Consider the following 57,671-nt stretch of genomic DNA (forward strand, 5'->3'; position numbering starts at 1 on the left):
GATTACCCATATCACTTTCCTTATTGGAACTCTTGCGATTTCAGGATTCCCATTCTTTTCGGGGATGATTTCTAAAGATGAAATTTTGGCAAGTACTTATGGAAGAAGTCCAATTCTCTGGGTAATTCTCTTCCTTGTCGCGACTTTAACGGCGATTTATATGTTCCGTGCCTATTTCCTTACTTTCTACGGCGAATTCCGAGGAACTAAAGAACAGGAGAAACACGTTCATGAAAGTCCTTCAAATATGACTTTGCCTCTAATTGTACTTGCAATTTTGTCCGTAATCGGCGGATTGATCAACCTTCCGCATTTTATTGGTCACGGAAATTGGGCGAAGTTAGACCATTGGTTGAAGGGAATTTACGTTTATGATGTGGAACTTCCGGAAGTGGCATTTAATACCGAAATGATACTTTTGACTTTGACCGTGCTCATGTTTTTTACAGTGTGGTTTATCGTAAGAAATATCTACGTGAAAAAAGGCAAAATGGCACTTGAAGATTCCAAATATACCGGTTGGGAAAGACTTTCAAACAGAAAACTGCTTTTAGACGAATTCTACAACGCCACTTTCGTGAAGTTTGTGGAAGGACTCGGAATCGGTGGAAATATGTTTGACAAGGGAATTCTCAACAAGTTTGTGGAATTCATCGGCTGGGGAGCTGAAGATTCGGGGCGAGCCGCGAAGAGAATCCAAAACGGAAATGTGGAAAATTATGTCCTCATCATGTCTTTGGCCATCGGAATTATCTTAATTGTTAACTTTTTATTACAATAATAAATGTCGTATCTGTTATTAACATTACTGCTGCTGCCTGTTGTAGGTTCGTTGTTGGTGTTCGCGTGGAAGAGTCCCGCAAGTAAATTTTTGGCATTGGGAATTGCGTTGGCTGAAATGTTTCTCACATTCTTCATGCTTTCAAGTTTCGATTTCAAGCCGACTGTTGATGGAGTTTTACAGTACGAGATCAATTATCCTTGGGCTACTTTCATCAAGAGCAATCTTCATTTCGGGATAGACGGATTGAGCATGCTTTTGCTTTTGCTGACCAATATTTTGTCTGTATTGATTATTCTTTCTTCGTTTAATCAAAAGCCAGGTTACAGAAATACCTATTATGGTTTGATGCTACTGATGCAGTTCGGCTTAATCGGTGTTTTCACTGCTTATGACGGATTGTTGTTCTACCTTTTCTGGGAAATCACTTTGATTCCGATTTGGTTGATTGCCGGAATTTGGGGGCAGGAGAGCAAAAAAATTCATTTTACCACCAAGTTCTTTGTCTATACATTCGTAGGTTCATTGTTCATGTTGCTAGGTTTAATCTATGTTTACACGAAGTCCGCTTCATTTGAACTGACCGATCTGTACAACGCAGATTTGAATTCTATGGAACAGACGGTGATTTTCTGGTTCATTTTCTTCGCATTTGCGGTGAAACTTCCTATTTTTCCTTTCCATTCCTGGCAACCGGATACTTACACCTATTCGCCTACCCAAGGTTCAATGCTGCTTTCAGGAATTATGCTGAAGATGGCGGTCTATGGACTATTGAGATATTTGTTGCCCATTGCACCAGAACCAGTTCTTGGAATTTCCGGACAAATCGTGTTGGTCTTGGCGATCATCGGTGTGGTTCACGGAGCATTGATCGCGATTATCCAAAATGATTCAAAGCGATTGGTAGCCTACTCTTCCCTTTCACACGTTGGTTTGATGACTGCGGGAATCATTGCTTCTGCCATTTTGACGATGGAGGGAACTTTCACTATTTCAGGTGGAGAAGGTGCTATGGTTCAAGCTTTTGCTCACGGGATCAACGTGGTTGGACTTTTCTACTGCTGTGATATTCTTTACAAAAGATTCAAAACAAGAGATATCCGACAAATGGGTGGCTTGGCAAGAGTTGCTCCAAAATTCGCCACATTATTTATGGTGATTTTGTTGGGAGCAATCGCACTTCCTGCTACCAACGGATTTGTGGGTGAATTCATTTTGATTAAATCCATTTTTGATTATAGCGTAATTGCTGCAGTAATCGGGGGTACTACCATGATTTTCTCCTCTGTTTACCTTTTCAGATTTTATGGAAAAGCGATGTTTGGCGAAGGTGATGAAAGCATCCTTTCTTCAGCAAGCGATTTATCAGGCGTGGAATTTTCGGTATTGGCCAGTTTGGTAGTATTTGTAATCCTCCTCGGACTTTTCCCGCAACCGATTATTGAAATGGTGCATGAACCTTTGAAGTTTATTTATTCGTCAATGGTTAAATAGTTTTAAAAAGAATAGAAATTTAAGAAATTAAGGAATTAAATCAAATCTGCCGATCGGCGGACAGGCTTCAAACCTCAAACAACTTGAACCTTGAAACCTGAAACAATTCCAAACAAAAATATTCAACTCAATGAGCGTATTAATTATTGTATTCCTTACCGCGATTGCCGCCTTGTTTGCGGGCGTTTTTGAAAAGGGGAAATTTTCAAGATACATTGGTATTTTGGGTTTACTCATCGCATTTTATGTGAGTTACCTTACAGAATGTGAGTTCTTTAAACAATACCTTTCCATGTTTGAATTTGGTGCCAATGCAGCTTTGTTCACCAAAATCTCAATCGTGATCACGCTTTTGCTTTTCTTTTTGGGCGGATTCGCATTCAGCAATCACAGAAGCCACCAATCAGAACTCTATGCGTTAATGCTGTTTTCACTTTGCGGTGGAATTGTATTGTTCAGCTTTCAAAATTTGGTCACCTTATTTTTAGGAGTAGAAATCCTTTCAATTCCGCTTTACGTTTTGGCAGGAGCAAACAAGACCGACCTGCGTTCCAATGAAGCCTCCATCAAATATTTCTTGATGGGTGCCTTCGCAACCGGGTTCTTACTGTTAGGGATTGCATTGGTTTATGGCAGTTCTGGAAGTTTCGATCTTTACAAAATCCACGAATTCGGAATCGCAAATACAAAAGATTTAATGTTCACGATGGGTGCGATCCTCATGCTTTGTGCTTTGGCTTTCAAAACCTCCATGGCGCCGTTCCACATGTGGAGTCCGGATGTTTATCAGGGTTCACCATCGCTGATCACGATTTTCATGATGTCCGTGGTGAAAATCTCCGCATTCTATGCTTTCTTTAAAATCATGACAATCGGATTCACTGGAATCACCGGAGAATGGATCAATATCATTGGCGTGCTCATTATCATCACTTTGTTCCTGGCAAATGTCATGGGGCTTGCTCAGAGCAATGCCAAAAGAATGTTGGCCTACTCTTCTGTTTCGCATGTGGGTTACATCGCATTGATTTTCTTCGGCATGAACAGCTTGTCTGTTTACAATCTGGCTTTTTACTTGTTCGCCTATTCATTGGCAACAGTTGGTGTCATGATGTGCCTGATCTGGGTAGAAAAACTGAAACGGGAAACTTCTTACAGCGCTTTCAGCGGCTTAGGACATACCGAACCTGTTTTAGCGGTAACTGCCGCAATTTCATTATTGTCAATGGCAGGAATTCCTTTAACAGCAGGATTCATGGGGAAATTTGCCATCTTTGCACAAGCCATTGAAAAAGCCCCATTCTTGGTATTGGTAGCCGTTTTAGGTTCCGCTCTTTCCATCGCCTATTATTTAAGGATTATCATGGCGATGTTCTTTCCGAAAGAAAGCAGTTTCAAGACCACAGAAAAAGTGACATTGACTTACAATATCGTTGCGGTTTTTATCGTGGTTGCGCTAATTGCAATTGGTATCTTCCCGGATTTGTTTGCAAAACAATTTGGATTATAAGAATTAATTCTTCAGAATATCGAAGCCGCCTCCATATCGAGGCGGTTTTTTTTGTTTGTATTTTATTAAAATAGGCAGAATCTACATTAAATTGGCTGAATCAAAATAAATTTTAATCAAATGATTAAATATTTTGTTTAAATCAAAATTTTAATTGTACCTTTGACTGACCAAAACAAAAAAAATGGAAAATCAAGAACTTTCCACCGAAGATAAAATCTTGCTCGCTGCCTCGAAAGTCTTTACAGAAAAGGGATTTTCAGGAACACGAACCAGAGATATCGCAGATGAGGCCGGAATCAACTTGGCATTATTGAATTATTATTTCAGAAGCAAAGAAAAACTTTTTGATCAGGTAATGAAGGTAAAAATCGTTTTACTATTCGGTCAGATTCTTCCAATAATTACTAATGAAAAAACCACGCTCGAGGAAAAAATTGATTTGGCGAGCCAGAAGTATTTTGAAATTCTATCAAAAAATCCAAATCTTCCCCTATTTGTCATCAGCGAAATTCAGAAGAAAAACTCAGATGTGAAATCGCTGCTCCCGATTGAAAAAATACTGAAAAATTCAGTCATCATAAAGCAAATCAAAGAAAGAAAGCCAGAAATTAATCCATTTCATCTGTTGTTTAATTTTTTGAGTATGACGATATTTCCGTTCGTCGCACGACCGATTATTTCAGGATTTGACTTGATGAATGACCAGGAATTTCATGAATTTGTAAAAGACCGTAAAACTTTGATTCCGATTTGGATCAAGGCAATGATTAATTCCTGATTAACAAAAGCATTTAACCATTATGGAAAAACTGCAATTTATATTGATGAGCATCTTCATTGGCGGCTTTTTTTCGGCGCAGGAATCTATCACTTTAAATGATGCTTACTCCCTTGCCAGACAAAATTATCCGCTGATCAAACGTCATGGTTTAATCGCGAAAACCAAGCAATACAACGTAGAAAACGCCACCAAAGGTTGGTTGCCGCAGATCAATGTCGTTGCGCAGGCAACTTATCAAAATGAAGTAACCGAACTTCCGATAAAATTGCCCAATGTGATGATTGAACCTGTAAGCAAAGACCAATACAAAGCATTTGCTGACGTTCAACAAACGATCTACGATGGCAGAATGATTTCTAACCAAAAGAAAATGGCAGAAATCAATTCCCAAATCGAAACGCAGAAGACCGAGGTTGAAACCGATAAGCTGGAAGAAAGAATCAACCAAATTTATTTTGGCGCTTTACAAACTGAAGAACAGCTTGAGCAAACCGAACTCACCAAAAGCGACCTCCATAACGCATTGAAAAGAGCAGAATCACAGTTAAAAAACGGCGTCATTCTTCGAAGTAATGTTGATGTGGTAAAGGCACAACTGATCAATTTGGAGCAAAAACAGATTGAACTTCAAAATGTGAAGAAAAGCTTCCTGGATATGCTTTCGGTATTTATTAATAAGCAATTGAACGAAAATACAAAGCTGGAGAAACCGGAAAAAATTCTAGTCGGAAATCAAAACAATCGTGCCGAACTGAAATTATTTGATCTTCAAAAAAGCGCGTTAGAGACTCAAAAATCCATCATCAATTCAAAAAACCTTCCAAAATTGGGAGCCTTTCTACAAGGCGGTTACGGAAAACCCGGGTTCAACATGCTTAAAAATGAATTCGACGCGTTCTTTTTGGGCGGAGTTCGGTTGAATATTCCAATTACAGGATATTACACCAAGAAAAATGATTTGGCACTACTCGATATTCAACAGCAGGAAATTGATGTTCAAAGAGAAAACTTCCTTTTCAACCAGCAGTTTCAAACCATTCAAAACAACAACGAACTAGACAAAATTCAAAAGCTGATCGATAAAGACCTTGAATTGATTACGCTCCGCGAAAACATCAGAAAAGCCTCACTCGCCCAACTGGAAAACGGCGTGATTACCACCAGTGATTACCTGCGCGAAGTGAACGAGCTGGATCGTGCGCAAAACCAAAAAATCCTGCATGAAATTCAATTTTTACTGACACAGTATAATTTGAAAGCACAATTAAACAATTAAGTACCAAGAGCCAAGATTTGTGATTGAAAAATAAATCGCTATGAAAAAATTAATCATACTTTCCTCATTCCTCACCATTTTTTCCTGTAAAAATTCAGCAAACGATTACGATGCATCCGGAACTTTCGAAGCCGATGAAGTAATGGTAACCGCGAAAGCCAACGGAACGATCCTGGAACTGAATGTGGATGAAGGAATGCAGCTTACCGCCAATCAGAAGGTGGGAATCATCGATCCGAAAAGTGTTGAACTGCAAAAACAACAGGTCGAAGCGAGCATCGGTGCCATTGAACAAAAAACCGGTTCTGCCACTCCGCAAATTCAAGTTTTGCAGTCACAGATCAATACCCAAAAAGCCAATATTTCTGTTCTGAAGGTGCAATTGCAAAATGCAGAACGCGAGAGAAACCGGACCGCAAATCTGGTAAAAGCCGATGCAGCCACAAAAAAACAACTAGACGATGCAAATGGGCAAGTTGACGTGATCCTGAAACAGATTTCGGCGGCGCAAACCCAGCTTTCGACTTTAGGTCAACAAATCAAGGCCGCAGATGAGAATGTCTTCATTCAAAACCGTGCAGTTTTAAGTGAAAGAAAACCCACCGAAAAACGGGTGGCACAAATTGATGAACAATTGAAAAACAATTCCATCGAAAGTCCGATTGCGGGAATGGTTTTAACGAAATATTCCAATGCTGGCGAATTTGCGACCATCGGGAAACCAATTTTCAAAATCGCAAATCTGGCTGTGATGACTTTGAAAACCTTTATCACCGGTGACCAATTGGCAAAAGTAAAAACCGGACAACAGGTAAAAATCCTAATCGATTCGGGAGACGGAAAAATCAAAGAACTTCCCGGAACCGTTTATTGGATCAGCTCGAAAGCGGAGTTCACCCCGAAAACCATTCAAACCAAAAACGAAAGAGCCAATCTGGTTTATGCGGCGAAAATCCACGTGAAAAACGATGGCTTTCTGAAAATTGGAATGTATGGCGATGTGAAATTTTAGGGAATCCAAAGGTAGTACAGATCATTAGCGAAGCCCTTATCAAATAGGACTTTAAGAGCGAATACTTCCTTAAGGGAATCTTCGAAAAGCTTTAAATGCGCGAAGGAAATTATTATAGTAATCAGTAAAAAATAAAGGTGAAATCAATCATCGTCAATAATCTCAGCAAATCTTACGGCAAGAAAGTTGAAAAAATTCTTGCAGTGGATGATGTGAGCTTCAGTGTGGAAAAAGGTGAAATTTTCGGACTGATCGGTCCCGACGGAGCCGGGAAAACTTCTATTTTTCGCATGTTGACAACAGTTCTACTTCCTGATCGCGGTTCCGCCACCATCGAAGGTTTTGATATGGTGAAAGACTATAAGGAAATCAGGAAAATTCTGGGATATATGCCGGGAAGATTCTCCCTGTATCAGGATTTGTCGGTGGAAGAAAACCTGGGATTTTTCGCAAGTGTTTTCAACACCACCATTGAGCAGAATTATGACTTGATTAAAGATATTTATATTCAGATTGAACCTTTCAAAGACCGAAAAGCGGGCCAACTTTCAGGCGGAATGAAACAAAAACTCGCTTTAAGTTGCGCCCTCATTCACAAACCGAAAGTGCTGTTTCTGGATGAACCCACTACCGGAGTTGACCCTGTTTCCCGAAAAGAATTCTGGGAAATGCTTAAACGCCTGAAAACGCAGGGTATCACCATAATCGTTGCAACTCCGTATATGGATGAAGCCGCATTGTGTGACCGGATCGCATTCATCCAAAACGGAAAAATACTGCAGATTGAAACTCCGGAAAACATCAGCAAATCTTTCCCGGATTTACTTTTTGAGGTGAAGGCAGGTCGAACTTCCGAGGTTTTGAAGGCTTTAGAAAACTTTGAACTCAGCAAAAATTTCTATGCTTTCGGAGAATTCGTACATCTGACCATTGATAAAAATGATGACTTCAATCCAAAATATCTTGAAGAGTTTCTAAAGGAAAAAGGATTTGAAAATATTGAAATCAACTCCATCAATGCCACGATTGAAGACAGCTTCATCCGTTTGCTTTAAGGAAAAATTTGAAAATGATGACTTCTGATATCAATATCGCCATAAAAGCCCACAACATCACCAAAAATTTTGGAGACTTCACCGCGGTTGACCATATCAGTTTTGAGGTTAAAAAAGGTGAAATTTTTGGATTTCTGGGCGCGAATGGTGCCGGGAAAACTACTGCGATGAGGATGTTTTGCGGACTTTCGGTTCCAACTTCCGGAACCGCTACTGTTGCAGGATTTGATGTGTACAAGGAAACGGAGGCGATCAAAAGAAACATCGGCTACATGAGCCAGAAATTTTCGCTTTACGGAAATCTCACGGTAAAAGAAAACTTGGATTTCTTTGGTGGAATCTACGGAATCGAAAGAAAAGCGTTAAAAGAAAAAAGAGATGAACTCATCCAAAAACTCGGATTACAGAACGAAAAAAACAAACTCGTTTCCGAACTTCCACTCGGCTGGAAGCAGAAACTCGCTTTTTCGGTAGCGATTTTCCACAATCCTGAAATTGTTTTTTTGGACGAACCGACGGGAGGTGTGGATCCCGTGACGAGGCGACAATTTTGGAGCATGATTTATGATGCGGCGGAAAGTGGGATCACGATCTTCGTCACCACCCATTACATGGACGAAGCGGAATATTGCGATCGCGTTTCGATTATGGTGGATGGAAAAATTGCGGCACTCGACATGCCTTCAAAACTTAAAAAACAGTTTGAGACTGATCGTTTGGATGATGTCTTTTACCAGCTGGCACGAGGTGCAAAACGGACTGAATAAAAAATGTGCAAATTATTTCGAGGGGCTCCTAAAATATGAAACAGTTACTAACCTTTGTCCGAAAAGAATTTTACCACGTGCTGCGTGATAGAAGGACTTTGCTCATTCTTTTCGGAATGCCGATTGTGCAGGTTCTGCTGTTTGGATATGCGCTGAGCACGGAAGTAAAAAATACAAGAATCGGAGTTTTAGACCAAGACCAATCGCAGAATTCCATCGAATTGACCTCAAAAATAAATGCCAACCAATATTTTGATGTCGATAAGAATTTGAAATCCATTCATGAAGCCGAAAACGCTTTCAAAAGCGGGAAAATTAAGATAATTCTGGTAATTCCAGACCGATTTTCAGAAAACCTCGCCATAGGGAAAAAAGCCCAACTGCAGCTTATTACGGACGGAACCGACATCAATCTTGCCAACCAAATCCTGAATTTCATGAACAATATTATTCTGGATTATTATGGTCAAAACACAATACAATTGGCTTCCGGAGTTCAACCGGAAATCCGCATGCTCTACAATCCACAAATGAAAGGCGCGCCAAATTTCGTTCCTGGCGTCATGGCATTAATTCTGCTTATCATCTGCGTTTTAATGACCGCGATCGCCATAGTTCGCGAAAAAGAAACCGGAACTATGGAAGTTTTACTGGTTTCGCCAATGAAACCCTGGGTAATCATCCTCGCAAAAGCGATTCCATATTTTCTGATGTCATTGTTGATTTTAGTTTCCATCGTATTGCTGAGCGTTACCTTGCTGGAACTGCCGATACAAGGAAATTTGCTGCTGCTCTTTTTCGTGAGCATCATTTTCATCATTACCAATTTATTGATCGGAATTCTGATTTCGATTTTAACGGATTCCCAGCAAAACGCAATGCTGATTTCACTGGTCGGCACTATGCTTCCAACTGTGATGTTGAGCGGATTTATGTTCCCGATTGAAAACATGCCGGTCCCGCTGCAAGTTGTTGCCAATGTGTTGCCTTCAAAATGGTATTATGAAATCGTTAAAAATATCATGATAAAAGGTACCGGTATCGAGGTTATTTGGAAACACACCGCTATTTTATTGGCGATGACGGCTTTTTTATTCGTGATGGCCGTGAAAAAATTTAAAATCAGACTTGAATAATAAGCCGGGGAATCCGATATCTTGGTCAAAAGAAATTTGAAACTTGAAGCAAATAAGAAATAATGTTCAGAACCCTATCCATATTGATCCGTAAAGAATTCCTGCAGATTTTTAGGAACAAGGCGATATTGGCCATTATTTTCGTCATGCCGGTCGTGCAGCTGATTGTTTTGCCATTGGCAGCGAGTTACGAAATCAAGAATGTGGAAATTGCCGTGGTGGATCACGACAAATCCACCTACTCGCGGGATCTCATCCGAAAAATCACCGCTTCCGGTTATTTCAAAATTGTGAATTATGGTGAAAATTATCCAAGCGCCTATAGCGAAGTTGAACATGAAAAAGCGGACCTCATTCTGGAGATTCCCAGCGATTTTGAGAAAAATTTAGTCCGTGAAAATAAAGAAAAAGTTCTAGTTGCTATTAATGCGATCAACGGCACAAAAGCCGGACTATCCGCAAGCTATCTTGCGCAGATCCTCCAGGATTTTAATCAACAGATTCTTCTCAAGACCACGCCCCAAATCGAAATCGCCCAGAAAACTTCCGGTCTGGAAATCATCCCAAAATTTTGGTTCAATGAGCATTACAATTACCGTTTGTCGCTTGTTCCCGGAATTCTAGCTTTTCTTGTCACGCTTATTGGTGGATATTTGGCGGCGCTGAACATCGTTCAGGAAAAAGAAATAGGCACCATTGAACAGATCAACGTGTCACCGATTAAAAAACGAGATTTCATTCTCGGAAAACTTATCCCTTTTTGGATTTTGGCAATGGTGGCATTCACCATCGGACTTCTGGTAACGATTTTCATTTATGATATTGCAATGCAGGGCAGTCTGCTCCTACTCTACCTATTCGTGGCGATTTATCTCGTCACACTTTTGGGATTGGGACTATTAGTCTCCGTTTATAGCGAAACGCAGCAGCAGGCGATGTTTGTGGTATTTTTCTTTATGATGATTTTCATTCTGATGAGTGGGCTTTTCACTCCAGTCGAAAGCATGACCGATTGGGCAAAATACATCGCATATGTAAATCCGGTCACTTACGGCGTGGATGCAATTCGCCTCATCATATTGAAAAACAGCGGATTTTCCGACTTATATCGGCATTTTTTGGTGATTATAATGATGGGTGTTGTGGCGATTATATGGGCGGTTCTGAGGTACAGGAAGACCAACTGACGGCGCAAGCTGATGAAGATTTAGGTTTACCGCAAATATTTATGAGATGAGTTCGAAATCACTTGTACTTCTGTATTTTGGTAGTTGATTTCGATTTGAAACTAAACAATGTTAGGCATAAATCCAGGAATTTTCACTGGTTGCTGAACTAATATTTTTAGAAATGGAGTGTCCTGTAATCCGGAGAAAATTAACTTAAGTTGTTTATAATGTATAATTTGGCTAACTTGCAATGAGCCATCAAATTCTTTTAGCATGATCAAAAAAATCTATATCGCATTGTTGATCATATTCGGACTGATGACTGTGATCATAGGTGGTTCCGTAATTTTCGACCTGTTCGGAATGAGAGCAAAGGAGGGCAATTTTGTGCCAATCGTGGTTCATATCAATTTTATCTGCGGTTTTCTTTACCTGCTTTCAGCTTATGCAATCAACACAAAAAAAAGTTGGACCCTGAAACCACTTGCAATGGCCTTGGTTCTGCTTATTCTGGCATGGATTGGATTGTGGCACCATATTGAAGAAAATGGGCTTTACGAACAGAAAACCATTTATGCGATGGCTTTCAGAACTATATTGACTTTGACCTTAATTTTAACTTTCACTAAAATTTTTAAAAAATGAAACGACTATTAATTCCCGCGATTATGGCAATCGCAATCTTGACTTCTTGCGAGAAAAACAAAGAACAAGCCGAAAACGTGGAAAGCAAGACCACCACGGAACAGGTGTCGGAAAATCATGAAGATCATGCGACTTCAGGCGAACACGGCACTAAAGATGAGCATGCTTCAGAAGGTGTTGCGTTGGAACTGGACAACGGTAAGAAATGGAAAACCAACGCCGAAATGCTTCCATTTATCAACGAGCAGGAAAAACTCCTAAAAAATTACGATCACGCGAAAGGTGATTATCATGCATTGGCCGCAAATTTGGCTTCTGCAAATGACAACCTTGTGAAAAGCTGCACCATGACAGGAAAATCACATGATGTTCTGCATGTTTGGCTGAATGACCACCTGCAATACATCAACCAGCTGAAAAAATCTACCACCAAAGAAGAGGCTGAACAAACCATCGCTGTTTTAGACAATTCGATGGCAAAGTTTCATACTTATTTTGAATAAATTAAACTTTTAATCACCATGAAATCCGGCCTTCAAGGGCCGGATTATTTTATTTAAAATCAGCATTGGAAACCACACTCTCAACCTTGCTCGCTAAATTTTCTTCGCTTCTTCCCAAAGCATATCCATTTCTTCCAAATTCATTTCGGAAAGAGTTTGATTTCTTTCCGCAGCCAATTTTTCCATTTTTTGAAAACGCGAAATAAATTTGCTGTTGGTTTTCTCTAACGCGGTATCGGGATTTATCCCAGAAATACGGGCATAATTGATTAAAGAAAAGAAAACGTCGCCCAATTCCATTTCCTTTTTTTCCAAATCTGTTTCCGCATGAAATTCTGCGAGTTCTTCATCTACTTTTTTCCACGCATCTTCGGCATTGTGAAACTCGAAACCGATTCCTTTTACTTTTTCCTGAATTCTAAAAGCTTTCACCACACTTGGCGTTCCTTTGGAAACACCGGAAAGTACAGATTTGTTGCCTTCCTTGAGTTTCAGTTTTTCCCAGTTTTGTTTCACTTCTTCCTCATCTTGAACTTTTATATCACCATAAATATGGGGATGCCTGAAAATCAGTTTTTCATTCAATGAGTTGATGACATCGGCAATGTCAAAACTGCCCTTTTCAGAACCAATTTTGGCATAAAAAACCAAATGCAGCAAAACATCGCCGAGTTCTTTTTTGATTTCTGTCAAGTCCTGATCAATCAAAGCATCCGAAAGTTCATAAACTTCTTCCAAAGTCAAATGCCGAAGGGTTTCAAAAGTCTGTTTTTTATCCCACGGACATTTTTCGCGGAGGTCATCCATAATGTCTAAAAGTTGGGAAAAGGCTTCAAGTTTTTGGGCTTTGGTGTTCATGACGTAAAAAAAACTTTGCCAAAGTTCGGAACTTTGGCAAAGTTGTGCAATTTTATATTTAATTTTTAAACCAAAGTGGTCTATCCTTGTTTTCTATGCGTGCTTTTTGGAGCAGATTTTGCGGTTGAAGTTGAAGCCTTCACTTTTGCACCAGCAGGTTTATCTGCCTTTGCCGCAGTTTTTTTAGCAGCGGTTTTCTTTTCTGCTTTCTCTTCGGTTGCAGGTTCTGCCTCTTCTTTACTAGTTTCTTCAGCTTTCACAAAGCTTTCCGGAGTGATGTAACCAGCTTTGTGCAAGATATTGTACCACTGCGCCAATTTCTTGATATCTGAAACATAAACACGCTCTGTATCATAATCCGGTAATGCTTCTAGCATGAATGCCCTCAATTCAGCATCCGAAGATTTATGTGAAATGGTTTCCTTGTACTCTGATTTTTTTGCCACATTCTCAAAAACGTCAAACAAGGGAACCTCTTTATCAAAAGTAAACATCGCGATGTTGTCCAGCAAACTCACCTGTGATGAATTAGAGATGCTCCCCTTTTTCTTGGTTAAAACATCTTCAATGATGAATCCGTTTTTCAACTGTGAAACTAATTTGAAAAGTCCTGGTTTCCCGGAAATTGAAATTATTTTTTCTAACTGCATTTTTCTATTTTTTGTTTGATATTATTTGTTTTTGTCTTGATAATTATTTTGGAAATCGCATTTTGTAGTGCACCGAAACATCACCTTGAGAAATTTTGGACAATTTTCCTTTGACCAATTTTTTCTTCAGGGAACTTAAATGGTCGGTAAAGAGAATTCCTTCGATATGGTCATATTCATGCTGGATGACTCTGGCTCTCATATCGGAAAAAGTGTCGGTATGTTTCACGAAATTTTCGTCGAAATATTCAATCTTCACGGTTTCTTTTCTTTTCACGTCTTCACGAACATCGGGAATGGAGAGACAACCTTCATTGAACTTCCATTCTTCACCGGTTTCTTCTAAAATTTTGGCATTGATGAAGACTTTCTTAAATTTCAGGAACTCGTCGGCAAGTTCGGCATAGTCCTCATCTTCTGCAAGCGGCGACAAATCCGCGATGAACAATCGAATGTCCAAACCGATTTGCGGAGCGGCCAAACCGATTCCGTTTGCAGAATTCATGGTTTCAAACATATTTGAAATCAGTTCCTGCAATTGCGGATAATCTTTATCGATTTCATGGCAGTGCTTCCTCAACATGGAATCGCCAAAAGCTCTAATTGGTAATATCATTTTTGTTTTTGCTCTAAATAATTCTGCAAGATAATCGTGGCACTCACTTTGTCGATTAATGCCTTATCTTCCCTTTTCTTTTTGCTCTTTCCACTTTGCGAGATAAAGAATGATGCCATCTTTGAAGTAAATCGTTCATCGAAACGGTGCACCATCACCTCTGGAAATTCGTTTTTGAATGTCAAAATAAATTTTTGAATATCGGTTTCCACCTCAGACAAATTTCCTTTTAAATCTACAGGAAGTCCAATTACGGCGGAATCCACCTGATTTTGAGAAAAATATCTTTTCAAAAAATCAAAAACAGCATCGGTTGAAACGGTTTCCAATCCACTGGCGATGATTTGCAAATCGTCGGTAACAGCAATTCCACAACGCTTTTTGCCATAATCAATTGCCATTATTTTTCCCATAGCATGCAAATTTACAAATATTTGGCTTCGCTTACAAAAAATTGAAAATACTGATATTTATCAAGCTGCAAATCAGCCATATCGACTGAAATGTTTCTAACTTTAAACAAGCAAAATTTGTTTAATATTAAAAATTGATGTAGATGAAAGCACTAGTATTTAAAGGACCCGGGCAAAAAGAATTGGCAGATTGCCCGAAACCGGTGATTACACAACCAACCGATGCGATTGTGAAAATGGTGAAATCCACCATTTGTGGCACCGATCTGCACATTCTGAAAGGCGACGTACCTGCGGTGACACCGGGGAGAATTTTGGGACACGAAGGAATAGGAATAGTGGAAGAAATTGGAAGCGCAGTGAGCAATTTCAAAAAAGGCGAGAAAGTATTGATTTCCTGCGTCACATCATGCGGAAAATGCGATAATTGCAAGAAACAGCTCTATGCACACTGCACTGATGGCGGCTGGATTTTAGGACACTTAATAGATGGTACCCAAGCTGAATATGTACGAATTCCACATGCTGATAACTCGCTTTACCACCTCAAAAACGATGTGGATGAAGAAGGAGCAGTGATGCTAAGCGACATTTTACCTACCGGATTTGAAATTGGAGTTTTGAACGGCAAAGTCAATCCAGGAGACACCGTGGCTATTATTGGCGCAGGTCCTGTGGGATTTGCGGCTCTGTTGACTGCACAGTTTTTCGCTCCGGCCAAAATCATCATGGTAGATTTGGACCAACAAAGACTTGAACTTTCCAGAGGTTTTGGTGCAACAGACCTTGTGAACAGCAGTGATGGAAACGTGATAGAAAATATCAAAAAAATCGCAGGTCCAGAAGGCGTGGATGTGGCGATTGAAGCAGTAGGAATCCCGGCAACTTTCGATATTTGCCAAAAAATCCTGAAACCTGGAGCGCACCTCGCAAACGTGGGTGTTCACGGAAAACCTGTGGAATTGCATATCGAGGAACTTTGGATTAGAAATGTAACCATCACCACTGGATTGGTCTGTACAAGTACCACTCCAATGCTTTTGAAAAACGTAGAAAGCAAAAGATTGAAACCTGAAAAACTGGTTTCTCACCGATTTGATTTTGCAGATATGATGCAGGCTTATGAAGTCTTTGGAAATGCGGCAAGAGAAAAAGCGATGAAGGTGATCATTAATTTCAATTAATCTTAATATTTTCTTAATTAACGGGAGAAGTGCCCAACTTCTCCTTTTTTTATTTAATTTTATTTATTCAAAATTCAAAAGGGATGAAGACACTTATTTTGGTGCGCCACGCAAAAAGCGACTGGCCGGAAGATACGGAAGATTTCGACAGACCGCTTGCTGAAAAAGGTTTGGAAGACGCTGTGAAAATGTCCAAATTCATGAAGGATCATCATATAGAAATCCAGAAATTTGTGTCGAGTCCTGCAGTTCGCGCTTTGAATACTTGCAAAATCTTCAACCAGGCTTTTGATATTGAAATTACTGAAGATCAAAAGCTCTACAATCCAACTGAAAGAAACTTTGAATCCGTGATTTACGGATTGGACGATGGCGTAAATTCTGTGGCGATGTTTTCCCACAACAACGGGATTTCAAACTTTGCCAACATGATGTCCGACGAAATTTTCATGTTTCCAACCTGCGGAGTCGCTGGTTTTCAGATCGACACCGATTCTTGGTCTGATTTTGAAAACGCCAAGAAGAAACTTATTTTCTTTTATGAACCAAAGAAAATATAGATTTACAGCTTCACCTTAATTTTATCCACGTTCAAGATTTTGTAGGTCAGTTCTTTCAGCAGTTCGCCTTCATCCATATTGATTGCTCCTAATCCCTTGTTCTTCAAATCGATTTCCCTTAAAATCGAAATAATCCGGGTAGCATGTTTGAGGTTGAAATTTCTCGCTGCTTCCGTGTAATCTTTAATGAAATAGGGATTTATTCCCAGCGTTGATGCAACAACTTGGGGATTTTGACCTACCATGGTGTGAAAAATGACCAAGTTTGAAAAAAAGTTGTACAAATTCCCGATCATCATTACAAAAGGATTTTGTTTAGGCGTTTTCCCGATGTAGTAGGCAATTCTAAAAGCTGCCGCCTCATCTTTTTTTCCCAATGCCTTGATCAATTCAAATACATTGAAATCTTTGCTGATGCCGATATTTGCTTCAATCACTTTTTCATCCAGGATTTCGCTGTCTTTCAGAATCATTTTCAGTTTGTTCAGCTCGTTGGAAATTCGGGATAAATCCGTCCCGAGATATTCTGAAAGCAAAGTCGGAATATTGGGTTTTGATTTTAAGCCCAGATTTTTGATTTCGCCATCGATCCATTTCGGGACCTCGTAATCCCTCATTTTATCGCTCAGGAAAAGCATTTTGCCTTTAGACAAAATTTTGGCGAAAGCCTTTCTGGAATCCGCTTTTTTATATTTATGGGCAATGACCAAAATGGTGGATTCTACAGGATTTTCCGCATAGATTTTCAGTGCTTCTGCCTCTTTGTCGGTCATTTTTATTTCCTGCGCTTCCTTCAAGATAATCACTTGCTTATCGCCCATCATCGGAAACTGCCTCGCCAAAGACAACACTTCGAAATACGTGGTGTCTTTTCCATACACCACGGTTTGGTTGAACGCCTTTTCATCTTCTGTCAAAACATCGTTTTCAAAGGACTTCACCGCAACATCCATGAAAAAAGGCTCTTCACCGTGGAAAAAATAAATGGGCAAAAACTCTTTATTTTTAATATTTTTGAGGATTAAATCTAATTCTTTCATAAATGCAGCTCGCGAAACTTAACTTTGAGGATACTTTTGACTTTAAAATCAAGACAGACAAAGATAAGTTTTTTATTTATGATTTGGTCCGAAAATCGTGGCTGCATCTCACTCCGGAAGAATGGGTGCGTCAACATTGGATTCACTATTTTCATTTGAAAAAGGGGAAAAATCTCTCTTCATTGATCCTGGAAAAAAAAATCGAACTGCACGGAACCACGAAAAGAATCGATTTGCTGGTCACAGAAAAAACCCAGCCGAAAATTTTGGTGGAATGTAAAGCTCCACAAATTAAACTTACCGAAAAAACCTTTGAACAAACCGCGAGATACAATTCGATCGTAGGTGCTGAAGAAATCATTCTCAGTAACGGTTTGCAACATATTTTCGCCAGATTTTCCGATAATAAATATGAATTTTATATACCCTGAACTTAAAATATGATAAAAAAATCAAGTCCTACAAAGAATGTGATTTTCGATTTCGGCGGTGTGGTGATGGATTGGAATCCACGCTATTTTTTCCGGGATTATTTTAATGATGATGAAAAGATGGAATATTTTCTGAAAAACATCGCAACAGATGAATGGAATGCGGAACAGGACCGAGGAAGAAGTTTGGCGGAAGGAACCGAAATCCTGGTGGCGGAATTCCCGGACTGGGAACAGGAAATACGTGCTTATTATGACAACTGGACCACTATGCTAAAAAGTGACATTCCTGAAAATGTGGAAGTTTTGAGGAAGCTGGGTGGCTCCAAATATGAACTTTTTGGTCTGACCAACTGGTCTGCCGAAACTTTTCCCTATGCTTTGAAAACCTATGATTTTTTTGAGATTTTTGATGGAAAAATTGTGGTTTCTGGTATCGAAAAACTCATCAAACCTGATCCGAAAATCTGGGCGGTTTTGATGGAAAGATATGGTTTGAAAGCTGAAGAATCTGTCTTTATTGACGATAATCCGAAAAATATACACGTGGCGAAATTGCTTGGCTTTACCACCGTTCACGTCACCGAAAACGGAAATCTCGAAAACGATCTGAGAAATCTGGGTCTGGAATATGCAGGGTAGGTTTTATTATTGGTGATTATTGATGTTCTGCGTTTTCTCGGGTTTCTTAGCTTTTTAAAGAGATATTCCTATGGCATTATTTCAATTTCTGGGAACCTATCAAGTGGAATTTCGAAACCAGAAGCTTTTCGGGAAAAAAAGAAAATGCTATCCTGAAGATTTCCATTAATTGCATTAAATACAAAGCGCCACACCAGACGATCCGCAACCTGAAATAAAAACCCGGACAACTGAACCTGCAGCGATGCAATAAGAACAAATTTTGACGAAAATAAACTAATTTTCAGGTTCTTCCCTATTCACCAAATCCATTGAAAATGCCGGCATACAGATCGCGATGTATTCGCAATTTTCTGAAAAGGGATTGCTATAGCGGATTCTTGCTCCTCTTTCGATTAAGATACTCTGACCTTTTTCTAATGTGATGATTTCACCATCGATTTCAAACTGCTTTTTTCCTGCAATCACATAGGTGAATTCATCGAATTCCGGGGTTTGGTGTGGTTCGCTCCAATTTGGTGGTGCAATCATGTGCGCAATGGAAATATTGGAATTTCCGGTAGAAGTTCCCCATATTTCCTCTATAAGCTTTCCATCGGTGGTCGGTACCACGAAAGGTGATTTTTGAATTCTGTATTTTTTCATGAATCAAAAATAATGAAAAACAGCAGGAAATTCCTGCCGCTGATTATTTTTCTTTTTTGGACTCATCTTTTGCCACCTCTTTCTTTTTTCTTCCGGAACTGAGGAGGTTTTCATTCAATAAATACTCGATTTGCCCATTCACGGAGCGAAACTCGTCACTTGCCCACTTTTCCAGAAGTTTGAAAGTAGATTCATCAATTCTTAAAACAAAACTTTTTTTTGCCAAAACGTTCTATTTTTTTAAGCATGAAGAATTAAAAATTAATTTGGAGCCGCTAACAAATTTGAAATAAATGTAAAATTTCCAAAGCTGCGATCACCGAATTATTATTTATTCCTATTATTTTTTAATTGTACAAAGTTCCCGTGTTCAAAATCGGTTGTGCCGCTTTTTCGCCACAAAGAACTACCATTAGGTTAGAAACCATCGCGGCCTTTCTTTCATCATCGAGCTCCACGATATTTTCCTGCGATAATTTTTTCAAAGCCAAATCTACCATTCCCACTGCACCTTCCACGATTTTGATTCTAGCCGCTACAATTGCAGTGGCTTGTTGTCTCTGTAGCATGGCTCCTGCAATTTCGGAGGCGTATGCAAGATGCGAGATCCTAGCTTCCTGGATGACGATTCCCGCTTTATGGAGACGCTCGGTCAATTCATTCTCCAAAATCTGGTTGATTTTTTCACCGCCTTCCCTTAGTGTAATGGGCGCATGATCATCTTCCAAGTTATCATAAGGGAAACTCATCGCCAAATGACGAACCGCCGCTTCGCTCTGCATCTTCACGAAATCGATGTAGCGCTCCACTTCAAATGCGGCTTTATAAGTATCGCCCACTTTCCACACGATTACGACTCCAATTTCAATGGGGTTTCCCATCTTGTCATTTACCTTCAAGGTTTGTCCCTGTAAGTTTTCAGAACGAAGCGAGATTTTTTGTGAACTGTAAAAAGGATTGATGAAGAATAACCCATTTTCCTTCACCGACCCCACGTATTTCCCAAAAAAAGTGAGCACGCGCGAGTGATTTGGATTAATGATCATTAAACCTTTGATGAAAAAGGCAAATGCAACAAAGCAAATAATTCCTAAAATAACGAAAGTTGCGTTTTGATCAACTCCATTTATTAAGAAATATAATCCCGCCACGAACAGCAACAAACAGATTACTAAAGCGAGATAACCCGACATTGGTTTCAAGATTTTTTCCATAATTTTACATGATTAATTGATATTATTTTGATATCATAAAGATATAACAATTTTCTTATCTGACAAAAAAAATTTCAAAAAAAAATCCTCTCCAAATAATTGGAAAGGATTTCTCTATATTTTAATTGAATTTTCTAGTAAATTCCACTATTTACAGACCGTGCAATAATTTGCAATGCCACAATCATTGCACATTTTGCAATTGGCGGCATTAAAATAGTCCGCCTCATTACAGCCATAAACTTTTGCGAAATACTCGTATGCTTTCTGACATTTTGCCGTTCCGGCGGGGATTGGAACCGTACTTTTGGTTCCGCCAGGACAAGTAAATGAAAAATCATAGCCCGGAAGTTGTGACGAAGTAGGTGCACTGACTTCTTCATCGTCTCTGCCAAAAAGGTCTTCAAAACAGCTGACATTTACCAGGGAAACGGCAAAAATAATGGACAGCAGAAAAAATACTTTTTTCATAATCTAGATTTTTAGTGTTGGTAATATTTTTATATTAAAGCAAAATTCGCTTATGGTTCTTTTTTACGCAATACCACTTTTGGGTTATTTTTTATTTCGAGAAATGATCAGCAAGCACAAAAAATCCTTTCCAAAAAATTGAAAAGGATCAGGAGTATTTTGATTTGATTGTTTCTAAAACTGCATTTCGGGAATCTCTCCCTGAACAATTAATTCCGCTTCTGTTGCTTTGATGATATCTTCCACGGAAACTCCAGGTGCTCGTTCCAAAAGTTTCAGACCGTTTTCAGTAACTTCCATGACTGCAAGATCGGAAACAATTTTTTTTACGCATCCCACTCCGGTTAATGGCAGTGTGCAACTTTTTAGAACTTTACTCTCCCCGGCTTTATTGGTATGCATCATCGCGACAATAATGTTTTTTGCAGATGCGACCAAATCCATTGCACCTCCCATTCCCTTCACCATTTTTCCCGGAATTTTCCAGCTGGCGATATCGCCCTGCTCGGAAACCTCCATGGCGCCCAGAATAGTAAGGTCAACTTTTTGGCTTCTGATCATCCCAAAACTAAATGCAGAATCGAAAAAAGACGCGCCCGGAAGTGAGGTGATGGTTTGTTTTCCTGCATTGATAAGATCGGGGTCTTCTTCGCCTTCATAAGGAAATGGACCCATTCCTAGTATTCCATTTTCACTTTGGAATTCTACGGAGAGATTTTCAGGGATATAGTTTGCGACCAAGGTGGGAATCCCGATACCCAGGTTTACGTAGTAACGGTCTTTGACTTCTTTGGAAATCCGCTGTGCGATTTGTTCTTTTGTTAACATTACTCTCCTCTTTTTCTATTGGTTACACGCTCGATTCGTTTCTCATATTTTTCTCCCTGGAAAATTCTTTGCACCATAATTCCCGGAATATGGATTTCATTGGGGTCCAGCTCGCCTGGTTCCACGAGTTCTTCCACTTCTGCAATGGTGATTTTTGCGGCTCCCGCCATGGGAAGGTTGAAATTTCTTGCGGTTCCTCTGAAGATCAAATTTCCGGTGTAGTCACCTTTCCAAGCTTTCACGATGGAGAAATCGGCATCGAAGGCATGTTCCAAAATATGCATTTTGCCATGGAATTCTTTGGTTTCTTTTCCTTCTGCGACCTCGGTTCCGTAACCTGTTGGAGTGTAGAATGCAGGGATTCCGGCTTGTGCGGCACGGCATTTTTCTGCCAAAGTTCCCTGTGGCGTGAGTTCCACTTCCATTTCGCCGGTGAGCATCTGTCTTTCGAATTCTGCGTTTTCACCTACGTAGGAAGCAATCATTTTCTTTATTTGGTGCTTTTTCAGCAATAATCCCAATCCGAAATCGTCAACTCCGGCGTTATTGGAAATGCAGGTAAGGTCTGTCAAACCTTTTTCGACCATTGCGTTGATGCAATTTTCCGGAATTCCGCAAAGTCCAAAACCGCCAAGCATGATGGTTTGTCCGTCTTTGATATCGGCGATGGCTTCTTGGGCGTTTTTTACTCTTTTATCGATCATTTTTTTGTCTGATTTTTTCGCAATTAAATTTAATGAATTTTTTGGAATTTTTGGTTTGTTGCTAAAATCTTGATTTGGTGGTGCTTCCCCGCGTGAGGGATTGCAACGGAAACCCCGCAGTAGCGTTGGATTTAGGGAAGGAACGAGGAGTTGCAGTGAAAAGCCCGACCCGAGCTGCTGGAAAATTGTGCATGGTTTTGGTAAGCGATGGAGAGGGACACGCCATGATGAGTTGAAGTGCGGAAAGCGGATTGGATGGAGTTTTCCTAAGATTGGTTGCTAAAGGGATTGCGTAGTTGTCCATCCTAACAATAACAATCCCGAGAGAAAAATTTTGCTTTGTTGTTGTGCATGAGGAAAAAATGTTTTATTTTTGCAAACCGTTAACCAACCTCTGACGAAGGACGTGAATGTTGCTTAGCTTGACCAATATTTTTTATAAAAAAATGGATTTATTAAAGTACGTACAAGACAAGTACATTACGAAAAACGAATTCCCAGAATTCAAAGCCGGTGACACCATCACTGTGTATTACGAGATTAAGGAAGGCCAGAAAACGAGAACCCAGTTCTTTAAAGGAGTGGTGATTCAGCTGAGAGGAACTGGTGCTACCAAAACTTTCACCATCAGAAAAATGAGCGGTGATGTGGGTGTAGAGAGAGTTTTCCCGATCAACATGCCTGCATTGCAGAAAATTGTGGTAGATAGAAGAGGTAAAGTGAGAAGAGCGAGAATCTACTATTTCAGAAACCTTAGAGGTAAAAAAGCGAGAATCAAAGACGCTTCTTACAAATAAGAATTCAGACAACAACAATAGAGAAACCCACCGGATTTATTTGGTGGGTTTTTCATTTTTGGAGTGCGGCAATACATTCTTCCCGAATTTCCCAGATTTTTTTCGGTGAATAAGGAATTTGGGAATTCTCTTTCAAATACCGCTCGATAAATTTCTGATGGTATTCAAACTTGAAATCGGGAATCTGCTCGGGTTGAATTTCCACCTCCTCGATCAAATCATAAACAAAGTCTTCAGGTTTTGAGTTTTTTCTGGTGAAGTCGAAAATTTCATTTTTGTACTTTAAATAATTGTGGGCTTCAGGAATTTCCAGAAGTCGATATTTCTCTAAAACGGACGATATCTTTGGCGTGTTCAAAGTGTTCATTTTAAAGATTCCTAGAAATAGCTTTATTTCTTCCACTCCGTTTTCATTTGCCAATTTTTTTAGCAGGGTATGTTTGGTGCTGCACGTTCCGCCATGATCTTTAAATACACAGAGTTCATCATTTTTGTTTTTATTTCTTCTGTAGGGCAAAATTTTAACAAAAGCTGCTGCTCCCGAAAAACCAGCAATATTCAATTCAAGAAATTGCCTGGAAACTATTCCATGTGATTTTATTTTGAAATCTAACATAAAAAAAACCGCCCAGGAAAACTGGACGGTCATAAAGTTATGAATTAAAAATTATTTTTTAATCATCAGTTTAGAAGAATAGTTCACGCCCATTCCAGAAACTTTCACCATGTAAACACCGTTTGTTAAATTCTGGGTATTTACTGCTTCAGTCGGATTGATTCTTTGGTTTGAGACCATTTTTCCTGAAGCGTCATAGATTTCTACGACCACTTTTCCGGCAATATTTTTACCAGCTTTGATGAAGAATTCATTTTTGGCTGGGTTTGGATAGATGTTCATGGCATCTTTCACCGCAGTTTCAGAAGTGGCCAAGGTGTAATCTTTACAGATGGATTGATCGTTTGGATCAACTTCGGTCCAATCTGCAACTTGGTCATTGATATTGGTTGGTGAACCTGCAGACGCATTCAGTCCTAAACCTCTTTTTGCAAACACATTGATGATCATACATTTGTCTGGTCCACCGTGTAAACCGAAAGGATCAAAATTACCAGGAGCAGTTGGAGCACCTGGAACTCCGGCAATTGCAGCTTCTGCCGCAAGAATCGCGTTTCTACCCTGGATGAATCCCGGATTGGTTGGAGTCAGTTTCAGTGCGTTGGTAACCAATTCCAATACCTTGTAGCTGCCGCTATTTTTATTGGCCATCACATTTGAAGCGTAACCATATTTTTCAACATATTTCCAATGAAGATCCCAAAGCATTGTTGCCCAAACAAATCCAATAGAGTGTACATCCGGTACGATCTGCCCCAGTGTGTTGGTGTACTCCATTCCATTGGTGTCATCGTAAGAATAGGAATTGATTGCCATATCCGGTGAATAAGGAGCAGGACGAATTCCACCACCAGTGATTGGTTCTGAAATCGCATAAGTACCAATTCCTCTAGGAACGGAAGCATTGTCTCCAGGTCTGTTTGTAAGCATTAACGCAAAGAAATCAGACCAGCCCTCTCCCATTTGTTCTTTATTTGCACTTGAACTAAGAGATCCTACAAGTCTGGTTGAAATTCCGTGACCATATTCGTGGGCCACAATTCCATTATCAAAGTCTCCATCTCTAAATTTTTGAGCAGCTGGATCATATTTCAGGGTCACATTCACAGTGGTTCCACCAGTAATGAGTCCTTTCATGTATAAACCTTCAGAATTTGGAATCAATACAGACGGAATAGTGATATTAGGGTTTGTTCCTCCCATTCCTGATGTAGGTGTAGAATCCGGCAAACTGTAGATGATCGCTCCAATGGCACCAGCGTTTTGTGCAGCCTGAACTTTTGCCTGGAATTCACATGTTCCTCTTTCAATTAATCCGATTTTTCCAGCAAGTGAGCCGGCAGGAAGTGGTGTACAGGCATCAAGTACCGGAGACAGTTTTACGTCTGCAGTAACACCTGTAGCAGTTAATGCCGGTCCAAATGTGGTGGAGATCAAAGCTTCAGTTTCTCTGTTTACAGCTTCTGCCGGTGCATTATAATAAAGTCTTTGAATTACGGATGGATTCCAAAGATACATTTGCATTCTTCCTCTGGAACCATCACCTGGCGTAGAGAAGTTCGCATTATCTGTTCCTCCTCCGTCTTGGGCTTCAGCCATTACATAGTCATTCTGAGCTCCTCCTCTTCCGAAGTTATAGGCCTGGAAGTTTTTGGCGGTTTCGGTGAATCCTAATGAATAAAAAATGTCGTGCATCTTATTATTCATGTAGAACAAGTTAGTGATAGCAGCATTCAAATTGCCATTAGTATCATTGACCACAAAAGGAAAATCAAAAAGTCTATTTGTACCTCCATCTGCATAAGCTCCCGGAGCGTTGACATTCGCTTTGTCTTCATAAGCCATCACGTTATTCCCACGGGTTGTATTGTAGGAACCAGTATACGTACCTCCAGAGATGGTGTGCCAACCGTCTGTAACAGCGTTTGGAAGAATTCCCACATCATTCCACGGATTAGTAAGCAATGCTCTATTGCCGTGGATAGGACTTTCAACCGGCAATGGGAAAACCCTGTATGTTGCATCTAAAGCAGCAGCAGCTGTGGCAACTTTTGGGGCAGAAACTTCTGAACCAGACTGATGTGCAAAATCTACTGTGAAACCTTCAGGATTGTGTGAAGAGTAATCGTGGTGATAAGCATCATGTCTAAAGCTACAAGAAATCGTCAAGTTTTCTTTACTTAAAATCTCACCGGTCACTGCATCAGCCAAAATATGCCAGTATGCACTGCTTCCTGTTTCAGGGAAAACGAACTCCTGAGCCAATCTCAAATCATTATTTTCAGTCTGAAAATAAATTGGTCTGGTTTTCACGAAAGGAGTGTCTAGATCTGCATCCTTAATCCCGAGAATGGTATAGCTGGAGCTGTTTTTAAGGTTGATCTTTGAAGCCATTTTCGTGAATACTTCCTGAGCTGGTCTCCCGGAGCTAGGAGACGAAACATTCGCATAAGTTTTGGCAAAAGCTTCAGTGAGATAGAAAATCTGGTCTTTTTTAATTAATGATTTCCCGGTAGCGTTGTAAATCGGAATTCCTTGATAAGACTGTTGGAAGTCGATTACATTTCCTTTCATCGATTCTGAATAATCAACATTGGTGATTTCAAAATCTTTCAAATCTGATTTCAGTATGCCGCTTTTTGCAGAAAGATGGCTCTGAAGAATAGATTTGAAATCTTGCGCATTGGCATTTCCGATCGAAAACAAAAAGCAAACAGCTGCTATTTTCAAAGGTAAATTTCTATTTCTCATGTATATAAATTATTTGGCTTCGAATATATAAATTATTTTGATATCTTTTGAATTTTTAACATGAAAAAAAACAAAAAAGATGCATTAATCGAAATCCGCAATATTTACCGCTGAACAGAGCGTATTCAAATGAATAAAAAATTGAAATTTCTGCGTTGTAATCTCAAGAATAAGCAATAAAAAATCCACCATTTTTCAATGGTGGACTCAATTATTAAAAAATATCCGGAATTAGTTTCCTTCCATTTTCTTTTTCAGTTCTGCCAAAGCGTCGATGTCACCAAGAGTGGTTTTTTCTTCGCCAGAAGATGCAGCCGGTTTAGATGCCGCTTCTTTGACATTTCTCTTTTCCTCGTCTCTGAAAGTTCCGGTGTGTGAAACCACTACTCTCTTGAACTCCTTATTGAACTCAATCACTTTGAAATTCGCTTCTTCACCTTTCTTGATTTTGGAACCGTCTTCTTTCTCCAACAATCTTGCAGGACAGAAAGCTTCTACTTCCACATCTTCAAACTGAACTTGGGCACCTTTGTCGAAAACCTCAGTTGCTTTTCCTGCATGAACAGTTCCTTCAGCATATTTGGTTTCGAATTTATCCCAAGGATTCTCTTGAAGTTGTTTGTGACCCAATGAAAGTCTTCTAGCAGCAGTGTCTAATTCCAGCACCACTACATCTAACTTATCACCCACTGCACAGAATTCAGATGGATGTTTGATTTTTTTGGTCCAAGAAAGATCAGAGATATAGATCAAACCATCAATTCCTTCTTCCAATTCCACGAAAACTCCGAAATTGGTGAAGTTTCTCACGGTTCCAACATGTTTAGAACCTACTGGATATTTGGTTTCGATATTTGCCCATGGATCTTGAGAAAGTTGCTTCATTCCCAAAGAAATTTTTCTGTCTTCTCTGTCCAAAGTCAATACTTCAGCTTCGATTTCATCTCCTACTTTCACGAAATCACCTGCACTTCTCAAGTGGGTTGACCAAGACATTTCAGAAACGTGTACCAATCCTTCCACACCTGGAGCAACCTCAACGAATGCACCGTAGTCAGCAAGAACTACCACTTTTCCTTTCACTTTGTCACCAACTTTCAAATCAGCTGAAAGCGCATCCCATGGATGTGGTTCCAATTGCTTCATACCCAACTGGATTCTTGTTTTCTCATCATCGAAATCAAGAATAACCACTTTCACAGTTTGTCCGTCTTCTAAGATTTCTGATGGATGGTTTACTCTAGACCAAGAAAGATCGGTAATGTGGATCAAACCGTCAACACCTCCTAAATCGATGAACACACCGTAAGAAGTAATGTTTTTCACGGTTCCTTCCAGAACCTGACCTTTTTCAAGCTGAGCGATAATTTCTTTTTTCTGGCCTTCTAAGTCTGCTTCGATCAACGCTTTGTGAGAAACCACAACGTTTTTGAATTCTGGGTTGATTTTCACCACTTTGAATTCCATTGTTTTTCCTACAAACTGATCGTAATCTTTGATAGGCTTCACGTCGATCTGAGAACCTGGCAAGAAAGCCTCGATTCCATAAACATCTACGATCATACCACCTTTGGTTCTAGATTTCACGAATCCGTTCACGATTTCACCTGTTTCGTGAAGTTCATTCACTTTATCCCAAGCTTTAAGCGTTCTTGCTTTTTTGTGGGAAAGCTGAAGCTGACCGGATTTGTCTTCTCTTCTATCCACCATCACTTCCACCTCATCACCAACAGCTAAACCTTGGTTGTAACGGAATTCGTTAAGAGAAATTACTCCTTCAGATTTAAAATTGATGTCCACGATCGCTTCTTTGTCGGTAAGTCTTACCACTTTACCAACGAGCACATCATTGTCATGCAAGTTTTTCAGAGACCCGTTATAGATTTCTTCTAGGTCGCTTTTTTCTTTTCTCGCATCGGCATCTAGACCGGACTCAAAAGAATCCCAGTCAAACTGTTCTGGAGCTACGTTTTGGTTCAAAAGAACCTCTTCTTTGTGTGTCGTTTCAGACATAAAATAAAAAATTTGTATTCCTGCTTTTTCGATGATTGGCTGAATGTGGTTTTCGAAAAATACGGAAGATGTTAATTGTTAAGGTTTTAAGCTTCGCCAAATACTCCCACAAAAAGTGGTGCAAAAATACAAGTTTTTTATCTATTGGCAATGATTTCTTGTTAATTAATGAAGATATATTTTTAGAAATAATGAAAAAAGGATTAATAATTTTCTTTGAGCCAGATATTGATATCAACACCAGAAGATCTATTGAGTTTTTTCTGAGCATGAATTTTCTATGCTTTGCCGTATTCAGAGTTACAAAAGTATATTGTTTTATATCTTTCCTAAATATAACCAAGATAAGGCAATAAATCCAAAAAAAATCTTACCGGTCTCATTTTCAAACCCAAGCGTTTTCTTATACCTTTGCAAAATGAATTTAGAATCAATCTATGAAAAACTGCAGATTCAGGACACGAACCAAATGCAGAAATCTACCTATACTGCAACAGAAAACCAAAAAGACGTTATCCTTCTCTCTCCCACAGGATCAGGCAAAACGCTGGCTTTTCTATTTCCGTTGCTTAGAAATTTAAAGAAAAACACTTCAGGAATTCAGGCAATGATCCTGGTTCCGGCAAGAGAATTGGCATTACAGATCGAACAGGTTTTTAAGCAAATGGGGACCGATTACAAAGTCACCATCTGTTACGGCGGACATGATAAAAAGATTGAAATCAACAACTTTCGGGAAGCACCTGCCTTGTTAATTGGTACACCGGGAAGAGTCGCTTATCATTTAAGAAATGAAAATTTTGACGCATCAACAATCAAAACTTTGGTTTTAGATGAGTTCGACAAAGCATTAGAACTCGGTTTTGAAGAAGACATGAATTACATTATTCAGGCTTTGGAAAACTGTTCCCAACGCATCCTTACTTCTGCGACTGCGATGGAAAAAATCCCGTCTTTTGTCGGTTTAAAAGATGAAAAAACCATTAATTTTCTTAAACTTCAGGAATCAAAACCTGATATCCAGTTGAGAAAGGTAATGACTACCCCGGAAGAAAAATTGGACACTTTATTTCATTTAATCTGTAAAATCGGAAATAAAAGGACACTCGTTTTCTGCAATCACCGCGATGCTGTGGAGCGTATTTCTGAGCTTTTAAGAGAAAAAGGAATCGAACGCGAAACCTTTCATGGTGGGATGGAACAAGACGAGCGGGAACGCGCACTGCTGAAATTCAGAAATGATTCTTCACGGATTTTGATTACCACAGATTTGGCTTCGCGCGGACTGGATGTTCCGGAGGTGGAATCGATCGTTCATTACCAGTTACCGCCGAAAGAAGATGCTTTCATTCACCGAAACGGCCGTACCGCGAGAATGAATGCGAAAGGTTTTGCCTACTTAATTATGACTGAAGACGAGAATTTTCCCTTCGTAAAAAATAATACTCCGGAAGAAAATGTTTCCGAAAGCAACCGTGTTCCCGGAAAAACGCCTTTCCAAACCATTTACATCAGCGCAGGAAAAAAAGATAAGGTAAATAAAGTGGATATTGTGGGCTATCTCATCAAAAAAGGAGAACTCAGCAAAGAAGACATCGGCATAATTGAAGTAAAAGACACCACTTCCTACGTTGCGGTTGACCGTAAAAAGGTAAAAGATTTGCTAAAAAAATTATCTACGGAAAAGCTAAAAGGCAAAAAAGTAAAAATGGAAGTTGCTTACTAGATTAATCCCAAAATTTTTTACCTTTACCATTCTAGATTTCCTTTTCTATGAAACTTAATTTACCCGATAAACTCTATTATTCCATAGGTGAAGTAGCGAAAGCGTTCAATGTAAATGCATCGCTCATTCGATATTGGGAGCAGGAATTCCCGATCATTAAACCCAAAAAAAACAAAAAAGGAAACCGGTATTTCACACCCGACGATTTGAAAAACCTGCAAATGATTTATCACCTGGTCAAAGAGAAAGGCTATACTTTGGATGGTGCCAGAATCGCTTTGACAACCAATTCCAAAATTTCTGAAACCATCACGATAATTGACCGCCTGGAATTCGTGAAGGCGGAACTTCAAAAATTAAAAGATTCCCTTGTTGAAAAGCCGGAATAGGTCTTTTCACCCATAGAAATCCGTGATTTCACCAGCTAAAAAAGCGTGTTTTTCACCTCACAATAACGGTGTTTTCACCATGTGCTGTATTGGACTTTTGAGATAAGTTTGTAAAAACCTTTTACGATGAATCTCAATTTCCAAATTTCAGCAGCCAAAAATTATTTTTTCGGATTCGCGACTTCTGGCGCGATTCTTTTCTCCGGATTGATCTATTTTAACAAAACCGAAAACAAAGCCGAATCGCAAGAAAATGCCATATCTGCGGACTATTTGGCTGTGGAGAAAGTGAAGCTAAAAAAATTCGATCCCAACAGTCTCACTGAATTGGAGTGGAAATCAATGGGTTTCTCAGATCGCCAAGTTGCCACAATCCTCAAATACAAATCTATTGTCGGAGGGAATTTCACTTCAAAACAGCAGCTGAAAAAATGTTATGCCATTTCTGATCAGAAATATGCAGAACTGGAATCTTTTATAATGCTTCCCGAGACTGCAACTTCTGCGAAGGGACCTCATCAATCAAACGCTAATGCCAGAAATTACGGTGACTATTCTTCCTACAAACCTTACAATTCAAAAAAGGAATTAAGAATTCCCGGCAAGTTTAATCCTGATGTTTTCACCGTTGATGATTTCATGAAGATGGGCTTCACGGAGAATCAGTCCATTGCAATTTTGAAGTACAGAAATTATCTCGGCGGCAGTTTTATCAGCAAAGAAAAATTCAAAGCATGTTTCATCATCAGCGACGAGAATTACAAAAAGATGGAGCCCTTTCTACTTTTGCCTGAAAAAACTCCTGAAAACTTCACCATTACCAAACCAAGTTATCAAAAAACTGATTTCAGGCCAGAAAAAGCACAAATCCCCTATCAAAACTTCGATCCAAACACGACCGATTTAGAAGGCTGGAAAAAACTGGGGTTTTCTGAAAAGCAGGCGCAAGTCATCATCAATTATCGCGATCGAAATCTGCACGGCAGCTTTAAAACTTTGGATGATATCGAGAGATGTTTTGTAATCTCCAGTGAAAAGTTTCAGGAAATGAAGCCATATATTGTCTTGAAAACTGAAAATACGTCTACGCAACAAACTTCTTCCAACACCACAAACAGCAATTTTTCTTCGAAATCCAGCGATCTAAAAACCGATTTCTCGAAAACGAATTTAAATGAAATCACCTATAAACAGCTGATCGAGTTTGGTTTTGACGAAAAATCTGCGGCAAGTTTCATTGGTTTCCGAAACAAGCTGGGTGGTTTTGTGAACAAGGAACAAATCCTGGAAACGTACAATATCGATAAAGATTTAGCACAGAAACTGGTAAATGGATCACCGTTGAACACTGACCAGGTTCAGAAATACAGTTTAATGGATGCACCGGAGTCCTGGTTGAAAAACCACCCCTATTTTAAATACTATGCAGATAAAATCATCTATTACCGGATTTCCTATACCAACGAGAACAAATTTTTCAGAACAATGAAGGTAAAACCGGAATATGAAGCCAAAATGCGACTTTACCTAAAATAAAATCAGCTCCCGAAGAAGCTGATTGTTATCAAAGTTTGAACGATTACTTTTTGATAAACTTGAAAGCCTTGTCGTCAACTTTCAACAGGTAGATGCCTGCACTTAAACCTTCCACACTGATCGAATTCTTGTTTTTAAAAGGGTTTGATTCTTGTCTCAAAATTTTTCCGGAAAGATCAAGAATAGTTGCATTCCTGATTGATGAAATTTGATTTCCGCGCAAAAACAATTGCGTTCCTGTCACCGGATTCGGATAAACATTGATATCGCTGTTTTCAGAAAGATTCACATCGGAAATGGCAAGAATCCCTATACCATCACAATAATTCACCGGATATTGAGTCCATTGTGTACTGTCAAATGTTGTCACAGGATCGTTTACAGAGGAATTTCGGTAGAGGGACTGATTTCCCAAAGTGGAAAAATTATTGACTCCGGAAATCCCTACAGCATCCACAGTAGAGGATTTGTAGCGCAGTTCAATATAATTACTTCCATCAAAAGTCATTTGCGGAGCCGCAGTTACAAATCTTGCTTCATTATTGGTGATGCAGCTGAAAGTTGACCTTGGATTTAAAACAACAAAAGTGGAATTATTTTCCACAACACCTTCCAATTCATAGGGTGCCGGGAAATAGTAGTTTGTTCCGCTATAAAACTGGATGCTTAACCTGTAATTACTTAAATTCACAGGATGGCCTGTTTTATTGGTGATTTCCAGGGCTTTGTTATCTGCAGTTCCTTCAAGATATTTGGTGATCATCAAATCTTTAGCATAAATATCTGTGTTTAAGGTCGTGGTAGAAACCAGATTACTTTCCGCAGACTCCATATAATTATTATTGTAGGCTTTAACCGTGAAATTATATGGCGTTCCCGGAGTCAGATGGTCCGCAAAAAATGAATTCCCTTTACTGTATCCAATATAGGTTCCATTTTGATATACTTTGTATCCCAAAACTGATGAATCCGATAGCGGTGTCCAACTGAGTTTTACAAAATATGCACTGGTTTGGGCAACGTTCAAGTCGGCAATTGCTTGTGGTGCGACAGTACTCGGGGTTTGATTCCAAATCAAATTCACCCATTCCGGATGATCGATAAATGGATTTCGGTTTCCCTGTACCGCATACACATTATTATTTCTTTCTATTTCCCTGGGCGAAACCGGATCCTGGTTATGCCATTGCAGAAGCATCGCGATGTACCAATCATCGTAAGCTTTTTCTTCCGTTCCGTCTAATGGACAGGTATCATTCGCCGGCGAAGTGCCATTGTTATAATTAAAGGAGTTCAATTTTCCTTCATATCTAACTACATAATAGAGAAGTGTTCTAGCGATATCACCTTTAAAGGCATTGTGCGGCTCGTAAACTCTTCCTGTATAAGGTGAATTTGGAGTAGCATTCTTTGCTTGTTTTGAGCCATTGGTAAAAGTATAATACACTTGCGACGGCGGACTTGTAACTCCTATTCCATAGGGATAATTACTTCTCAACTGGTTAATTCTAGCATCGGTTGGAATCACAAAAAACAAATCGGAATACATCGGATAGTTGCTATTGAAAGAACTTTGAGGCATCTGGTGTTCACGATTCCATCCCAATCCTTCCGCATTCGCAGAACCAATAATTTGTTGGTTAGTATAGTGATAAGCTGTAGTGCCGGTCGGATTATTTGAATAAATATCGAGTAAATAAGTAGTGTTGGAAGCATCGAAATCATAAAAATGATCGATATCGGTTTGGTTGTAAAGATTCGGCAAATCCCCGTAATGCCAATTGATATATTTCGCCGAAATAATGTCGTGAAGTTTGGTTTTCAAAGCATAACCCACCAAACCGGATGTTCCGTCGTAATACCCTGCTGGAATTTGAGAAAACCCCAAAAAAGGGATCAAAAATAGAAAATATAGAACTCTTCTCATTACTAAAGTATTTTTTCGCGGCTAAATTACAACTTAACTCTGACGAATTCCTTAAAATTAAATTAAATTTAACATAACTGGAATTATATCATATTGAAAAAATTACCTATTAAAAAATCGGCAAAATAGTTACCCTTTTTTTTCCACTTTTTGGTTATCTTTGGAGCCAAATAAAAAATATGAATAGCGAAACTCTCCAAAACCTTGATATGATTGCAAAAACCGCACGTGATTTTGCGGAAAAAAACATCCGTCCAAACATTATGGAGTGGGATGAAAGTCAGACTTTTCCGGTGGATCTTTTCCACCAATTGGGGGATATGGGTTTCATGGGAATTGTAATTCCCGAGCAATATGGTGGTTCGGGACTAAGCTATCACGAATATGTAACAATTCTGGATGAAATCTCCCAGGTTGACCCCTCAATAGGCCTTTCTTTGGCTGCACATAATTCACTTTGCACCAATCACATTTATGAATTTGGGAATGAGGAACAACGCCACAAGTGGCTTCCGCAATTGGCTTCAGGAAAAGTGATCGGCGCATGGGGATTAACTGAACACAACACGGGATCCGATTCCGGAGGAATGAGCACAACCGCAGTGAAAGATGGCGACCATTGGATTCTGAATGGCGCAAAAAATTTCATCACCCATGCGATTTCAGGAGATATTGCGGTGGTAATGACCAGAACCGCAGAAAAGGGTGCAAAAAACAACTCCACCGCTTTTGTTCTGGAAAAAGGAATGCCCGGTTTTTCTTCTGGTAAAAAAGAAAACAAATTAGGCATGCGCGCTTCGGAAACCGCAGAGCTTATATTTGATAATGTTCGCGTTCCGGATTCCCACCGTTTGGGAGAAGTCGGCGAAGGCTTCAAACAGGCCATGAAAATTCTAGACGGAGGAAGGATCTCCATCGCAGCATTGAGCCTTGGAATCGCAAAAGGTGCCTACAAAGCTGCACTGAAGTATTCTTTGGAAAGACATCAGTTCGGAAGACCAATCAATCAATTCCAGGCAATCAACTTTATGCTTGCAGACATGGCCACCGAAATCGATGCCGCGGAACTACTGATCAGAAGAGCGTCTGATTTGAAAAACGCAAAACAAAAAATGACCAAAGAAGGTGCAATGGCAAAATTATTTGCTTCAGAAGCCTGTGTGAAAATTGCCAATGACGCGGTTCAAATCTTCGGCGGATATGGTTACACCAAAGATTTTCCTGCAGAAAAATATTACAGAGACTCCAAACTTTGCACCATCGGCGAAGGAACTTCAGAAATTCAGAAATTAGTGATAGGTCGGGAAATTTCGAAATAAATAAGATTAAAATAGAAAAAAACCGTCCCGTTAAAAAATTTCGGGACGGTTTTTTATGGTCTTTTTAAATAGAAAATCACCGCTGATTTCAGCAATTATTATATGCCGATTTTTCTATATTTGCCTAAATTTAGTTTTTAATGGAAAAGATAGACGCACTGAATCAGGTCGCAGAATTTCACAAGACCTTTAACGCTCCCATTTTGGAAAGTCCACAAATTCCGTCTAAAGCTAGGTGTGAATTGCGCGTTTCGCTGCTTCAAGAAGAATTGAACGAACTAAAGCAAGCCATCGCAGACGAAGACATGGTGGAAATTGCTGACGCATTATGCGACTTGCAATATGTTTTGAGCGGTGCAGTCTTGGAATTCGGCTTGGGCGAAAAATTCGTGGACCTTTTCAATGAGGTACAGCGCTCCAATATGTCCAAAGCCTGCTCCAATCAATCAGAAGCCGACGAAACCGTTGCATTCTACAGGGAAAAAGGAGTCGAAGCTTTCTCCGAAGTTTCCGGAAAAAAAATCAATGTCCACAGAAAGTCCGACCACAAGGTATTAAAAAACAAATACTACTCCCCTGCAGATCTGAAATCTATTTTAGAAAAGTAATTAATACGACCCACATCAAAACCCCATGAAAAAAATTTTCAAAACCATTTTTTCGGCTTCTGCCATACTATTGATACTGTCTTCTTGCGAGGCAAAAAAAGTGGTTGTAAACCGCGAAGTTGACACCACAAATGACGGAAAAATGCTACTCGGAACCCAAACAAAAAGCCAACTTTTGAAGGCTCCCTATAGTGACTGGTATGTAAAGGAACATGATGAATACGCCATTGACCAAAAAGCACTTTCTGAATTGAGAAAGAAAAAGATCGGTTCATACAGCATTACTTTGGTGATGGGAACTTGGTGCGACGACAGCCATCGCGAAGTTCCCAGACTTATGAAAATTTTGGAAGAACTAAAATATCCTGAAAAAAGGATGACCATCATCGCGGTAAACCGGAAAAAGGAATCCCCAAGCGGCACAGAGGGCATTTACAACATCCAAAAAGTTCCCACGATCATTGTTCAAAAATATGGCAAGGAAATTGGTAGAATTATTGAAAGTCCGAAATCCGGCTGGCTGGAAAGAGACCTATTAGAAATTTTAAACAAGGATACTTCCTCCATAAAAGACATTTTAAAATAAATTGGAAAAAAAAATTCACATAAAAGCATTTTTATTAGGAGCTGCAGCAATGTTGCTCCTATTCTTTTTCTGGAAAAAAATCAGCAGTAAAAATGAAGATCAAGTTCAAACTGATGCTTACATCATCATGAACCAAATCCGGAAAATGAACAAAATGGTGGTTCTGGAACAGGATTTTTCAAACATGCAGAAAACTAAAATCACTTCGCAATTGCTCGGAAGTCCACACCTGCCTGTTTCAGAAAAAAACATCATCACTTTTACCAAGACCACCGCACAAGTTTCTTACGACCTCGATAAAATGAAAATTGAAGTCGATTCCATCAACAAGAAACTGATTATCCGCGAAATTCCAAAACCAGAAATCAAAATCATTCCAAGTGTTGAGATCAGTTCAATGGACGACTCTTTCCTGAACCGCTTTGACGAGCAAGACCTTAAAAGAATTACCCAAAGTGCAAAAGACCAAGCCTACAAATCCGTCAATCAAGCCAAACTAAAGATCGACGCCAAAAAACAATTGATGGAAAACCTGGATCAAATTATGGTTTTAGCTAAGGCATTAAATTACAAAATTGAAGATAAAACTGGGGTATTAGATTCTCTTGAACTATAAGCCATTTTTCGTTTAAAAAACTCAAAAACTATTATTATTAATTATTTCAATTAAGATTAGAACTTCAATTAAACAATTCTATTTACCGCCGTTTCCGAAAGCAATGCTTCCAAAATATTGATATTTCCTAATCCGGTAAAAGACTTCCTTACCATACAAAGTAAAGAAAACCGAGAATTAAGCTACAGAATATTCAGTGCCGCAGGAGAATTGACCGGAAAAGGAATTTCAATTGACAAGAAAATCAATGCAGAAAAATTAGCACCCGGCAATTATGTCATAGAATTGACCGACAAAGATGGAAACACTTCATCGAGTAAGTTTATAAAACTATAACTTGATATAAATACCATTTGCAAAATCGTTCCAAATTGATTTTTGGGACGATTTTTTTTGCATGGAATATCCTTCCTCCAACGCAATAAAAAGTGATTTCAAGACAAATCAAAAGCAGTTGCACATCCCATTGATTTCCGTTAAATTATTCACAAAGTGGGAGAACAGATGCAAACTGTCACGATTTTTGCTCTAAAAAAAATCGCAATTTACACGAAATCAAAATATTGACGTTATGAAATATAAAATAAAAGCCATATTTCCATCAGAAAAAGATGCCGAAAAGGCTGCCTCTATGCTGAGAAAAGCTGGCTATAAAAAAGAATTCCTAGGATACACCCAAAACGCAAACATGCAACCAGAAAAACTGGTTGAAGAAAATCATTCTGAAAAAAACCTGGTCACCATATTTACTCCAAATCTGAATCGTGCTTACAAGGCAAAAAATATGATGTCCAGAATTGGTGCCATTTCCACCAAAGTAAAAAACATCGTTACCAATAACATCATCAGTGAAGACAGGAAAAACAACTTTAAGAATTTGGTAAATAACCTGCATAAAAACTTGATCGACTACCATCCGGAAAACATTTTCAGCGGATTTCCTTCAAAGCAATCCAATATCGAAAAGATTTCAGATTAGGACATAATTGTTTTCGAAAATATGCGGCAGCTCCACCAAATCGATCGCCACTTCCAAATCCAAAGTTTTCCGAAAACAAAGGCAATAATTTACCCAAATGCTTAGCTATCACTTCAAAAATCATGCAGCCAGCTTGAATTTTGCAGCCTGTCTTTTTTCAAAATCAAAAAATTAACAAAATTTGCCTATTTTTGTAGCTTATAATTTTTTAGTTTAAAATGATTAAAATCACTCTTCCGGACGGAAGCATCAAGGAATTTGAAGGCGCGGTAACTCCGCTCGACGTAGCAAAATCAATCAGTGAAGGTTTGGCAAGAAACACTATTTCTGCCATGGTTAATGGAACTCAGACGGAGATTTCAACACCTATAACCACAGATTCTACGGTTCAGTTGCTTACCTGGAATGATGATTTGGGGAAGAAAGCGTTTTGGCATTCCTCCGCCCACCTTTTGGCGCAGGCGATTTTAGAATTCTATCCAGATGCGAAACTGACCATTGGTCCCGCTATAGAAAGCGGATTCTACTATGATGTAGATTTCGGTGACGAGGCATTGTCTGAAAAAGATTTCGAGAAAATCGAAAAGAAAATGCTGGAAAACGCAAAAAAAGACGCAACATTCTATCTTTATGCGGTCTCAAAAGCAGATGCACTTAAAGAATATGCCGATAATCCTTATAAAACAGAATTGATTTCAAACCTAAATGATGGTGAAATCACCTTCTGCACGCACGATAATTTCACCGATTTATGTCGCGGAGGTCACATTCCATCCACCGGAATCGTGAAAGCCGTGAAAATCCTAAACGCAGCAGGTGCATATTGGCGAGGTGATGAGAAAAATAAGCAATTGACCAGAGTTTACGGAATCTCCTTCCCGAAACAAAAGGACTTGACAGAATATCTGGAAAGACTGGAAGAAGCTAAACGCCGCGACCACCGAAAACTCGGAAAAGAACTTGGGATCTTTGCATTCTCTGAAAAAGTGGGAGCAGGACTTCCGCTCTGGTTGCCGAAAGGAACCGCACTTCGAAAAAAATTGGAAAATTTCCTTTCCGAAGCGCAAAAAAAATCGGGTTATGAATTCGTAATGACGCCACACATCGGCGCAAAAGAACTTTACGTAACTTCTGGACATTGGGACAAATATGGTGCCGATAGTTTCCAACCAATCAAAACCCCGAATGAAGGTGAGGAATTTATGTTAAAACCAATGAACTGCCCTCATCACTGCGAAATCTATAAAGTCGGGCAATGGTCCTACAAAGATTTACCGAAACGATTTGCAGAATTTGGAACGGTGTACCGTTACGAACAGTCCGGAGAACTTCATGGATTGACAAGAGTTCGCGGATTTACCCAGGATGATGCACACATTTTCTGTACACCGGATCAGTTGATGGCAGAATTTGAAAACGTGATCGATTTAGTGATGTATGTTTTCAAAAATTTGGGATTTGAGGATTTTGTGACCCAGGTTTCGTTGAGAGATCCCGATAATAAAGAAAAATACATCGGTAGCGACGAAAACTGGAAAAAAGCTGAAAATGCGATTATTCAAGCCGCAGCAAATAAAGGCCTAAAAACCGTTGTGGAATATGGAGAAGCCGCTTTCTACGGCCCGAAACTGGACTTTATGGTGAAAGATGCTTTAGGCAGAAAATGGCAACTCGGAACCATTCAGGTGGACTACAATCTACCCGAAAGATTCGATTTGTGGTACACCGGAAGTGACAATGAGAAACACCGCCCGGTCATGATTCACCGTGCGCCGTTTGGTTCCATGGAAAGATTTATCGCCATTTTACTGGAAAACACCGCTGGAGATTTCCCACTTTGGTTGGCTCCGGATCAGTTCATCATATTGCCGATATCTGAAAAATATGTGGATTACGCAAAAAAAGTTTCAAATATGTTGGAAAATCACGATATTTGCGGATTGATTGACGACCGAAACGAAAAAACCGGCAAAAAAATCCGCGACGCTGAAATCAACAAATATCCATTTATGTTGATTGTGGGCGAAACCGAAGAAATCAACGGAAGCGTTTCAGTAAGAAGAAGAGGTCAAGGCGATTTAGGCGCAATGAGTGTGGAAGATTTCATTACTTACTTCAATACGGAAGCAAAAATTTAAGCCAGAAGAAATTCGCCAAAAGCCATTAGCATTAATTAACCCATAAAATATAAACCCATAGCACAGAAATTTAACTACAGAGGTAGAGGTCCACAACGACGAGTACAGGAAGATTTGCACCAGATCAATGAAAAGATCCGTGCCAAAGAAGTACGCTTGGTCGGAGACAATGTGGAACCCGGAGTTTATCCGCTTGCAAAAGCCTTGCAAATTGCCAAAGACCAGGAATTGGATTTGGTGGTGATTTCCGATAAACAGGAACCTTACATTTCGCGAATTTTAGATTACAAGAAATTCCTTTACGAGCAGAAGAAAAAACAGAAAGAACTGAAGGCAAAACAGGTAAAAGTTGTCGTGAAAGAAATCCGTTTCGGACCACAAACTGACGACCACGATTACGAGTTCAAAAAGAAACACGCCGAGAAATTTCTGGAGGAAGGCTCCAAACTGAAGACCTATGTTTTCTTCAAAGGCCGATCGATCATCTTCAAAGACCAAGGTGAAATTCTACTTCTCAAATTAGCCCAGGAACTGGAACACGTAGGAAAAGTGGATCAGCTGCCAAAATTGGAAGGTAAGCGAATGATTATGATGATGAGCCCTAAGAAGGCGGCGAAATAAAATTGTGGAGTTGCAGGGAACGCTGCATGCTTCTTGAAATACATGAAGAGATTTCGGTTGAAATCTCTTTTTTTGAATAAAAAAGTGTGCGTCCTTACTTTTAAATTGGCACTTTTTCCCTATCTTTGCACACTCAAAATGTTGATAACAAAACAATAAAAACAAGACAATGTCAAAATTAAAAACGAAATCAGGTGCTAAAAAGCGTTTCAAGCTTACCGGAACCGGTAAGATCAAAAGAAAAAATGCTTACAAAAGCCACATCCTGACTAAGAAGGAAACCAAGCAGAAGAGAAATCTTACGCAAACTTCTTATGTTGCTACCGTGGACGAGAAAAGCGTTTTGCGCCAATTAGCCATCAAGTAGTTTTTATAAATCATTTCGGTTTATAAGAATTCAAAACAATTCAAAATTTTAACCCTGAATTGGAGCCCAAAAGAGTGTTGAAAAATAACACCGCACAATTCAAAAAAACAATTTAAATTATGCCAAGATCAGTAAATGCAGTAGCTTCCAGAGCTCGCAGAAAAAAAGTAATGAAGCAGGCGAAAGGTTTTTTCGGTAGAAGAAAAAATGTTTGGACCGTAGCTAAAAACGCCGTGGAAAAAGCGATGCAATACGCTTACCGCGGTAGAAAAGAGAAGAAAAGAAATTTCCGATCTCTTTGGATCACTCGTATCAACGCAGGAACCAGAGAACACGGAATGTCTTATTCCCAGTTCATGGGCGCTCTAAAGAAAAACAACATCGAGTTGAACAGAAAAGTTTTAGCGGATTTAGCAATGAATCACCCTGAAGCGTTCAAAGCAGTTGTAGATCAAGTAAAATAATGTAGAATTTTTTGTTATCAATATCAATCCTGAGCTTCGGTTCGGGATTTTTTTGTTAGCTTTGGATATTTCAAATCAAATGGATTAACCGCGAATTTCAACGGAAACCCGCATCTAATGGTCGGTAAGTTTTAAAACCTGTCGGTAAGTTTTCATCAGTTCCGTCGCGATGTTTTCGTCATTAAATTTTTGCACAAATTCCAGTCCCTTTTCTACCCGGCGTTTCCTCTCGGATTCATTATTCCAAAGGAAGAGTATTTTCGCTCGAATGTCTTCATGATTCGCAGGATCAATATAAACCGAATTTTTTCCACCCGCTTCAGGAAGTGAACTCAGATTGCTCGTAATCACGGCAGTTCCCGAAAAAAGCGCCTCAATTACCGGAATGCCAAAACCTTCAAAAAAACTCGGATAAACGAAAATATCGGCAAGTTTGTAAATCGCTGCAAGCTCTTGCATCGAAACATTTTCAAGAAAATACGTTTGGTTCTGCAATTTATTTCGAACAATATATTTTTCTACTTTCTTAAAATATTTCGTCTTTCTTCCAATAACCACTAGTGGAATCTTTGTCCCATCGATAGCTTTCACGAGATTCAGCAGGTTTTTTCTTTCTTCGATGGTTCCTACATTTAGGATAAATCTTTCGGGAAGATTGAATTTTTGCTTTACCTCACTGAAAACTTCCTGACTTTGACTTTCCTTAAAGAATTGATGACAACCTTGGTAAACGACCTTAATTTTATTTTCTGGAACTTTTAGAAACCGGATGATGTCTTTTTTGGTCTGTTCGGAAATAGCAATAACCAAATCAGCTTTCTCAGCAGCATTTTTAAATTTCCAGAAATGTATTTTCCGGTCAAATAAACTGTAATAATTTGGGAAGCGCAGAAAAATCAGGTCATGAATCGTGACAATTTTCTTGATTGGTTTTTTGCTCCATTTCAAGGGAAGTTCGCCAGAAAGTCCATGAAAAATATCCGCACCAAGATTTTGGGCATCTTTTCCCATTTTAAGCTGTCTGGAAAAGTTTCCTCTGGAGGTTTCCTTAAATATAACATTAGGAAAATCCAGGATCTCTTTTCCTCGTTCACTTTGATTTTTGTTTAAAAGAACATATTGATTTCCAGGAAAAAATTTGGCCAGAATTCTCACCAAATCGCGAGAATAGTTTCCTAAACCCGAACTGTTGTTGAAAAAGCGTTTTCCATCAAAAGCAATCTTCACCTTCTTAAAAAATATTATTTGTGGTTCTTTCTAAAAGTTTTTGGACCGGATGATGTAGTTGGGCCTTTCTTTCACCTGCTTGAAAATTTTGCCTAAATAAATCCCAATAATTCCTAAAATAATCAACTGTATTCCGCCGAAAAAAACCACGGTCATGATCAGCGAAGCCCACCCTGAAATCTCGGTCTTTGCAACAAAGGAATGGATCACATAAATTCCATATCCCACTACCGCAAACGCTGAGAATAAAAATCCTAAATATGCCGCCATGTAAAGGGGTTTCACGCTAAAAGCGGTAATTCCGGTAAAGGCAAACTTCATCATTTTTTTGAGATTATAGCTGCTTTGCCCGGTTGCTCTTTCACCCGCGGTAAAAGGGATTCCGGTTTGTTTGAATCCCATCCAGTTAGAAAGTCCGCGCAGAAAAATATCTGCTTCATTCATATTTCGAACCACATCAACAACCGAAGAATCCATCAGCCGGAAATCAGAACCACCTTCGTTAATGTTTACATCCGAAATCAGGGACAGGAATTTATAATACAGGGCCGAACTTTTTCTCTTGAATCTGGAGATTTGCTTTGGATAGGTTCGGACGGTAAAAACGATATCAAACCCTTCTTCCCATTTCCTGATCAAATCGCGAATCAATTCCGGCGGGTGCTGCAAGTCGGCGTCCATTGAAATCACGGCATTTCCGGTTGCATAATCCAAACCTGCTTTTACGGCGGGTTGATGTCCGAAATTTCTGGAAAGCTCAATGAACTTCACCTCTTCAAACTGGTTTGCAAGCTCTTCCAGTTTCTGCTGAGTATTGTCGCGGCTTCCATCATTCACAAAAATGATTTCAAAACGGTAATTTTCAAGTGTCGAAAACACTTCTCTAATTCTCTGTTGAATCAAGGAAATATTGCCTTCTTCATTGTGTGCGGGAATGACAATCGAAATTTTCTTCACTTTTTAAGTTTAATCAAGTTGGTAATCTTTCCGAAAATCTTTGACCATTAATTCGTAAATCACCCTAAACCAGACCAAACAGCAAGGTAGTGCCTTTAATGAATATTTCATGATATAATTTTCTTTGATAAATTTCGGAAATAAATCTGAGAACGAAAAACAGGTCAAAATAATCACAAAAATCAGCAATCCCAATACAATAGGTGTTTTTTCTTTTTGAATGATAAACCAAATCATCACTCCGGAAACTGCGATAATATAAGTCGGCGATTCGGAACTGGAACTGAAAAGCACGATGAACAAAAGCGTTGATGACAAAATCATCAATTGGAACGCTAAATTTTTGTGCTGATTAAGCCTTAAATAAGGTAACCCGAAAACCAAAATTCCAGGAACCAAAAAAAAGAGATTTGAAATTTCTGCGTTCCCTGAAACCCTGCGAACAATTCCCATCAATGAATAATCCTGCCTGTTTCCCAAAACCTGGTTAGACATATTTTTCTCAGTAAGCGATTGGAACCAGTCCGCATAGGACTGCAGCCCAAAATGTGGGCTTGAAATCAACATCGGCAAAATCAGAAAAAATACCGCGAAACCCGCGAACGATAAAACAAATCTCCATTTGTTCTTGACGAAGAAAAAGGAAGAAAGTCCTGCGATTCCATATATTTTCACAAAAAATCCGATTAAGATTGCGATTGCAGATTTCGTTTCCTTTCGTTCATAAATATAAACTGCCGACAAAATCAATAGACCTGTCAAAGCGATATTGAACTGCAAACTGACTGCAGCTGTGATGAATTCCTGTAGGCAAAGCCAGGCAAAAAATGACTTTTTCTGTGTGGAAAAAGGCAATTTGTGGATTGCATAAAGAAAAACCAGTGTATTTGCAATATTCCACAATACCATTCCGAGCCAATCCGGTAAAATAGCAAATGGCGCGATCAAGATGCTGAAAAACACCCCGTAATGATTGGAATCGAAATGAAAATCCGGATAAAGAAGGTAAATGTTTTTTTCTGCCAAAGTATTGACAAATACATTTTTGAAAATCAAATAATTATTGTAATTCTGTGGTCCACTGAGAAATTTGGTCACCGCAGAAATGGCAGACACCAAAAGATAAATCCCAAAAATATATTTAGGATTTGATATCAGTTTGATGAATTTATCTTTCAAGTTAATGGTAAAAAAGGGTTAAACCGAAACATTGTTCTCTCTCAAAGCATCATTGAGTGAAGTCTTTTTGTCGGTCGATTCTTTTCTTTTTCCTATAATCAAAGCGCATGGAACCTGGTATTCACCCGCCGGAAATTTCTTGGTGTAGCTACCGGGAATCACCACGGAGCGGGCCGGAACTTTTCCTTTGATTTCAACTGCAGTGTCGCCTGTTACATCTATAATTTTGGTGGAAGCCGTCAAAACCACGTTTGCTCCCAAAACAGCTTCTTTTTCCACATGAACACCTTCTACCACGATACATCTGGAACCTACAAAAACATCGTCTTCAATGATCACCGGTGCTGCCTGAAGCGGCTCCAAAACCCCTCCAATTCCTACTCCACCACTCAAATGGACATTTTTTCCAATCTGTGCGCAACTTCCCACTGTAGCCCAAGTATCCACCATAGTTCCTGAATCCACATAAGCTCCGATGTTTACATAAGAAGGCATCAAAATCACTCCCGGTGCGATGTAGGCTCCTTCCCTTGCCACTGCGTGTGGAACTACCCGAACACCTTTTTCAGCATAATTCCTTTTCAGAGGCATTTTATCGTGAAATTCAAAAGGTCCTACTTCAATAGTTTCCATTTTTTGGATCGGAAAATACATGACGACCGCTTTTTTCACCCATTCGTTCACTTGCCATCCATTTTCGGTAGGTTCTGCTACACGCAATTCACCCAAATCCAGCAGGCGGATTACTTCGCGGATTGATTTCTGGCTGTCTTCATTTTGCAACAAATCTCGGTTGTCCCAAATATTTTCAATGGTTTCCTTTAACATAACTAAAAGTTGATTCCCGATATTCCGGGATTAAAATTGATTACTGTTCTACAATTCTGCAAAAATACGAATTGAAAAGTACTTTGGATTAATTTTTAGAGCACTCTTCTCGCAAAGAGATATGCGTTGTTCCAATACCGCTCGTTGAGTGAGGAAATAATCACCCCTTTTGAGGTAGAGGAATGAATGAACTTCACTTCGCCGTCATTCCCGATATCATGCACAATCCCTACATGTGAAACCCGGCTTCCACCAGAAGTTGCAAAGAACAATAAATCTCCCGGTTTTGCATCGCGGATATTGATTTCTTTTCCGGCATTGGACTGGTCTTCTGATCGGCGAGGAAGCTTGTAATTGTTTTCATTAAACACTTTGCAAACCAAGCCGGAACAATCAAACCCTGCAGAAGTATTTCCTGCCGGCTTGTAGGGTGCTCCCAGATATTTTTGTGCATCTTTTACAATTTCCTGTGCTATTGCCGGGGTTTTTCCTGAATAGCTTGAATTTAAAGTTTTTAAATCCGAGGTTTTCTTGACTGTTTTAGTGGGTACGTTTCTCTTCACAACCACGTTCCTTGAAGTACCGCACGAAACCAAAATCATCAACAAAAAACCCAAAATAAAATACTTTCTCATTTCCTTTCACTTACTTTCGCCAAAAATAGAGAATTTATTCTCATTTGAATAGTACTTTTTCAATTTTTTCCTTTATTTATAACCGTTGATGGAGATTTTAATTTCAGGAATCTTAATTTTGCAGGAGGAACTTGATTCTAAATTCCGGAAAAACATTTATTGATAATGACTATTCTTGAGTATAAAAGATATTTTAAAGGCGAGCTTTCCTCCATATATTCAGAAGCAGAGAGTGCGGAGCTCTACGCTGTTTTTCTTTTAAGAATCGTGGGGTTCGATAAATTTCAGCAGCGTCGGTTTATGCATCAGGAACTGCTCAAAAGTCATGTAGAAGATTTGGAGGAATTGCTGAAAATTCTGAAAACGGGAAAGCCATTTCAGCAGATTTTGGGTGAGACCGAGTTTTATGGCATGAAATTTTTTCTGGACGAGCATGTGCTGATCCCACGACCCGAAACCGAAGAATTATTGGAATTAGCAATACATGAATTGCAGAAGCCAGGTAAAAAACACCAGGAACCCATAAAAATATTGGATATTGGGACGGGCAGCGGAATTATTCCCATTGTTTTAAAGAAACATTTTCCAAACTCCAGTATTTCCGCAATTGATTTTTCTGAAAAAGCGCTGGAAGTTGCGAAAAGAAATGCTGAATTTCACGAAGCGGAAATCCACTTTATTCATCAGGATTATTTGAATGATGATCTGGCTGGAATCTATGATGTGATTATTTCAAATCCACCCTATATCGGGATTGACGAGCAGGGAGAAATATCGGGTTCTGTAAAGGAGTTTGAACCTGAGATGGCGTTGTTTTCCCCAACTTCTGACCCTTTGATTTTCTATAAGAAAATTGCTAAAGACTGTGAAAATCACCTTGCAGATCATGGAATGGTTTTCCTGGAAATCAACCAGAAATTGGGAATCGAAACGTTGGAACTGTTTACAGATATTTTATCTGAAGTTCGTCTGCTAAAGGATCTTTCGGGGAATGAAAGATTTGTTTGGGGAATTCGGTGATATGATGATTTCTTGATGCGGTGATTTGGTGATGTGATGAGCTGACGCGACAGAAAATGTTTTTAAGATTTTGAAAGAAGAAACGACAGAAGTTAATAGCCCCGGTTGAAACGGAAATCCTTTTTTGTTTGCCGCGGCCGGAAATCGCTTGGGAAAACAAAAAAGATTGCAGTGGAAAACGGGTCCGAACTTCGGAAGAGCCGACAATCTTCAAGCTCCTAAAAAAAAACTCCCATACTTTAGCCGATCTTCTTTTTCACAAAAACCTGATAAGCCATGTAAATCAGCGGAAGCGCCATAATTAACAGGAAAAGAGAATTTTCGATCGCTCGCGCCGGCTGCGATGCAACCGCATAAACCAAACCGAAAAATGCACCTCCCAAATGCGCGGCATGACCGATGTTGTCTGACGCTCTCGGATTCAGCATGCTGTAAACGGAATATGCGAAATAAAGCAATCCAAAAATAAATCCTGGAATTGGAATTGGAATGAAAAAGAAATAAATTCCGATATTTGGAATCATGGCGATAGATGCAAACAAAATCCCGGAAACTCCGCCACTTGCACCGATCGCAGAATAATAGTACTGATTTTTGTACAAGTAGAGGGAAAATAAATTCCCTAATAAAATGGAGCCAAAGTAAACCGCAAGAAAACCAACACCTCCAAATGCCTGCACTACGATCGGGGCAAAGAAATAAAGCGTCATCATATTGAAGAGCAAGTGCATCAAATCAGCATGCAGAAAACCGGCAGATATCAAACGGATGTATTCTTTTCGGTTCAGAATAGCGCCCACATTGAATTTGTATTTCTCAAAAAACTGTGGATTATTGAATCCAAAATAACTGATCAGTGCAGTGGCGGCGATGATGATTAATAAAAGTGTGTTCATTTTTTGGCATAAATAAAAAGTTTCAGCGATGTGAAACTTTTTTCGATTAGACGATTTCTGAGGTCAAACTTCTGGAAATTAATTTTTCGTGCATGGGTTTCAAGAGTTCCAGAGTTCCGGTTTTCACGGTGCATTTTCCCTTGTAGTGAACCAGGATCGTGCATTGCTCTGCCTGTTCCAGCGTGTGTCCGCAGATTTCCATCAGCGACTCGATCACGTAATCGAAAGTGTTTACATCGTCATTCCACAAAACGAGCTTATACACGTCATCTTCAAGTTCCAATATATCGACATCCTCCTGGTGCTCCCTTTTGGGGTCGTCGTAATTTTTTGAAAAATCGAGGTATTTGAACATTTTTTGTTTTTTTTTGAAAGTGAAAATTCTTGCTTACATGAAACGTGATAGATAGCGTCTCTACAATTCGCCGATTTCCTCTGAAATCTCATCAACGATGGATGGTTCCTCATAAATCAACTGCACCAAATCCACCGATTTATTATTCATTTTCAAAATTTTGAAATGATAATCATTAATGTTGAATTCCTGGTTTTCTTCCGGAATATCCTCGAGTTCATGAAGGATGAAACCTGCCAAAGTGTGGTACTCGTTATCTTCGGAAAGTGGAATTTCTTTAGGTAAGAATTCATTAATTTCATCTAAAGGTTGTGTAGCCTGAACCCAGAAAACGTTCTCTCCTACTTTGTCCACGATTTTTTCTTCGTCGTCTTCCTCGTCTTGGATTTCCCCAACCAGTTCCTCTAAAATATCTTCTAGTGTAATAATTCCCTCTGTACCGCCAAATTCGTCGATAACGACTGCCAAATGCTGTTTTTTCTGCTGGAAAACCTTCAGCAAATCCGAAATTTTCTTACTTCCCACCACGAAAAATGCTTCACGCATCAATTCCTTTAAATCGTCGTGATTCAAGTCTCCTTTTCTTCTGACGTATTCGCGGATAATTTCCTTTGCATAAAGCACCCCAATCACATTGTCTATGGAGTCTTTGTAAACCGGAAGTCGGGAATAACCACCGTCCATAATCTTATTGATGATGTCTTCAACCGGTTCTTCTATGTCAATCGAAGAAATATTTTGGCGCGGAACCATGATCTGTTTTGCGGAATGATCTGTGAAGTCGAACGCGTTTTTGATGATTTCGTAATTTTCTTCCTCAATTTCACCAGAGTCGGCCGATTGTTTTACCAACAGCTGCAACTCCTCGGTGGAGTGAATTTCATGCTCCGATGCAGGGTATATTTTGATCAATCTCAAAAATGTGTTAGACATTGAGTTCATCAACCAGATGAATGGTTTAAAAACCATATAAAATCCACGGAGCGGCATTGAAATTGCCATTGCGGTAGCTTCCGATTTCCGGATTGCGATAGATTTAGGAATCAATTCACCAAAGACAATGTGCATGATAGTGATAATCAGAAAACTGATCACCAAAGAAATCGTGGTAATGGTCGCCTGTTCAACCGGAAAATTAAAATAAATGAAGATTTTCTCTACCACATGGTGCATAGCACTTTCTCCGACCCAACCCAAAGCAAGGGAAGCCAATGTAATTCCAAGCTGAGTTGCGGAAAGGTAGGCATCAAGATGCTTGATGATATGCTCCGCCTGTTTGGCAATGGAGTTTCCTTCCGCGGCTTTCAGTTGGATTTGTGAGTAACGAACTTTAACGATTGAGAATTCTGCGGCTACGAAAAAACCATTGAGTAATACTAAGAATAAAGCTAATAAAAGCTTGACGACGTCCGAGTCCATTTAAAAATTAAAAATAATTGTGGCAAAGATAGTTAAAAAATTTATTACGAGGCAGATAGAGCACGCCGCTATTTGTAATTAATAACTATTTGATAATCAAAACCGTAAAGAATAAAACAAATCGGCTGTTTTTTTATAAAACAACCGATTGGCTAACTATTGTAAAATTTTCTACGATTAATTTTTAATGATTGCTCCAGCAATTTCTCCTTTTGCCGTTTTTTCTTTATTTGCGGGTTTTGTATTGCTTTCAGCGGGTTTTCCCTTCATGGCGGTTTCCGGTAATTTATCCAATGGTCTGCTCATCAAATCTATACTTTGACTTTCAGGTTTTCCCCATTCCTTGGCATGAAGATATTTTCCTTTCATTTCCGGTTCTTTTTCAACTTCGGGAACTACTCGGTGTGCATTGGCAAACTTATCCTGACGTACACCGGTTACTTGCCAACTTACTTTGACGTTGGGTTTATCGGTTTTAATGACAAAGGTATTTCCCTTGATTTCCTGGGAGATAATTGCCTGTGCAAAAGTACCTATTACCGTCAGCTGATACCTAAAATCCTTGTTCAAGGCGCTGAAGTAATCTGGCATTATCACAGAGGCTGTTCCATTGGAATCCGTGGTAATGTTTCCGTTGTAAACATTCATCATATCCGGGCTTTCAACAAAGCTATGGTAAAGGTATTTGTTTTCAGGATCTAGAGGGTGATCGATTTTGAAGGTACCACTCCCTTTTGCGACCGAACCGGTAACCTGCACATTACCGCTGAAATAGCCTGCATAATTTGTCGTAGCTCCTGTTGCATAACCATATACGCCATAACGTGTATTGGGAACCGTTGCACCTCCGATGGTATTGGCATAACCATAAACTCCATAGGTATTTCCTCCTCCTGTTGTTGCTGCAAACGAACTGTTTTTGTTATAACCCACAACTCCTATTCCACCAACAGAAACTCCTTCTACTCCCGCCGTATTTGCGGAGCCATAAACTCCAATATCCTGATTACCTGTGCTAAAATTCGTATTGGCATCAGTAAGTTCTATCCCATTATATCCAATACCGTGAATCCCGGTACCATAATTCGCTGTATTATAGTAACCATAAACTCCTCCTTTTAAACTTGCCGCCGATGTATAAGAATACCCGGAAATTGCTGGATAGTTGTCGATTCCCGGAGCCGGTGTGTTGGGTTGCATTACGGTAAGTCTTCCAGTAGGACTTTCTGTACCGATTCCGGTTGCGCCATTGCTTACAATAAGTCCTTTTCCGGATGTTCCGCCATCAAAAAAACCTGCAACTCCTGCTCCTGTGACAACTCCCCATATCCCTTTACCGGTTCCGGTGTTGACTCCGGCGATCCCACTAAGCGTTCCGGTAGAGAGACCGTAAATACCATTTTGAGAGGTACTCACTCCAATGACACCTATACCTGTTGTAGATTCACCATAAATTGATCCGCTACTTGCAACTGAGGTTGCCGGCGTTCCGACTAATGTACTTCTTAACGAATTAGCCCCGGTCGTACTTTGAATCTGGAATTTAATATTAGAATCCAATGTTCCAACATTGATTCCAACGGAGGTTCCATTGTCAGAAATCTGCGAGTCTCCCAAATTACTTGTTGATGTGAATTTGGGCACTTTATTGTTGGTCCCTGCAATTCCTGCAACTGATTGGGCTGTTTTCGCACTCAAAGCATAGGGAACGCTAAGAAGCTGAGATGTTGAAACCAGCGAATAAGAAGTTCCACCATTCGGATCAATCTCCGTTTTCACAAAATAGGGACCAGCTCCCCAGTCGATAGCAGCCAAAGTTCCCGTTTGCGGAGTCCCGGAACCGATTTGCAAAGTAAGCAAACCGTTCGAATTGGTGGTTGGATTTGGGGTAAACAATTCCTGATAGACCACCGTCCCTGATGGTGAAGTCTGCAGGATACTAACTTTTACTCCAACTGCTTTGTTCATCGCCAGGACATTACCTGTGGTTCTTACAATTGCTTGGTAATTGATGAGGTTTGGTGATTGTGCATTGATCCTTAGGAAAAACGAAAGGATTAAAACAGCGCTCAATTTAATAAAAAAGGTTTTCATGGTTATTAATGTTTATTTGGATCTGAGTTATTAACTGAATTTACTTCTTAATGATTTTAAATGTTTTCAACAAATTGCTTCCGGACGAGACTTTCAGGATATATATTCCGGATGGATTTTTCAGCATATCTATTGAGGTCTCTTTGTCTAGGATTTCAGCATTTTGGATGAGCTTTCCCGAAGTGTCGAAAAGTTCATACTTGAGATTTTCCTTGGAAGCACTAGAATAGTTTAGGAATAAGACCGAAGAAGTAGGATTTGGGTAAACCTTCATCTCAAGGGTTATGGGCGCAAAATCATCAACCTGGAGTAAGGTGATTTCAAACGGTTGCTGGACTCCCTGAATCACGGAGTTCCCGCCAGAAGCAAAGGTTTCCTGGAAAACCTGGCCTATCGAATAACTGACGCTTCCGCCGGCCGCAGAAACATCTCCACCGGAAACATTTACCGATGCTTGTGCATGGCAAATCGAGAAACCGGCTGCGGACAAAAAAAGAAAGATATTTTTCATAGTTGATGTTTTTAGAAAAAATGGTTATTAGTTTTGTGATCTCAAAATTCTCACTAAAATTATTTTTATACAACCTGCTTTGTACATTTGGCAGGAAATTCTGTACAGATGGTTTAAAAAACTTTCTCATCAGTAAAAAATCAGGAAACCCAGAAGATTCGCTCAAAATATTTTGACTCATTATCCGTAATAAATGTATAACTTTGACTAAAAACTAAGTCAATGATTACTGCAATTTTGATCGATGATGAGACCGACGCACTGGAATGCCTGAAATGGGAACTGGAAAATTTTAAGGAAGAAATCCGCGTCATCTCTATATTTGACACCGCATCGGATGCGATCTTGTTCCTGGAGGAAAATGAGGTGGACGCCGTTTTCCTGGATGTGGAAATGCCCGAAATGAGCGGTTTTGAATTTCTGGAAAATTTCGCGAAAAGAGATTTTGCGGTCATTATTACTACCGCCTATCAAGATTACGCTTTGCCGGCAATCAAGAAGCAGTGCCTAGACTTTTTGCAAAAACCAACCGATTCTCTGGCGATAAGACAGTGCATTGAAAAAATTAAAAACTTCAAGAACGAACATCTTTTCATTACTTATTTCGAAGAGAAGCTTTACAGAAAAGCCGAAAAAGAAGGCCATAAAAAAATCATCATCAACACTGATGGAAAATTGATGTTCCTGCAGCCAGAAGATATCATATATTGCGAAAGTGATGGAAACTACTCTACCATTTACCTTGAAAACGGAAAGAAAATCCTTATCTCAACTCCCTTAAAACAAGTGGAAGAAAAACTCACCGACGATTTTTTCAGAATTCATCATTCCTACATTATCAATATGAATAAGGTCACCGAATATATGAAGAACGATTCCCAAGTCATGCTCTGCAACAATATCAAGATTCCAGTTTCCAGGCAGAAGAAAACAAGCTTTCTGGATCATTTCTGAATCGATGGGGATGCGAACTTTAGCCATGATAATAACTTTTCTGATTTCTGCACAAATTCCGTCTCAGCAGATTCAAAAAGATATTACCGCAAATTTGAAGGCGGACAATGCACTTCTTGACAGCACTTATCAAAAAATTTCGGAAGACACCCTCTCTCTTGAAAAATTCTTGCTCCTCAGCAAAAAAAATAAGAATGCAACCGCAGAATCATTTTTCTTAAATAAACTGGGTGTATTTTACCGAAATAAGTCTAATTATTCCAAATCTTTTGAGCTGCATCAAAAGGCCTTGGAAATTGCGGAAAAATCAGGAAATCTGGAGCAAACCATCATCAGTCAGAATTTACTGGGTGTTGTTTTTCGAAGGAGGGACGAAATAATTCCCGCCATCAAATATCACCAAAAAGCATTAGAGCTTGCAGAATCTGTAAAACACCCCAACCAGACCATTTTGAGAAATATCGCAATTTCCTGCAACAGCTTGGGCAATGTTTACCTCACCATGAACCAACTCGACGATGCACTGGAATATTTCCAAAGATCGCTCGGCATCGAGCAGCGAATCAACAACCAACTGGGACTGGCAATCAACTACCAAAATATCGGCGGGATTTTCGAAAAGAAAAACGATCTGGAGACCGCATTGAAAAATTACCGGAAATCCCTTTTTTACAACCAGAGGATCCATTCAAAATTAGGCGAACTTATTTGTAACAATAGCATTGGCGGCATTTATCTTAAACTGGGCAGATTGGATGAAGCAGAAAAGTACATCATGCCCACAATCAAAGAGTCCGAAGAAATCCAGGACGATTTTTACACCGCACTTTCCTACATAAACACAGGCTGGCTGCTGATGCTCCAAAACAATCCGGAAGCAAAGGCCACGATGATGAAAGCGCTGAAAATCGCTGAACAAAAAAAACTCACTTCTTCGAAAATTGATGTCTGTGAACTGCTTTCCAAACTTTACCAGAAAGAAAATAAGGCTGATTCTGCTTTGATATTTTACAAAATCTTTGCGACTGAAAAAGAAAAACTCAATGACGAAAACACTTTTAAAAGCATCAACGAACTGAAAAACAAATATCTCCTGGAAAAGCGAAAAAATGAGATCAATGAACTGAAAGTAGCGAAAGAAGAAATGATGATTAAATTGAACTCCAACAAAGTCATTTTTTATGTTTCACTGATCATGATCCTCATTGGAAGTATGCTGTATTACTTCATGACCAGGCAAAAGCAATTGCGCCAGGAAAGAAAAATGCTATTGATGGAGCAAGATTTGATCAGGCTTCAGATGAATCCACACTTCATTTTTAACGCCCTGAATTCCATTAAATCCTATATTGTTAAAAACGACACCGAAAATTCTGTCTATTACCTGAACAAATTTGCCAAAATTTTCCGCAATGTACTGACCGGAATCCAACAGAAGGAAACCACTCTGCAAAAGGAACTAGAAAACGTTGAAAACTATCTCACTATCGAAAACATGAGATTCGGAGGAACGATCGATTATACCATAGAAATCGATGAATCGATCAACCCACAATCTGTGAAAGTTCCGGCATTTTTATTACAGGTTTTTGTAGAGAACGCTATTTGGCATGGTTTAGCGATCAAAAAGGATGAAAAAAAACTGCAAATAAAAATATCCAGGGCCAACTCCAAGATTTCCATCGAAATCAATGATAATGGAATCGGCAGGAAAAAATCAGAAGAAATCAACAACGCCAACCTTAACCGTAAAGAATCACAAGGATTGCGCATATCTGAGCGAAGACTGGAAAGTTTCTATGCCAAAGAATATTCGTTAAAAATCCTTGACCTTGTCGACGACCAGAATAACGCCATAGGAACTTCTGTACAGCTGAAAATACCACAATAAAAAAAACACCGAAATTTTCGGTGCTTTCCATAGATTTCTATATTATTCCTTATGAATTCTTCAACGCTTCCGCACCACCTACGATTTCCAAAATCTCATTGGTGATCGCAGCTTGACGTGCTTTGTTGTAGAAGATAACAAGCTCGTTTTTCAATGCCTGTGCATTGTCTGTCGCTTTGTGCATTGCAGTCATTCTCGCGCCATGTTCGGATGCTATGGAATCCAACACAGATTTGTAAACCTGGGTTTTGATGGATTTCGGAATTAAAACATCCAGAATTTCTTTCGCATTCGGCTCGAAAATGTAATCGGTGTTTGCCGTTTCTGTTTTTTCAGCCATCGCGATGGGTAGAACCTGCTCGGTTTTCACTTCCTGCGTTGCGGCATTGATGAATTTGTTATAAATCACGAAAACCTGGTCGAATTTACCTTCCCGGAAATCCTTCATCACGTGTTCCATAAAATTTGAAACCGCTTCGAAACTCATGGAATCGAAAATAGCGCTTTGGTTATCGTAAACCGTTCTGCTCTTTTTTACCGCTTCAAACACCTTTTTACCGACAGAAAGAATTTCCACTTCATGTTGTGTATTTCCGATTGCATGATTCAATTCTTTAATTACTGAAGAGTTGAATGCACCTGCAAGTCCTTTGTTCGAAGTCACCACGATATAGAGAATTTTCTTCACTTCTCTTTCCGCGGTATAGGTTGCCACTTCTTCCAAATCGGTGGCGGAGCTCACGTTTTCGATAATTTCCTGAAGTTTTTCGGAATATGGTCTCAACATGACAATGGCATCGGTCGCTTTTTTCAGTTTCGCTGCCGAAACCATTTTCATAGCGCTCGTAATCTGCATTGTAGAAGAGATCGAAGTAATTCTTCCGCGTATTTCCTTTAAGTTTGCCATTCTAAAATTTGGTTCAACGTTTAAGGTTTGGAGTTTAAGGTTTAAAATCTCAATATCAAACTTGAAACTTCAAACCTCAAACAATATTTTTAATTATACTTTGACGCTAATTCAGTTGCTGCTTGTTTTAAAACATCAGTTACCGCACCGTCAATTTTACCGGATTTGATCGCCGCCATTGTTTCAGGATGCTTGGATTTCAAGAATTCCGTGTATTCTTTCATGAATTCTTTTACCTTTCTTACCGGAACATTTCTCAACAGGTTTTCAGTTCCCGCATAAACCATCGCCACCTGGTCTTCCACACGAAGTGGAGAGTTCACCGGCTGCTTCAGGATTTCCACGTTTTTCTCACCTTTAGAAATCACGGCAAGTGTGGAAGCATCCAGGTCGGAACCGAATTTCGCAAACGCTTCCAATTCCTTGTATTGCGCCTGATCCAGTTTTAAGGTACCGGAAACTTTTTTCATTGATTTAATCTGAGCATTTCCTCCAACTCTGGATACAGAGATTCCCACGTTGATCGCCGGACGAACTCCGGAGTTGAACAGGTCAGATTCCAAGAAGATCTGTCCGTCGGTAATCGAAATTACGTTCGTTGGAATATATGCAGAAACGTCACCAGCTTGAGTTTCAATGATTGGAAGTGCTGTTAATGAACCACCTCCTTTAACCATTGGTTTCAAAGAATCCGGCAAATCATTCATTTGCGCAGCGATCGTATCGTCTGCAATTACTTTTGCAGCTCTTTCCAACAATCTTGAGTGCAGGTAGAAAACGTCTCCAGGATATGCTTCACGTCCCGGTGGTCTTCTTAAAAGCAAAGAAAGTTCACGGTAAGCTACCGCCTGTTTCGACAAGTCATCATAAATAATCAAAGCCGGTCTTCCCGTATCACGAAAATATTCACCGATTGCAGCTCCTGCCATTGGCGCATAAACCTGCATCGGAGAA

The 57,671-nt window shown here is 39.5% G+C and carries 61 protein-coding genes (2 of these 61 running past the window's edge); 33 read left to right on the forward strand and 28 right to left on the reverse strand.

Features of this window, described 5'->3' with window-relative positions; translation table 11 throughout:
- The 12 genes from nuoL to ACM44_RS00825 all read left to right on the forward strand — a co-directional run.
- Window positions 1–781: the end of an NADH-quinone oxidoreductase subunit L gene (gene nuoL, locus ACM44_RS00770; RefSeq protein WP_048498185.1), read on the forward strand. It extends 1,115 nt beyond the left edge of the window; the window shows 781 of its 1,896 coding nt (coding positions 1,116–1,896); its start codon lies beyond the left edge, outside the window; the stop codon is at window positions 779–781.
- A 3-nt stretch (window positions 782–784) separates the two neighbouring features.
- A complete protein-coding gene (locus ACM44_RS00775) occupies window positions 785–2,278 on the forward strand; it encodes a complex I subunit 4 family protein (RefSeq protein ID WP_048498186.1) in 1,494 nt (497 codons plus the stop codon).
- A gap of 130 nt (window positions 2,279–2,408) precedes the next feature.
- On the forward strand, window positions 2,409–3,788 hold the full coding sequence (locus ACM44_RS00780; RefSeq protein WP_048498187.1) for an NADH-quinone oxidoreductase subunit N: 1,380 nt from the start codon (window positions 2,409–2,411) through the stop codon (window positions 3,786–3,788).
- A 184-nt stretch (window positions 3,789–3,972) separates the two neighbouring features.
- A complete protein-coding gene (locus ACM44_RS00785; protein WP_048498188.1) occupies window positions 3,973–4,569 on the forward strand; it encodes a TetR/AcrR family transcriptional regulator in 597 nt (198 codons plus the stop codon).
- A gap of 22 nt (window positions 4,570–4,591) precedes the next feature.
- Entirely contained in the window at window positions 4,592–5,848 is a 1,257-nt protein-coding gene (locus ACM44_RS00790) for a TolC family protein (protein ID WP_048498189.1), read from the forward strand.
- A gap of 40 nt (window positions 5,849–5,888) precedes the next feature.
- Window positions 5,889–6,860: an HlyD family secretion protein gene (locus ACM44_RS00795; RefSeq protein ID WP_048498190.1), complete on the forward strand. Its 972-nt coding sequence runs from the start codon at window positions 5,889–5,891 to the stop codon at window positions 6,858–6,860.
- Window positions 6,861–6,997: 137 nt separating this feature from the next.
- Complete coding sequence (locus ACM44_RS00800) at window positions 6,998–7,915, forward strand: ABC transporter ATP-binding protein (RefSeq protein WP_048498191.1); 918 nt, start codon at window positions 6,998–7,000, stop codon at window positions 7,913–7,915.
- Window positions 7,916–7,932: 17 nt separating this feature from the next.
- Window positions 7,933–8,682, forward strand: coding sequence for an ABC transporter ATP-binding protein (locus ACM44_RS00805; RefSeq protein WP_206540181.1), 750 nt, complete (start codon window positions 7,933–7,935; stop codon window positions 8,680–8,682).
- Window positions 8,683–8,717: 35 nt separating this feature from the next.
- Complete coding sequence (locus ACM44_RS00810) at window positions 8,718–9,818, forward strand: ABC transporter permease (protein ID WP_048498192.1); 1,101 nt, start codon at window positions 8,718–8,720, stop codon at window positions 9,816–9,818.
- Window positions 9,819–9,880: 62 nt separating this feature from the next.
- Window positions 9,881–11,005 (forward strand): ABC transporter permease, encoded by a 1,125-nt coding sequence (locus ACM44_RS00815; protein ID WP_048498193.1) that lies wholly within the window; start codon window positions 9,881–9,883, stop codon window positions 11,003–11,005.
- 255 nt (window positions 11,006–11,260) lie between these two features.
- Window positions 11,261–11,632, forward strand: coding sequence for a hypothetical protein (locus ACM44_RS00820; protein ID WP_241477120.1), 372 nt, complete (start codon window positions 11,261–11,263; stop codon window positions 11,630–11,632).
- Window positions 11,629–12,135 (forward strand): hypothetical protein, encoded by a 507-nt coding sequence (locus ACM44_RS00825; protein WP_152669270.1) that lies wholly within the window; start codon window positions 11,629–11,631, stop codon window positions 12,133–12,135. The genes ACM44_RS00820 and ACM44_RS00825 overlap by 4 nt, the downstream gene beginning before the upstream one ends.
- Window positions 12,136–12,228: 93 nt before the next feature.
- Here the strand turns inward: ACM44_RS00825 and mazG are convergent, their stop codons facing one another.
- The 4 genes from mazG to ruvX all read right to left on the reverse strand — a co-directional run bounded on the left by mazG (window position 12,229) and on the right by ruvX (window position 14,672).
- A complete protein-coding gene (gene mazG / locus ACM44_RS00830; protein ID WP_048498195.1) occupies window positions 12,229–12,993 on the reverse strand; it encodes a nucleoside triphosphate pyrophosphohydrolase in 765 nt (254 codons plus the stop codon).
- A gap of 80 nt (window positions 12,994–13,073) precedes the next feature.
- Window positions 13,074–13,643: a DUF5606 family protein gene (locus tag ACM44_RS00835; protein WP_048498196.1), complete on the reverse strand. Its 570-nt coding sequence runs from the start codon at window positions 13,641–13,643 to the stop codon at window positions 13,074–13,076.
- Window positions 13,644–13,686: 43 nt separating this feature from the next.
- Complete coding sequence (gene def / locus ACM44_RS00840) at window positions 13,687–14,259, reverse strand: peptide deformylase (protein ID WP_048498197.1); 573 nt, start codon at window positions 14,257–14,259, stop codon at window positions 13,687–13,689.
- Window positions 14,256–14,672, reverse strand: a complete 417-nt coding sequence (gene ruvX, locus ACM44_RS00845; RefSeq protein ID WP_048498198.1) for a Holliday junction resolvase RuvX — start codon at window positions 14,670–14,672, stop codon at window positions 14,256–14,258. Before ruvX ends, def begins: the two co-directional genes overlap by 4 nt.
- A gap of 143 nt (window positions 14,673–14,815) precedes the next feature.
- Here ruvX and ACM44_RS00850 point away from each other — a divergent pair, with 143 nt between their 5' ends.
- Both ACM44_RS00850 and ACM44_RS00855 read left to right on the forward strand, forming a co-directional pair.
- Window positions 14,816–15,856 carry a zinc-dependent alcohol dehydrogenase family protein gene (locus tag ACM44_RS00850; RefSeq protein WP_048498199.1) on the forward strand — a complete coding sequence of 347 codons (1,041 nt, stop codon included), beginning with the start codon at window positions 14,816–14,818 and terminating at the stop codon, window positions 15,854–15,856.
- 83 nt (window positions 15,857–15,939) lie between these two features.
- Window positions 15,940–16,416, forward strand: a complete 477-nt coding sequence (locus ACM44_RS00855) for a SixA phosphatase family protein (protein ID WP_048498200.1) — start codon at window positions 15,940–15,942, stop codon at window positions 16,414–16,416.
- Between the two features lie 2 nt (window positions 16,417–16,418).
- Here the strand turns inward: ACM44_RS00855 and holA are convergent, their stop codons facing one another.
- A complete protein-coding gene (gene holA / locus ACM44_RS00860) occupies window positions 16,419–17,456 on the reverse strand; it encodes a DNA polymerase III subunit delta (RefSeq protein ID WP_048498201.1) in 1,038 nt (345 codons plus the stop codon).
- 2 nt (window positions 17,457–17,458) lie between these two features.
- Between holA and ACM44_RS00865 the strand changes: the two genes are divergently transcribed.
- Window positions 17,459–17,887: a type I restriction enzyme HsdR N-terminal domain-containing protein gene (locus tag ACM44_RS00865; RefSeq protein WP_048498202.1), complete on the forward strand. Its 429-nt coding sequence runs from the start codon at window positions 17,459–17,461 to the stop codon at window positions 17,885–17,887.
- Window positions 17,888–17,896: 9 nt separating this feature from the next.
- Window positions 17,897–18,529, forward strand: coding sequence for an HAD family hydrolase (locus tag ACM44_RS00870; RefSeq protein WP_048498203.1), 633 nt, complete (start codon window positions 17,897–17,899; stop codon window positions 18,527–18,529).
- A gap of 276 nt (window positions 18,530–18,805) precedes the next feature.
- Here ACM44_RS00870 and ACM44_RS00875 read toward each other — a convergent pair whose 3' ends face one another.
- From ACM44_RS00875 to ACM44_RS15555, 7 genes are all read right to left on the reverse strand, one after another.
- Window positions 18,806–19,174 carry a cupin domain-containing protein gene (locus ACM44_RS00875; RefSeq protein WP_048498204.1) on the reverse strand — a complete coding sequence of 123 codons (369 nt, stop codon included), beginning with the start codon at window positions 19,172–19,174 and terminating at the stop codon, window positions 18,806–18,808.
- A 43-nt stretch (window positions 19,175–19,217) separates the two neighbouring features.
- Window positions 19,218–19,400, reverse strand: coding sequence for a hypothetical protein (locus tag ACM44_RS00880; RefSeq protein ID WP_048498205.1), 183 nt, complete (start codon window positions 19,398–19,400; stop codon window positions 19,218–19,220).
- Between the two features lie 121 nt (window positions 19,401–19,521).
- Window positions 19,522–20,388 carry an SPFH domain-containing protein gene (locus ACM44_RS00885; RefSeq protein ID WP_048498206.1) on the reverse strand — a complete coding sequence of 289 codons (867 nt, stop codon included), beginning with the start codon at window positions 20,386–20,388 and terminating at the stop codon, window positions 19,522–19,524.
- Window positions 20,389–20,535: 147 nt separating this feature from the next.
- The gene (locus ACM44_RS00890) at window positions 20,536–20,859 is read right to left on the reverse strand and encodes a hypothetical protein (protein WP_048498207.1); all 324 of its coding nucleotides are present in this window, start codon (window positions 20,857–20,859) and stop codon (window positions 20,536–20,538) included.
- A 174-nt stretch (window positions 20,860–21,033) separates the two neighbouring features.
- Window positions 21,034–21,687 carry a CoA transferase subunit B gene (locus ACM44_RS00895; protein WP_048498208.1) on the reverse strand — a complete coding sequence of 218 codons (654 nt, stop codon included), beginning with the start codon at window positions 21,685–21,687 and terminating at the stop codon, window positions 21,034–21,036.
- Window positions 21,687–22,391, reverse strand: coding sequence for a CoA transferase subunit A (locus ACM44_RS00900; protein ID WP_048498209.1), 705 nt, complete (start codon window positions 22,389–22,391; stop codon window positions 21,687–21,689). The genes ACM44_RS00895 and ACM44_RS00900 overlap by 1 nt, the downstream gene beginning before the upstream one ends.
- 61 nt (window positions 22,392–22,452) lie before the next feature.
- A complete protein-coding gene (locus ACM44_RS15555) occupies window positions 22,453–22,695 on the reverse strand; it encodes a hypothetical protein (RefSeq protein WP_048498210.1) in 243 nt (80 codons plus the stop codon).
- A gap of 142 nt (window positions 22,696–22,837) precedes the next feature.
- On the opposite strand from ACM44_RS15555, the gene rplS reads away from it, so the two are divergent.
- Window positions 22,838–23,188 carry a 50S ribosomal protein L19 gene (gene rplS, locus ACM44_RS00910; protein WP_048498292.1) on the forward strand — a complete coding sequence of 117 codons (351 nt, stop codon included), beginning with the start codon at window positions 22,838–22,840 and terminating at the stop codon, window positions 23,186–23,188.
- A gap of 52 nt (window positions 23,189–23,240) precedes the next feature.
- On the opposite strand, the gene ACM44_RS00915 is transcribed toward rplS, so the two are convergent.
- The 3 genes from ACM44_RS00915 to rpsA form a co-directional block, all read right to left on the reverse strand.
- Window positions 23,241–23,705, reverse strand: a complete 465-nt coding sequence (locus ACM44_RS00915; protein ID WP_241477121.1) for a hypothetical protein — start codon at window positions 23,703–23,705, stop codon at window positions 23,241–23,243.
- A gap of 150 nt (window positions 23,706–23,855) precedes the next feature.
- Window positions 23,856–26,555 carry a T9SS-dependent M36 family metallopeptidase gene (locus ACM44_RS00920; RefSeq protein WP_048498212.1) on the reverse strand — a complete coding sequence of 900 codons (2,700 nt, stop codon included), beginning with the start codon at window positions 26,553–26,555 and terminating at the stop codon, window positions 23,856–23,858.
- Between the two features lie 231 nt (window positions 26,556–26,786).
- Window positions 26,787–28,568: a 30S ribosomal protein S1 gene (rpsA, locus tag ACM44_RS00925; protein WP_048498213.1), complete on the reverse strand. Its 1,782-nt coding sequence runs from the start codon at window positions 28,566–28,568 to the stop codon at window positions 26,787–26,789.
- Window positions 28,569–28,986: 418 nt separating this feature from the next.
- On the opposite strand from rpsA, the gene ACM44_RS00935 reads away from it, so the two are divergent.
- The 3 genes from ACM44_RS00935 (at window position 28,987) to ACM44_RS00945 (ending at window position 32,219) form a co-directional block, all read left to right on the forward strand.
- Complete coding sequence (locus ACM44_RS00935; protein ID WP_048498215.1) at window positions 28,987–30,294, forward strand: DEAD/DEAH box helicase; 1,308 nt, start codon at window positions 28,987–28,989, stop codon at window positions 30,292–30,294.
- Between the two features lie 47 nt (window positions 30,295–30,341).
- Window positions 30,342–30,683 carry a MerR family transcriptional regulator gene (locus ACM44_RS00940; RefSeq protein WP_048498216.1) on the forward strand — a complete coding sequence of 114 codons (342 nt, stop codon included), beginning with the start codon at window positions 30,342–30,344 and terminating at the stop codon, window positions 30,681–30,683.
- 126 nt (window positions 30,684–30,809) lie between these two features.
- Window positions 30,810–32,219, forward strand: a complete 1,410-nt coding sequence (locus ACM44_RS00945) for a helix-hairpin-helix domain-containing protein (protein WP_048498217.1) — start codon at window positions 30,810–30,812, stop codon at window positions 32,217–32,219.
- Between the two features lie 43 nt (window positions 32,220–32,262).
- Here ACM44_RS00945 and ACM44_RS00950 read toward each other — a convergent pair whose 3' ends face one another.
- Window positions 32,263–34,146 carry an endonuclease gene (locus ACM44_RS00950; RefSeq protein ID WP_048498218.1) on the reverse strand — a complete coding sequence of 628 codons (1,884 nt, stop codon included), beginning with the start codon at window positions 34,144–34,146 and terminating at the stop codon, window positions 32,263–32,265.
- Between the two features lie 179 nt (window positions 34,147–34,325).
- Between ACM44_RS00950 and ACM44_RS00955 the strand changes: the two genes are divergently transcribed.
- The 10 genes from ACM44_RS00955 (at window position 34,326) to rplT (ending at window position 41,844) form a co-directional block, all read left to right on the forward strand.
- Window positions 34,326–35,465, forward strand: coding sequence for an acyl-CoA dehydrogenase family protein (locus ACM44_RS00955; RefSeq protein ID WP_048498219.1), 1,140 nt, complete (start codon window positions 34,326–34,328; stop codon window positions 35,463–35,465).
- Between the two features lie 140 nt (window positions 35,466–35,605).
- A complete protein-coding gene (locus tag ACM44_RS00960) occupies window positions 35,606–36,073 on the forward strand; it encodes a pyrophosphohydrolase domain-containing protein (protein ID WP_048498220.1) in 468 nt (155 codons plus the stop codon).
- Window positions 36,074–36,098: 25 nt separating this feature from the next.
- Window positions 36,099–36,659: a TlpA family protein disulfide reductase gene (locus ACM44_RS00965; RefSeq protein ID WP_048498221.1), complete on the forward strand. Its 561-nt coding sequence runs from the start codon at window positions 36,099–36,101 to the stop codon at window positions 36,657–36,659.
- A gap of 49 nt (window positions 36,660–36,708) precedes the next feature.
- Window positions 36,709–37,275 (forward strand): DUF4230 domain-containing protein, encoded by a 567-nt coding sequence (locus ACM44_RS00970; RefSeq protein WP_048498293.1) that lies wholly within the window; start codon window positions 36,709–36,711, stop codon window positions 37,273–37,275.
- A 117-nt stretch (window positions 37,276–37,392) separates the two neighbouring features.
- Window positions 37,393–37,611: a T9SS type A sorting domain-containing protein gene (locus tag ACM44_RS00975; RefSeq protein ID WP_048498222.1), complete on the forward strand. Its 219-nt coding sequence runs from the start codon at window positions 37,393–37,395 to the stop codon at window positions 37,609–37,611.
- A gap of 235 nt (window positions 37,612–37,846) precedes the next feature.
- A complete protein-coding gene (locus tag ACM44_RS00980; RefSeq protein WP_048498223.1) occupies window positions 37,847–38,254 on the forward strand; it encodes a hypothetical protein in 408 nt (135 codons plus the stop codon).
- Window positions 38,255–38,472: 218 nt separating this feature from the next.
- Window positions 38,473–40,392: a threonine--tRNA ligase gene (gene thrS / locus ACM44_RS00985; RefSeq protein WP_048498224.1), complete on the forward strand. Its 1,920-nt coding sequence runs from the start codon at window positions 38,473–38,475 to the stop codon at window positions 40,390–40,392.
- A 114-nt stretch (window positions 40,393–40,506) separates the two neighbouring features.
- On the forward strand, window positions 40,507–41,013 hold the full coding sequence (infC, locus tag ACM44_RS00990) for a translation initiation factor IF-3 (RefSeq protein ID WP_152669271.1): 507 nt from the start codon (window positions 40,507–40,509) through the stop codon (window positions 41,011–41,013).
- A gap of 169 nt (window positions 41,014–41,182) precedes the next feature.
- Window positions 41,183–41,380, forward strand: coding sequence for a 50S ribosomal protein L35 (gene rpmI / locus ACM44_RS00995; protein ID WP_048498226.1), 198 nt, complete (start codon window positions 41,183–41,185; stop codon window positions 41,378–41,380).
- Between the two features lie 119 nt (window positions 41,381–41,499).
- On the forward strand, window positions 41,500–41,844 hold the full coding sequence (rplT, locus tag ACM44_RS01000) for a 50S ribosomal protein L20 (RefSeq protein ID WP_048498227.1): 345 nt from the start codon (window positions 41,500–41,502) through the stop codon (window positions 41,842–41,844).
- Window positions 41,845–41,958: 114 nt separating this feature from the next.
- On the opposite strand, the gene ACM44_RS01005 is transcribed toward rplT, so the two are convergent.
- From ACM44_RS01005 to ACM44_RS01025, 5 genes are all read right to left on the reverse strand, one after another.
- Entirely contained in the window at window positions 41,959–43,071 is a 1,113-nt protein-coding gene (locus ACM44_RS01005; protein WP_048498228.1) for a glycosyltransferase family 4 protein, read from the reverse strand.
- A gap of 30 nt (window positions 43,072–43,101) precedes the next feature.
- Window positions 43,102–44,028, reverse strand: a complete 927-nt coding sequence (locus tag ACM44_RS01010) for a glycosyltransferase family 2 protein (protein ID WP_048498229.1) — start codon at window positions 44,026–44,028, stop codon at window positions 43,102–43,104.
- A 9-nt stretch (window positions 44,029–44,037) separates the two neighbouring features.
- The gene (locus tag ACM44_RS01015; protein ID WP_048498230.1) at window positions 44,038–45,213 is read right to left on the reverse strand and encodes a glycosyltransferase family 87 protein; all 1,176 of its coding nucleotides are present in this window, start codon (window positions 45,211–45,213) and stop codon (window positions 44,038–44,040) included.
- Between the two features lie 12 nt (window positions 45,214–45,225).
- The gene (locus tag ACM44_RS01020) at window positions 45,226–46,035 is read right to left on the reverse strand and encodes a 2,3,4,5-tetrahydropyridine-2,6-dicarboxylate N-succinyltransferase (protein WP_048498231.1); all 810 of its coding nucleotides are present in this window, start codon (window positions 46,033–46,035) and stop codon (window positions 45,226–45,228) included.
- A 95-nt stretch (window positions 46,036–46,130) separates the two neighbouring features.
- Window positions 46,131–46,670, reverse strand: a complete 540-nt coding sequence (locus ACM44_RS01025) for a C40 family peptidase (protein WP_048498232.1) — start codon at window positions 46,668–46,670, stop codon at window positions 46,131–46,133.
- A 165-nt stretch (window positions 46,671–46,835) separates the two neighbouring features.
- On the opposite strand from ACM44_RS01025, the gene prmC reads away from it, so the two are divergent.
- Entirely contained in the window at window positions 46,836–47,690 is an 855-nt protein-coding gene (prmC, locus tag ACM44_RS01030; protein ID WP_048498233.1) for a peptide chain release factor N(5)-glutamine methyltransferase, read from the forward strand.
- Window positions 47,691–47,929: 239 nt separating this feature from the next.
- On the opposite strand, the gene ACM44_RS01035 is transcribed toward prmC, so the two are convergent.
- The 5 genes from ACM44_RS01035 to ACM44_RS01055 all read right to left on the reverse strand — a co-directional run bounded on the left by ACM44_RS01035 (window position 47,930) and on the right by ACM44_RS01055 (window position 52,965).
- A complete protein-coding gene (locus ACM44_RS01035; RefSeq protein ID WP_048498234.1) occupies window positions 47,930–48,586 on the reverse strand; it encodes a rhomboid family intramembrane serine protease in 657 nt (218 codons plus the stop codon).
- Between the two features lie 46 nt (window positions 48,587–48,632).
- The gene (locus ACM44_RS01040) at window positions 48,633–48,941 is read right to left on the reverse strand and encodes an ATP-dependent Clp protease adaptor ClpS (RefSeq protein ID WP_048498235.1); all 309 of its coding nucleotides are present in this window, start codon (window positions 48,939–48,941) and stop codon (window positions 48,633–48,635) included.
- A gap of 60 nt (window positions 48,942–49,001) precedes the next feature.
- Window positions 49,002–50,360, reverse strand: coding sequence for a hemolysin family protein (locus tag ACM44_RS01045; protein WP_048498236.1), 1,359 nt, complete (start codon window positions 50,358–50,360; stop codon window positions 49,002–49,004).
- Window positions 50,361–50,537: 177 nt separating this feature from the next.
- The gene (locus ACM44_RS14815; protein ID WP_053215419.1) at window positions 50,538–52,454 is read right to left on the reverse strand and encodes an autotransporter outer membrane beta-barrel domain-containing protein; all 1,917 of its coding nucleotides are present in this window, start codon (window positions 52,452–52,454) and stop codon (window positions 50,538–50,540) included.
- A gap of 40 nt (window positions 52,455–52,494) precedes the next feature.
- Window positions 52,495–52,965, reverse strand: coding sequence for a T9SS type A sorting domain-containing protein (locus ACM44_RS01055; protein ID WP_048498237.1), 471 nt, complete (start codon window positions 52,963–52,965; stop codon window positions 52,495–52,497).
- Window positions 52,966–53,187: 222 nt separating this feature from the next.
- Between ACM44_RS01055 and ACM44_RS01060 the strand changes: the two genes are divergently transcribed.
- Both ACM44_RS01060 and ACM44_RS01065 read left to right on the forward strand, forming a co-directional pair.
- A complete protein-coding gene (locus tag ACM44_RS01060; RefSeq protein WP_048498238.1) occupies window positions 53,188–53,919 on the forward strand; it encodes a LytR/AlgR family response regulator transcription factor in 732 nt (243 codons plus the stop codon).
- 25 nt (window positions 53,920–53,944) lie between these two features.
- Window positions 53,945–55,810, forward strand: coding sequence for a tetratricopeptide repeat protein (locus ACM44_RS01065; protein ID WP_160303942.1), 1,866 nt, complete (start codon window positions 53,945–53,947; stop codon window positions 55,808–55,810).
- A gap of 49 nt (window positions 55,811–55,859) precedes the next feature.
- Here the strand turns inward: ACM44_RS01065 and atpG are convergent, their stop codons facing one another.
- Window positions 55,860–56,717 (reverse strand): ATP synthase F1 subunit gamma, encoded by an 858-nt coding sequence (gene atpG, locus ACM44_RS01070; protein ID WP_048498240.1) that lies wholly within the window; start codon window positions 56,715–56,717, stop codon window positions 55,860–55,862.
- Between the two features lie 89 nt (window positions 56,718–56,806).
- On the reverse strand, window positions 56,807–57,671 hold the 3' portion of the coding sequence (atpA, locus tag ACM44_RS01075) for a F0F1 ATP synthase subunit alpha (protein ID WP_048498241.1). Its footprint extends 713 nt past the window's final position; the window shows 865 of its 1,578 coding nt (coding positions 714–1,578); its start codon lies beyond the right edge, outside the window; the stop codon is at window positions 56,807–56,809.

Source organism: Chryseobacterium koreense CCUG 49689 (assembly GCF_001045435.1).
GTDB lineage: Bacteria > Bacteroidota > Bacteroidia > Flavobacteriales > Weeksellaceae > Kaistella > Kaistella koreensis.

Bases quoted from the DNA above. Each gene is read 5' to 3' on its own strand.
- ACM44_RS00775 (WP_048498186.1), top strand. From the start codon at position 785: ATGTCGTATCTGTTATTAACATTACTGCTGCTGCCTGTTGTAGGTTCG.
- ACM44_RS00780 (WP_048498187.1), top strand. From the start codon at position 2,409: ATGAGCGTATTAATTATTGTATTCCTTACCGCGATTGCCGCCTTGTTT.
- ACM44_RS00785 (WP_048498188.1), top strand. From the start codon at position 3,973: ATGGAAAATCAAGAACTTTCCACCGAAGATAAAATCTTGCTCGCTGCC.
- ACM44_RS00790 (WP_048498189.1), top strand. From the start codon at position 4,592: ATGGAAAAACTGCAATTTATATTGATGAGCATCTTCATTGGCGGCTTT.
- ACM44_RS00795 (WP_048498190.1), top strand. From the start codon at position 5,889: ATGAAAAAATTAATCATACTTTCCTCATTCCTCACCATTTTTTCCTGT.
- ACM44_RS00805 (WP_206540181.1), top strand. From the start codon at position 7,933: ATGACTTCTGATATCAATATCGCCATAAAAGCCCACAACATCACCAAA.
- ACM44_RS00810 (WP_048498192.1), top strand. From the start codon at position 8,718: ATGAAACAGTTACTAACCTTTGTCCGAAAAGAATTTTACCACGTGCTG.
- ACM44_RS00815 (WP_048498193.1), top strand. From the start codon at position 9,881: ATGTTCAGAACCCTATCCATATTGATCCGTAAAGAATTCCTGCAGATT.
- ACM44_RS00820 (WP_241477120.1), top strand. From the start codon at position 11,261: ATGATCAAAAAAATCTATATCGCATTGTTGATCATATTCGGACTGATG.
- ACM44_RS00825 (WP_152669270.1), top strand. From the start codon at position 11,629: ATGAAACGACTATTAATTCCCGCGATTATGGCAATCGCAATCTTGACT.
- mazG (WP_048498195.1), bottom strand. From the start codon at position 12,993: ATGAACACCAAAGCCCAAAAACTTGAAGCCTTTTCCCAACTTTTAGAC.
- ACM44_RS00835 (WP_048498196.1), bottom strand. From the start codon at position 13,643: ATGCAGTTAGAAAAAATAATTTCAATTTCCGGGAAACCAGGACTTTTC.
- def (WP_048498197.1), bottom strand. From the start codon at position 14,259: ATGATATTACCAATTAGAGCTTTTGGCGATTCCATGTTGAGGAAGCAC.
- ruvX (WP_048498198.1), bottom strand. From the start codon at position 14,672: ATGGGAAAAATAATGGCAATTGATTATGGCAAAAAGCGTTGTGGAATT.
- ACM44_RS00850 (WP_048498199.1), top strand. From the start codon at position 14,816: ATGAAAGCACTAGTATTTAAAGGACCCGGGCAAAAAGAATTGGCAGAT.
- ACM44_RS00855 (WP_048498200.1), top strand. From the start codon at position 15,940: ATGAAGACACTTATTTTGGTGCGCCACGCAAAAAGCGACTGGCCGGAA.
- holA (WP_048498201.1), bottom strand. From the start codon at position 17,456: ATGAAAGAATTAGATTTAATCCTCAAAAATATTAAAAATAAAGAGTTT.
- ACM44_RS00865 (WP_048498202.1), top strand. From the start codon at position 17,459: ATGCAGCTCGCGAAACTTAACTTTGAGGATACTTTTGACTTTAAAATC.
- ACM44_RS00870 (WP_048498203.1), top strand. From the start codon at position 17,897: ATGATAAAAAAATCAAGTCCTACAAAGAATGTGATTTTCGATTTCGGC.
- ACM44_RS00875 (WP_048498204.1), bottom strand. From the start codon at position 19,174: ATGAAAAAATACAGAATTCAAAAATCACCTTTCGTGGTACCGACCACC.
- ACM44_RS00885 (WP_048498206.1), bottom strand. From the start codon at position 20,388: ATGGAAAAAATCTTGAAACCAATGTCGGGTTATCTCGCTTTAGTAATC.
- ACM44_RS00890 (WP_048498207.1), bottom strand. From the start codon at position 20,859: ATGAAAAAAGTATTTTTTCTGCTGTCCATTATTTTTGCCGTTTCCCTG.
- ACM44_RS00895 (WP_048498208.1), bottom strand. From the start codon at position 21,687: ATGTTAACAAAAGAACAAATCGCACAGCGGATTTCCAAAGAAGTCAAA.
- ACM44_RS00900 (WP_048498209.1), bottom strand. From the start codon at position 22,391: ATGATCGATAAAAGAGTAAAAAACGCCCAAGAAGCCATCGCCGATATC.
- ACM44_RS15555 (WP_048498210.1), bottom strand. From the start codon at position 22,695: ATGGACAACTACGCAATCCCTTTAGCAACCAATCTTAGGAAAACTCCA.
- rplS (WP_048498292.1), top strand. From the start codon at position 22,838: ATGGATTTATTAAAGTACGTACAAGACAAGTACATTACGAAAAACGAA.
- ACM44_RS00920 (WP_048498212.1), bottom strand. From the start codon at position 26,555: ATGAGAAATAGAAATTTACCTTTGAAAATAGCAGCTGTTTGCTTTTTG.
- rpsA (WP_048498213.1), bottom strand. From the start codon at position 28,568: ATGTCTGAAACGACACACAAAGAAGAGGTTCTTTTGAACCAAAACGTA.
- ACM44_RS00935 (WP_048498215.1), top strand. From the start codon at position 28,987: ATGAATTTAGAATCAATCTATGAAAAACTGCAGATTCAGGACACGAAC.
- ACM44_RS00940 (WP_048498216.1), top strand. From the start codon at position 30,342: ATGAAACTTAATTTACCCGATAAACTCTATTATTCCATAGGTGAAGTA.
- ACM44_RS00945 (WP_048498217.1), top strand. From the start codon at position 30,810: ATGAATCTCAATTTCCAAATTTCAGCAGCCAAAAATTATTTTTTCGGA.
- ACM44_RS00950 (WP_048498218.1), bottom strand. From the start codon at position 34,146: ATGAGAAGAGTTCTATATTTTCTATTTTTGATCCCTTTTTTGGGGTTT.
- ACM44_RS00955 (WP_048498219.1), top strand. From the start codon at position 34,326: ATGAATAGCGAAACTCTCCAAAACCTTGATATGATTGCAAAAACCGCA.
- ACM44_RS00960 (WP_048498220.1), top strand. From the start codon at position 35,606: ATGGAAAAGATAGACGCACTGAATCAGGTCGCAGAATTTCACAAGACC.
- ACM44_RS00965 (WP_048498221.1), top strand. From the start codon at position 36,099: ATGAAAAAAATTTTCAAAACCATTTTTTCGGCTTCTGCCATACTATTG.
- ACM44_RS00970 (WP_048498293.1), top strand. From the start codon at position 36,709: ATGTTGCTCCTATTCTTTTTCTGGAAAAAAATCAGCAGTAAAAATGAA.
- ACM44_RS00980 (WP_048498223.1), top strand. From the start codon at position 37,847: ATGAAATATAAAATAAAAGCCATATTTCCATCAGAAAAAGATGCCGAA.
- thrS (WP_048498224.1), top strand. From the start codon at position 38,473: ATGATTAAAATCACTCTTCCGGACGGAAGCATCAAGGAATTTGAAGGC.
- rpmI (WP_048498226.1), top strand. From the start codon at position 41,183: ATGTCAAAATTAAAAACGAAATCAGGTGCTAAAAAGCGTTTCAAGCTT.
- rplT (WP_048498227.1), top strand. From the start codon at position 41,500: ATGCCAAGATCAGTAAATGCAGTAGCTTCCAGAGCTCGCAGAAAAAAA.
- ACM44_RS01020 (WP_048498231.1), bottom strand. From the start codon at position 46,035: ATGTTAAAGGAAACCATTGAAAATATTTGGGACAACCGAGATTTGTTG.
- ACM44_RS01025 (WP_048498232.1), bottom strand. From the start codon at position 46,670: ATGAGAAAGTATTTTATTTTGGGTTTTTTGTTGATGATTTTGGTTTCG.
- prmC (WP_048498233.1), top strand. From the start codon at position 46,836: ATGACTATTCTTGAGTATAAAAGATATTTTAAAGGCGAGCTTTCCTCC.
- ACM44_RS01035 (WP_048498234.1), bottom strand. From the start codon at position 48,586: ATGAACACACTTTTATTAATCATCATCGCCGCCACTGCACTGATCAGT.
- ACM44_RS01040 (WP_048498235.1), bottom strand. From the start codon at position 48,941: ATGTTCAAATACCTCGATTTTTCAAAAAATTACGACGACCCCAAAAGG.
- ACM44_RS01045 (WP_048498236.1), bottom strand. From the start codon at position 50,360: ATGGACTCGGACGTCGTCAAGCTTTTATTAGCTTTATTCTTAGTATTA.
- ACM44_RS14815 (WP_053215419.1), bottom strand. From the start codon at position 52,454: ATGAAAACCTTTTTTATTAAATTGAGCGCTGTTTTAATCCTTTCGTTT.
- ACM44_RS01055 (WP_048498237.1), bottom strand. From the start codon at position 52,965: ATGAAAAATATCTTTCTTTTTTTGTCCGCAGCCGGTTTCTCGATTTGC.
- ACM44_RS01060 (WP_048498238.1), top strand. From the start codon at position 53,188: ATGATTACTGCAATTTTGATCGATGATGAGACCGACGCACTGGAATGC.
- ACM44_RS01065 (WP_160303942.1), top strand. From the start codon at position 53,945: ATGATAATAACTTTTCTGATTTCTGCACAAATTCCGTCTCAGCAGATT.
- atpG (WP_048498240.1), bottom strand. From the start codon at position 56,717: ATGGCAAACTTAAAGGAAATACGCGGAAGAATTACTTCGATCTCTTCT.